This is a genomic window from bacterium, from assembly GCA_035529855.1.
Taxonomy (GTDB): Bacteria; RBG-13-66-14; B26-G2; order WVWN01; family WVWN01; genus WVWN01.
In genome coordinates this window covers 1-57671 of sequence record DATKVX010000006.1, presented here as the reverse complement: position 1 = coordinate 57671, position 57671 = coordinate 1, and the positions used below count along the sequence as shown (strand labels likewise).

The following is a 57671-nucleotide window of genomic DNA, read 5'->3' as shown; positions in this document are numbered from 1 at the left end:
AAATTTCCGCCGTAATCAGTTTCTCCAGGATGTCCCTCGCCCTCGCTTCGACGTCGTTCCCGGTAGAGGGCATCTCGCCGGCCTTTATTCGGTAAAAATAAATCAAGTCGGCTACGGTAACGGCCGGTACGCCGTCGACGGTGGCGACGGCGTCGTTCACGACGGCGAGGCAAGGCCCGGCGGCCGCCAAAAACGCCGCCACCGCGAAAATAACGCAAAAATTTAATTTTTCCACCAGCTCACCCCTTGAAGGCCGCGGATGTCGCGACGGGTAAAAAATCAGAGGTTAATATAACACATAATTTCCTCACGAATCAAGGTTTACCCGGGGACCACATACAACTCAGCTTCGGTTTTGTGCGGCGCATTTTTATTTATTAAAAAAATACGGGGCCGTGATAAAATGCAATCGCTAAGGCGATATAAATTTTTCGAACAATTGGAGGGACGATGAACAAATTAAAATACTTAGCGCTAGCGGTAGTAGCGACGGGTGGGGCATTTGCCGGCGTGAACGGAGACGCCGCGGCCGGCACCGAATCGAAATAAACGGGCGCCGACGCACGATACGAAGCGCGGCTTAGTCCGAAGGTTATTACGTACGGAGAGTTCGTTAAAATTACGGCCGAAAGGAGTTCTTAGTGTGAAGGGATTAGTTTACATAGGCGTTACCGCGTTTCTGGCAAGCGCGGTTTACGCCGGGCCGCCCGTGGCGTTGAGCGGCGGCGGGACGCCCTCGGCCGCCGCGCCTCCCGCCGACGGCATCGGCTCGGTAATCAGCTCGTTCAAGATGTCGCCGCTTGCCGAACCGTTCGCGCTCGGCGTCTACCGCGACCCGTCGTACGTGTACGGCGCTATGTACACCTCCGGTACGGACTACCTCTATCGCTTCACCCCCGGCGGCGCACGCGTAAGTTCGTTCGCTTTGAACGGGACGTTGAAACCCCGCGGCGCGGACCCGGCGCACCTCGGGTTCGGATACCTGTCGGTGGTCGACGCCGACGCCCGAAAGCTCTACGTCTTCCGAACCACGGGCGGTTCGCCCGTAACGAAGTTTTCGGTCGGAGGGTCGCCCTACCCCTTGAACTGCTTTTGGGACGGGAATTATTACTACGTCAACGGTTCCTCCGACGTCGGCAAGTTCAATCGTTATACGACCGCGGGCGCGGGAGCCGGCCGGTGGACCTGCGCCGGTTGGCCCGGCGTCATAACTACCGTCGGCGGCGCGGCGTACGCCCACCGCGGTAACAACGGGAAAGGCCCGTACCTGGTAGCTTGCTCTTGGACGGCCAGGCAACCGATGTGCATGACGACGTTCCCGGGGGGGTTGCTCATCCGGACCTGGACCGTCCCGGCGAACAACGGCAACGGCCTCGCCTACGGCGATTCCTCCAAACCGGGCGTCTACGGCGCGGCGGTATGGGGCTGCTGGTATACCAACGACGGCATGTACGCGACGCAATTCGACGTCGAAGCCCGCGGCGCCGCCGTCGTCGTCCCCGTCAGCCTGGGTAAAGTGAAGTCGCTCTACCGCTAGGAAAGCCTTCCGGGTAAAAAGCCCCGCATCCGCGGGGCCTTTTTCATTTGCGTAAAAGCCTTCCGGCCTAAGGCCGCGAACGCCGGCGCAGCGCCGCGGCGACCCGCGCCAACGCCGCGTCGTCGACGGTTACCTTGTGCCGCGCGCGCAGCGAACGTATCCACTCCTCCGCCGCCGCGGACGTTTCGGGAGACTTGACGGTTTCTTCGAAGACGGCTTTGCCGCAATAAAACGCCACTTCCGGGTCGTCGAGGCCGCGCCGCAGCGGCGGCTGGCGGTAAATCGGCTCGTAAAACGCCCATCGGCCGTCGCTCAATCGGAATACGTCGCTGAGTACGTTGAGCCCCTCGAACGGAAACACCCGGGGCCGGAGCTCGGCCGCAAACGGCGGGTCGGACGGCGCGTTGGCCTGCGCCGGGTCCACCGTTATCGCGACGACGCCCAGCCACTCCCGTTCTTCGGGAGGAGCCGGCGGCGGGAGCTCATAAAGCTCTTGCGCCACTTTTTCGCGCGCGCGGTTCCGCGCTTCCCCGGTGACGACGAGGTCCGCGCCGGCTTCGACCTCTTCGTAGAAACCTTCGAGCTCGACGCGGTCGGGCATGGCGACGAGGTAGACCTCCACCCGCTCGGGGGTGTAGAAGTCCTCCTTGTGCCGTTCGTAAAACGCCTCGACCTCCTCAGGCGACGGCTCCGGGACACGGGATAGGAACTGCTCTCGGTAGAGGATATCTATCAGCATGTCGCCGCGGCGCGCCGCCATCTCCCGGCGGAAGGACGGTAGGTTATCGACACCCTCCTTCAACGCCCGGTATTCCAGAAGGGCTTCGTCCTCGAATCGGGACAGGGCGTCGTTCCAAACCGCTTCGTAGCGGTACGGCTTGAGCTCGCGCATCCGGTCCACCTCGTCGGGCGGCAATAGCATGAACTTCTCCACCGTAGAAAGGACGTCGTCGAAGTAAACGGGCACCCCCCCTGCGTCCGAGAGGACCGCGCCCTTGCCGGCGTACTCCGCCCTGAGCTCGGCGAACGGCGCCTCGAATACCTTCCGCCACAACTCGTCGTCGCGTTTTACGGGCGCCGCCTTGCGCCACCCGCGCGCGAGGCTGTCGAACCGTTCACGCGTCTTGCGCGCCTTGACGGCGTACTCGATATCGCGCCTGGCCTCGTCGAAACTCAGGCCGGAGCCGTGGACTACCTTGTCGCAGCGGTAGATGTGCCACGTAACGCCCCCGGTATCCTCGATGGGCGGCGTATACTCGCCGACCTCCAACGCGAACAGCGCTTCGCTCCCTTCGTCGCCGGCGTACTCCACCGGTGCGTCCCACGCGCCGCCCTCGCCGGTGTACCCCCGGAACGTGGAATACTCCTCGACCACGTCTTCCCACAGCCGGCCGGCCTCGAGCGCCCGGTACGCTTCCTCCGCCCGGGCGGGGTCCTCGGCCTCGACGAACGAATACATCCGCCGCTTCCCGCTCTTTTGGTAAAAATCCAGAACCTCGGCGTCCGTTACGACGACCGCGTCTTCGATGCGCCGCCGCATGTAGTCGCGGAGCGCCAGGCTCCGCGCCGCGGCGAGGTCCTTCTGGATAACCGGCTCGTCGGCGTAACCCCGTTGCTCGGCCTCGAGCTCCAGGACCCTGCCGTCTATAGCGGCCTCCAGGATGTCGCGCAAAGTCTGCCCCAGGTCCTCTTCGCCCGACCACTGGCCAACGGCCAAACCGCGCTCGTAGTAATATTCGAGGTCGCCGGCCGTGATCTCGTGCTCGCCGTCTATGATGGCGACGGCCTCGTCGTGGGTGGGTACGCAGCCGGCGGCGATAAGCGCCAACGCCGTCGACGCCCATAATTCCAAAGCCCGTTTGGTCAACATTCGAATACTCCTCGGTAAGCGGAACGGGAATATACTATCGGCGGTGATTATTGTAACAAGTCTACCATATCGGCCGCGCTGCGACAATAAACCGCCGTAATCGGGCGGTCCTATAATTAACCCGGAAATCGTCGTCCTATATTAAAAACGAATACGAGAACAGCGCCGCCGGCAGGCGTCTCCTTGACCGGGTAGGGCCGATATGTTATATTTAAAGAATTATTTTAAACACTTCGCTCCTTATCAAACAAGAGAGGTTCCGATGACCATCGCCCCCCACGGCGGCAAGCTGATAAACCGCATCGTACCGCCCGAGCGGGCCGGCGAGCTGTTGGCGCACGCCGCCGCCCTTAAAAAAGTAGCCATCGACGAGCGGACCACCTCGGACCTGGAAATGATCGGCAACGGCGGCCTTAGCCCCCTCGATGGCTTCATGAGCGGCGCCGACTACCGGGCCGTCGTCAAAGATATGCACCTCGCGGGCGGCCTCCCCTGGACCATACCGATCACGTTGGGCGTCGACCCGGAGGTCGCCGACGAAATAGCGCTCGGCGAGGAGGTCGCGCTGACCGGCGGCCCGGGCGGCGACGTCCTGGCCGTGATGACGGTGGAGGAGAAGTACACGTACGACAAGCGCGAACGCTGCGTCGCCGTCTTCCGGACCGACGACGAGGCCCACCCGGGCGTTAAGGCCACGCTCAACATGTGCGACGTCTTGCTGGGCGGGCCGGTAACGCTGCCGCGGCCTATTCCCCACCGCCGCTTCCTCGAGTACCGCCTGTCACCCGCCGAGACCCGGGCGATGTTCGACGAGAAGGGTTGGGATACCGTCGTCGGCTTCCAAACCCGCAACCCCATCCACCGCGCGCACGAGTACCTGCAGAAGTGCGCGATGGAAATCGTCGACGGCCTGATGATACACCCCATCGTGGGGGCGACCAAGAGCGACGACATTCCGGCCGAGGTCCGGATGGAGTGCTATAAAGCCCTGATGGACGGCTATTACGCCGCCGACCGCGTGTGCCTGGTAGTCAACCCGGCGGCGATGCGCTACGCCGGGCCGCGGGAGGCTATCTTCCACGCCATCGTCCGCAAGAACTACGGCTGCACACACTTCATCGTAGGCCGCGACCACGCCGGCGTCGGCGACTACTACGGCACGTACGACGCCCATCATATATTCAAGGAGTTCGACCCGGCCAAACTCGAGATAACGCCCCTGTTCTTCGACCACGCGTTCTGGTGCACGAAGTGCGGCAACATGGCCTCCACCAAAACCTGCCCCCACGGCAAGGACGACCACGTCTTCTTCTCGGGGACGAAGGTCCGCGAGATGCTGCGGGAAGGGAAGCTGCCGCCCGTGGAATTCACCCGGCCCGAGATAGCGAAGCTGTTGCTGGAGGCGGCGAAAGCGGCGGATTAAAGCGCGGCCTCCGGAGGGTACGGTCATGATAGAATTACCCCAAGAACCAATCGCAGCTTTCTGCCGAACGCACCACATCGCGAGGCTTTCGGTCTTCGGCTCGGCGTTGACCCAGGACTTCGGCCCCGACAGCGACGTGGACTTCCTGGTTGAGTTCGAGCCGGGACACGTTCCGGGTCTTATAAGACTCGCCGGTATGGAGCGCGAGCTTTCCGAATTAATTGGACGTAAAGCGGATTTGCGGACAGCCGGGGACTTAAGCCGATACTTCCGGGACGACGTCATGGCAGCGGCTGTAGAACAATATGCGCGATGACGATCGCATCCGGTTGCGGCATATGATCGAAGCGGCCGAAGCGGCCACCAAGTTCACGGCCGGTAAAACACGAGACGATTTCGGTGCCGACCAGATGCTCGCTTTCTCCGTTTTACGCGCGTTAGAGGTACTAGGCGAGGCGGCGAACAAAGTCTCGCCGGACGTACGTAAAAAACTATCGGCCGTACCGTGGGCGGATATCGTGGGCATGCGGAATTGGTTGATACACGCTTACCACGACGTTAACTTGGATATCGTTTGGCGGACGGTAAAAGAAGAACTCCCGCCGCTCATCACGGCGCTTAAGGCCGCGGCCAATAAAGGCTAATACCGCGGGAATTTACTAGGCCCGAGATAGCGAAGCTGCTGCTGGAGGCGGCGAAAGCGGCGGATTAAAGCGTGGCCTCCGGAGGGTACGGTCATGATAGAATTACCCCAAGAACCAATCGCAGCTTTCTGCCGAACGCACCACATCGCGAGCCTTTCGGTCTTCGGCTCGGCGTTGACCCAGGACTTCGGCCCCGACAGCGACGTGGACTTCCTGGTTGAGTTCGAACCGGGACACGTTCCGGGTCTTATAAGACTCGCCGGTATGGAGCGGGAACTTTCCGAATTAATTGGACGTAAAGCGGATTTGCGGACAGCCGGGGACTTAAGCCGATACTTCCGGGACGAGGTCCTGGCAGCGGCGGTAGAACAATATGCGCGATGACGATCGCATCCGGTTGCGGCATATGATCGAAGCGGCCGAAGCGGCCCGAGTTCACCCGGCCCGAGGTAGCGAAGTTGTTGCTGGAGGCGGCGAAGTAAACCCTTTAACCGTCGCGTTCGTAAATACCAAGGCGGCCACGTAGGCGAAATGGGAAAAACGTCGCGGAAAACCGGAATTTTTTCGAAAGCCCGCCACCCCGAGCGCTGGCACGAGGGCCGGCTCATCTGGCTGCTTATAGTCCTGGTCGCCCTTATGATCGCGTATCCGTTCTTCGTCCACAAACCAGCCATCATCAGCGTCTTCAACCTATTCCAGACGGCGGCGCTCTTGCTCGCGATTTACGCCGTCTGCCGAAAGAAGAAAGAATTCATACCCGTGGCCGCGGCCTTCTCGCTGTTCGCGGGCCTTTCGTGGTTTGATATTCTATACCTTAAAAACCCGGCGCTGAAAGTCGTCATTGTCCCGGGGTGGGCCGCTTTCTACGGCTTCGCCATCGTCGCGGTACTATCGCGGATAAGCCGCTACCGGCGGATTACGGTCGACGAGCTATCGGGCGCGGTAAGCGCGTACATCCTCATCGGCCTTTTCTTCACGATGTTGTACCTCTGGCTCGAGATGCTCCAACCCGGGTCCTTTCACATAAGCGAACAAACCAATCCTAACAGCCTCGTCGACTACTCCGACTTCGTCCTCTTCAGCTTCGCGACGTTAACGACGCTCGGCTACGGCAACATCACGCCGCTCACGCACTTCGCCCAGGTATTGGCGGTATTCGAGTCGGTCATAGGCGTCCTGTACGTCGCGGTCCTCGTCGGCGGCCTGGTGGGTACATTGATAGCGGAGCGCCTCGAGGAAAAGCGCCACGGGCACGAGAACGACGCCGACAAGGAACCTGACGGAGTTGAAGATGAATAGCGACCCCAAATTAGCCGTAATCGGCCTCGACCGCGCCGACCCGGCCTCTAACCGGCCCGATACCGCGCCGGCGTGGACGAAGGGGGCCGGCGCGTCGTTGTAGCCGTTGACCGGCCGCGCGCCGTGGGTTATTATGGAGGGCGCTTCGAGGGGCGCCCTTCGCTATGATTACCGCCGTACACGAAAAACGCAAGGCCGCGCTGGAGGCGGAGCTCGCCCGCATCCTCCCGCTCCTCATCCACGAGTACGGCGCCGAGAAGGTAATCATCTTCGGCTCGCTCGCGACGGGGGAGGTCGGCGAGTGGTCGGACTTGGACTTAGTAATCATAAAAGAGACGGAGACGAAATCCATGAACCGGATCGACGACGTCGCGAGACTCACCAGGCCGCGGCTTGCCGCAGACGTCGTCGTTTATAGCCCGGCCGAGTTCGAGCGAATGAGCGAGGGGCGCCGGTTTTTCCGGGAAGAGGTAGTCGCGAAAGGGCGGGTGGTGTATGACGCCGGAATGGCAGCCGTGGTTTGAGTTCGCGGAACGCGAACTCCGCGCGTGCCAAAAGTTGCTCGAGGGGGAGCTATACGCGAACGCGTGTTTCCACCCGCAACAAGCGGTCGAAAAAGCGCTCAAGGGCCTTCTTTTGTATCGCGGTAAAACCGTACCTAAAACCCACAACCTTCCCGAACTTTTCGTACTATTGGAAGAGGCCGCGCTCGCGTCATACCGCGACGCTATCGACGTATTAAATAAGTATTATATCCCTACGCGTTACCCGGACTTGATCGGGGGCGACGAGCCATCGTGGTTTTCGGACGAGAACGAAGCGCGAAATGCGCTCGCCCGGGCGCAAGAAATCACCGAAACTATAATCGCAATCGTCAAATCTTGAAGGCGCGTTTACCTATGATTACCGCCGCACACAAAAAACGGAAGGCCGCGCTGGAGGCGGAGCTCGCCCGCGTCCTCCCGCTTCTCATAGACGAGTACGGCGCGGAGAAGGTAATCATCTTCGGCTCGCTCGCCACCGGCGAAATCGGCGAGTGGTCGGATATTGATTTGGTGGTTATAAAAAAAACGCGCAAAAAGTTCTTCGACCGGCTGGACGACGTTATAACGCTAACTGACCCCCACGTTGGCATAGATTTTTTTGTCTATACGCCCGTGGAGTTCGCGGCGTTGTGCGAGAAAAGGCGGTTCTTCCGGGAGGAAGTTCTCGCAAAGGGGCGCGTTATTTATGGAAGATGAAGAAAAAGCGTGGCTCGAATTCGCGCGAAGGGACCTCGGCGCGGCTCAAGGCCTGATTAGTCTAAAATATTACGTAAACGCCTGTATTGACGCTCAGCAAGCGGCCGAAAAAGCGTTAAAAGCGTTTATCTTAGCGAAAGGCAAGGCCATCCCAAAAACCCATAACTTATGTGGAGTTGACCCGGCTCGCCGGCGCGGGGGAATTCGCGGCCATAGCAGCGGAACTGAAAAAGCTGTCGAAATATTACGTTCCCCTACGTTACCCGGATACCGTCAACGGCTTACCGAAAGCGGAATTCCCTTCTCGAAAAGACGTTTTGAAAGCTGTGAAAACGGCTAAAGCCTGTATAAAAATCGTCACCGAAAACTTACGATAACGGAAGAACACCCGAGGTAAACGATGCCCCCTAAATTCGCTATCATAGGCCTCGACTGCGCCGACCCGGTCCTCGTCTTCGACAAATGGCTGGACGAGCTGCCGAACATCAAATCGATAGTGGAGCGCGGCACCTGGGGGCCGCTGGAGTCCACCATCCCCGCCATCACGGTCCCGGCGTGGATGTGCATGATGACGTCGCGGGACCCGGGCCAGCTCGGCTTCTACGGCTTCCGCAACCGCCGCGACCACTCCTACGACGGCCTGTTCTTCGCCAACTCGCAGGCGGTCCGCGTCGACGCGGCGTGGGATATCCTGGGCCGCGCCGGCAAGCAGGTCATCGTCGTCGGCGTGCCGCCGTCCTACCCGCCCAAACCGGTCAACGGCCACCTCATCTCCTGCTTCCTCACGCCCGACGCCGACAGCGAGTTCACCTACCCCGCTTCGCTCAAGGGCGAAATAATAAAAGAGTTCGGCGAGTACATCATCGACGTCGGCGACTTCCGCACCGGCGACAAAGACTACCTCCTCGAGCAGGTGTGGAAGATGACCGCCAACCGCTTCGCCGTCGCGCGGTGGCTCGCGACCAACAAGCCGTGGGACTTCCTGATGTTCGTGGAGATGGGGCCGGACCGGCTGCACCACGGCATGTGGAAGTACTTCGACCCCACGCATCCCAACTACGAGGACGACCCGCGCTACAAGGGCAAACTGAAAGAGTATTACGTTTACCTCGACGGCAAGGTCGGCGAGTTCCTGGAGGTGCTGCCGGACGACGCCCACGTTATGATCGTCTCCGACCACGGCATCAAGAGCATGGTCGGCGGCATCTGCTTCAACGACTGGCTGATAAAAGAGGGCTACCTGGTGCTCAAGGAGCCGGCGACTGAGCGCACGAAGTTCAAGTACGACCTCGTCGACTGGGAGAAGACGCGGGCCTGGGGCGACGGCGGCTACTACGGCCGGTGCTTTTTAAACGTCGCGGGCCGCGAGCCCCAGGGCACTATCCCCGCCGGCGACTACGAGAAAGTGCGCACCGAGCTCGTGGAGAAACTCGAGGCCATAACGGACGAGCGGGGCGTCAACATCGGCACCCGGGCGTTCAGGCCGGAGGAGCTCTACCGCGTCGTCGGCAACGTCGCGCCGGACCTCATCGTCTACTTCGGCGACCTCGACTGGCGTTCCATCGGCTCGGTAGGGAACGCGACGGTCCACGTCCACGAGAACGACACCGGCCCCGACGACGCCAACCACTCGCAATTCGGCATCTTCGCCTGGGCGGGGCCGGGCGTGGTCTCGAGCCGCCGCGACGACCTTAAAATTTACGACGTCGCGCCGACGGTGCTAAAAACCTTCGGCCTCGAGCCGGCGCCGGAAATGATCGGGAAGGCCCTAGGTTAAAAATTTGCCTTCGCGCGGGAATTGTGTTTTAATTACGCGCAGGGACGCAGGGTACCGGCGTCCCTTTTAATTAATGTTACCCAGAATACTTAGGAAATTGTTATCGTGGGCGGCGTTCGTCGCCGCCGCCGCGTTCTTCTGGGGCGCGACGGAAGCTTTTATCAACTACCGCTGGCCGCCCAAGGGCGTGTGGCGGACGGACCTCTGGCTCCCCTCGACGTACAACCGCGTGGTTTTCTACGCCGTAGTCGTGGCGGCCGCCGGCCTCGTAGTCGTCGCCGTCGGGAGCTTAATACGGCGGCTCCGGCGCCGGCCGGTAAAGGCCGCCCGCCGCCGGTGGGGCGGCGCGGTCGCCCTCGCGGCGATCATAGCTTCTAACGCCGGGTGGCTGGTCCTCGGCTTAATCGATTCGTACGAACTCGACGTCGGCCTCTTTAAACTGGACATACAGGAACGGGCGCCTTTTTTCGAGTACTGGGGGTTCTTCGCGCTCGCGGGGGCGGCAGTGGCCGTCGCCCTCGCGTTCGCGTTGGGGAGGAGACGCTGGGCGAGGATAACGGCGCGATACCTCCAGGTGGCGGGCGCGGCGCTTTTTCTCGCGACGGTCGTCACGCACCACGCAACTCAAATGCTGCGGCCGCGGCCCTACGGCCCCAATATCATACTCATTGTCCTCGACGCCTGGCGGGCCGATACGTTGCAGCCGGAGCTGATGCCCAATTTATACTCGTTCAGCCGGGAAAAAAGCCTATACTTCGAGCGCGCGTGGACCAACGGCACGTGGACGCTGCCGGCGATGACGACGACGTTCACCGGTCAATACCACGACACGCACAAGTTCCGCCGGCGCGCCGACTCGGATAAACGCAACCCCACGCTGGCGCAGATCTTATACGAGGCCGGCTACGAGACCGCGGCCTTCTCCGCGAACCGCGTCCTCAACCGAGACAGCCCGACAACGGAAGGTTTTGAGGACTTTTACTTTTCGGATTGGTCGCCTCTCCTCCGCGGGATCCATTTCTACGACACTAATTGGTACGGCTCGGCCGTCCGAGGCCTTTTTCACGGGAAGCGGATCTCCGAGGACAGCCGGATCCTCAGCCGTATGCTCAGCACGTACCTGGCGCGTCCTCACCGGCGGCCATATTTTCTATGGGTCCACTATATGGACCCCCACGGCCCCTATACGCCACCCCCGGGTTATTACTTACCGGACGATGAGAAATATATTTTGGACTTTCGTCCGATCTTGAGAAGGCGACGGCACGTCAACAAGCGCCTCTACGAGGGGGAATGTCGGTTCGTGGACGACCTGTTGGCACCTATCCTCCCGCGCCTTGCCGCGGAGCCCGATACCATTACGATAATAACCGCCGACCACGGCGAGGAGTTCTGGGAACACAGTCAAGAATACGGTTTTTACCACGGAAAATCGGTCTACGAAACGGTAACGCGAGTCCCACTCCTCGTCTTTTTACCGGCTAAGGCCGCGGCCGTGGTCGACACGCCCGTAAGCTTGGTGGACCTCGCGCCCACGCTCCTCACCCTCAGCGGTTACGAACCGCCGCCGACGATGCAGGGCCGGCCGTTTTTAACGACTGACGGAGACGTCGTTAAAGACCGTCGGCCCGTATTCATCGGGGGCTGTTTCCTTAAGCTCCGCGGCCGTATAACGGAACGCCGGGACGCCGTAATCATTTGGCCTTATAAACTTATCCTGTTTCACCAAAAACCCGGGCGACGGGGCGAATACTACAACCTCGCCGCCGACCCCGGCGAGCTGAGGCCGCTACCGGAAGATAAGTCTGCGGGGCGCCTCCGCAAGGCGTTGCGGGTGTGGCGGCGTAACGTAAGGCGCACGGGTCGGTACCCCGAATACGGAGGCGCCGCCGCGCCGGACCTCCGGGCCCTAGGGTATATCCAATAGCTACTATTTCAACAGGCCGGCACGGAAAAAAGATTTACCGCGTGGTTATTAAAACGTTAAAGAGTGTGTTGGCGTGGGCGACATTCGTCCTGGCCCTGGCGTTCTTCTGGGGCGCGGCGGAGGCCGTCTTCAACTATTTCTGGCACCCCGCCGGGACGTGGTGGGGCGACCTCGTCTACGAATCGGCGTACCGGCGCGCGGTGTTCTACTGCTTCACCGTAGGCGTGCTCTCCGCGGCCGCCGGCGTCGCGGCGCTGGTAATATCCGGCGTCGTAAAGCTCCTATCCGGCAGATGGGTGCTGGATACGGCTCGCCGGTGGGGCGCCGCCGCGGCCGTGGCCGCGTTGATTACGTCCAACGTCGGTTGGCTCGTCATCGGCTTCTTCCGCAAAGGCAAAGTTAAAATAGGCGATTTGGCGGTAAACCTCCGCGAGCCGGCGCCGTTCTTCGAGTATTGGCTCGCGTTCGCCGTTCTGGGCATAGGCCTCGCCGTCCTATTAGCCCGGCGCGCTGCGGGAAAGCGGTGGTGGCGGCGGGCCGGGAAGGTCTTGCGCGTCGTCGGCGTCGCCGGCTTCGCGCTTCTCGTCGCCGCGCACTTCGTCGTCCCCGCCCTCCGCCCCGTACCGCGCGGCCCGAACATCTTGTTTATCGTACTCGACGCGTGGCGAGCGGACTCCTTCAGGCCCGACCTCATGCCCAAGCTGTCGGCCTACGCGGAAAAAAACGCGGTCGTTTACGAACGGGCGTGGGCGTGCGCGCCGTGGACGTACCCCTCGATGGCGGCGTGCTTTACGGGCCACTATCCGGACGCGACGCGGTTGTGGCCCCGCCCCTCGCGCGACCTGCACCGCACGGCGGCGTCGCACCTGCGCGGCGCCGGGTACGATACCGGCGCCGTCGTGGGCAACGTCGTCCTGGAGCACTACACGCCCATTACCACCGGCTTCGATTACTTTATATACTGGGACTGGCGGCCGCGCCTCCGCGCGATACATTTTTACAGCACCAACTGGTGTTGCGGGCCGGTTCGCCAAAAATACCTTCCCCGTAAAAGATACCGGCCCGAGACGAGTCGCACCATCACGCGGCTTACGCGGTCGTACCTCGCCAAGCCGCGCCGCAGGCCGTTCTTTCTGTGGGTACACTACATGGATCCCCACGCGCCGTACAACCCTCCGCCGGGCTACTACGACCCCGCGGACGAAAAATTCATAAAAGACCATAAACCCGACCTGCGCGAGCGGGGCGACGCCTACCACCGCCTCTACGAGGGCGAATGCGCGTTTCTGGACGACGTCCTGGGGCGGGTTTTCAAGGCGATACCGGACCCCGACAACACGGTCGTGATTATAACCAGCGACCACGGCGAGGAGTTCTGGGAGCACTACACGTACGGCCACGGCAAGTCGGTCTACGAAACGGTTACGCGCGTACCGCTAATCGTCGCCGTACCCGGGCGCGGGCCGGCCGTGACCGACACCCCCACCAGCCTCATAGACCTGACGCCGACGCTCCTCCACCTCGCCGGCGTCGACGTGCCGGCGGATATGCCCGGGCGGCCGCTCGCCGGGACGCCCCGGGAGGGCCAAAACAAACTAATCTTCATAGGCAGCGATTACACCGACCGGAAAGACTACCAACCGCCGCGGCGAGACGCCGTCGTACTGTGGCCTTGGAAGCTAAGTCTGGAGCACTGGAAGATGAACGCGGCCGGCGAGTACTACAACCTCGAGCAAGACCCGGGCGAGCGCAACGGGCTCCCGGAAGACGACGTGGCCCGAGCGCTACGCGCGAAGTTGGAAAAGTGGAAGAAGGCGGTTAAGCCCAAAGGTATGCAGCCCGCTCGAGCAGCGGATTTCGCCGACGCCGCGGACCTCCGGGCGCTGGGTTACGTACAGTAAAGGTCAGCTATGCACGTCCGAACCGAGGGTGCCGGGATAAAGGCTCCTTTTTATATCCGAACTAAACCGCTTAGCGTCGCCGCGAGGCTGCTAAAAAAAGCGCATTCTCTCACCTTCATCACCGCGGTAGCCGCGTTGTGGGGTACCGCGGAAGCCCTCATTACCCACGTATGGGGCGTGCGCGGCGTATGGCGGCCTTTGGACCTGTGGGAGTCGGCGTTAACCCGGTCCTTGTTCTACCTGGTCGTAACGGCCGTTTCCTCGCTGCTCGCGTGGAGTGCCGCGGCCGCCGTAAACCGGGAGAAGAACGTCGCCTCGAGCGCGCGCTGGCGCGCCGCGGCCGTCGTCGCCCTTGCCGTCGCCGCGGAGGCCGGGTGGCTCGTCCTCGCGCTTACGGCACGTTTTGAGTTCGAGTGGTGGTTCCTCTCGTTCGACGTCCGGGACCCGGTAGGTTTCGCGGCGTACTGGGCGGTGTTTTTAGCGGGGGCCATCCCCCTGGCGGCGGCGTTGGGTTTCCTCTTCCGCTCCCTCGGGCGGCGGCTGCCGCGAGTAGGCCGGTGGTTCCGCGCGGCGGGCGTCCTGCTATTCGCCGGCTTAGTCGGCTACCACGTAACGGCGCCTCGGTTCAGGCCCGTAGCGCCCGGACCGGATATAGTGCTCGTCGTACTCGACGCCTGGCGCGCCGACGCATTTAACCGGGAATTGATGCCCAACTTAGCGGCCTTCGCCGAACGCCACGCCGTAACGTACCGCAACGCCCGGGCGACGGCCTCCTGGACCATCCCCTCGATGGGCTCCGTCTTCACCGGCGAGTACGCCGACGTACACGCTCGGCGGCACCTACTCGCGCCCGTGCGCCGGCCCCCCACCGTGGCCCGCCTCCTCTACGCCGCCGGGTACGACACGTACGCCCTAAACGCCAACCGGCTCTTGCAGCGGTTCTCGTACGTCGTGGACGGCTTCGACCACTACTACTACGCCGAGGACCGGCCGCTATTACGCCTCGTCCGCTTCTACGATACCAACTGGTACGGCCCCGCGTTCAGGAAGGTCCTCAATAAGACGCCGACGTGCGAGTACAGCCGACGGCTGGCCCGCGAACTCGAAACCGTGACGTCTACGAGAGGACGCCGGCCCCGATTCGTATGGGCCCACTTCATGGACCCGCACGCACCGTACGCGCCGCCGCCGGGGTATTATAGCGGCGCCGACGCCGAACTAGTAAACGATTACCGCCCGGCGGTCAAAACGCGGGCGCCGGCGTACCACCGCCTTTACGACGGCGAGTGCCGCTTCATGGACGACCTGCTGGAACCGATTCTGGCGCGGCTGGCCGCCGGCGGCCGGACGGTCGTCGTCGTTACCGCCGACCACGGCGAGGAGTTTTGGGAGCACAAAACGTACGAACACGGCAAGTCGGTATACGAAACGGTCCTGCGCGTACCGCTGCTCGTCGCCGTCCCGGGCGAGCCGGCCGGCGACTTCAAGGACCCGGTAACTTTGCTCGACCTCGGGCCGACGATACTCGACGTCGCAGGCGTTGCGAAGCCGGCCAACATGCGAGGAAGAAGCCTCCTGCGGACGCCGGGCGAGGAGGCCGTGCTGATATACGCCGGGAGCAAGTTCGGGGCGTCGCCCGACTACAAGCCGAAACGGCGCGACTGCGTCTTTTGGCGAGACTGGAAGTTGATACTACCGCACGACGGCGGGTCCCGGCCGGGCGAATTTTACGACCTACTCCTCGACCCGGAAGAGAACGACCCGTTGTTGTCGCGGTCTTCCCTCGCCGACGCTTTGTTCGTAGCGCTCTCGTTGTGGCAAGAGACCGTCTCCCGAGAAGAAGTCGCCGAGTTTGACGAGGACTTTGCCGCCGAGCTGCGTGCCCTCGGCTACGTACAATAACCTAACCCCTCAACCGCGGCTTTATCCCGGCGGGAGACACCCACATCCCTTTTAGATATCAAAAGTTTTATTGCTTATTGACTTCGACAAGCGGAGTTGATAGTATTTCGAAAATAGGAAAAGGAGTCTGACACGCCCGAATACTTACGCTACGCGGTGTTGGGCCTGGTCCAGGGCTTGACCGAGTTCTTGCCGGTTTCGTCGTCCGGGCACCTCGTCTTGGCCCAGGAATATTTAGGGATTGCCGCGCCGGGTATCGTCGTCGAGGTGGCGTTGCACGTCGCGACGGCCCTCGCGGTCCTCGTCTATTTCCGACGACGCTTGAAGGAGATTTTCTCGGCGGCCTCGGGCGGGGGGCGGGGTTGGCTGAGGTTCGTGGCGCTCATAGCGGTGGCATCGCTACCCGCGGCCGTCGTCGGCCTGGCTCTCGAGGGCCGAATCGAGCTCCTATTCGAAAGCAGCCGCGCCGTCGGCGCAGCGCTATTATTCACCGGCGGCGTCCTGGCGGCGTCGTCGTTTGTAAGACGCGGCGACGCGAAGCTGGCGGACATGGCCTTCGCCGCGGCGCTGGCGGTGGGTGCGGCCCAAGCGCTGGCCATCGCGCCGGGCGTCTCGCGGTCCGGGATGACGATCGTCGCCGGTTTGCTCGTCGGCCTCGCCGGCGCCGAAGCGGCAACGTTTTCTTTCCTCCTCTCGGTGCCGGCTATCCTGGGAGCCGCGGCGTTGGAGGCAACGAAGATAAGGGCGTTTCAAGGGGATTGGACCGGGTTGGCGCTGGCGTTCGGCGTGGCGTTCGTCGCGGGTTTGGCGGCGATATACGTGGTGCTCGCTTCGGCTCGAGGCCGCGGGTTCGCCTGGTTCGGCGCGTACTGTGCCGCCCTCGGCCTGTTCGCCCTATTGATATAATACCGGCCTCGCGAAGCGCGGGCCGCATAGACCAAACGGCGGCCCGGGCCGGTTCTACCAAGCTAATTCCCGGCGACGGGCGGCGGTTTAACCGGCGCGACGCCGAGGCGTCGCCGGTCGCGCTTACAAGGGCCGACAACACGCGCGTTTGCAAAGCGCTTTAATTATGGCCGGACGAAGCGGCAAGAAAAAGACGGAATCGGGATTCAAGTACGGCCGTCAACTACTGGGCGTCGTTCTCGTCGTCGTCGCCGCGGCGTGCGCGACGAGCCTGGCGACCCACGACGCCGAAGACCCCACGGGGTTGGCTTCGGCCGGCCAACCGATCCACAACAGACTGGGCATCGCCGGCGCGTGGCTTTCCTTCTGGCTGCTCGAGACGCTGGGGCGGGCGGCTTTCGCCCTCCCCGTCTTTTTCGGCCTGTGGGCTTTCTTCCAGTTTCGCGGCGGCGTATCGCTGGCGCGCGAGTTCAGGCTCATCGTCTTCATGCTGGCCGTATTCCTGGGCGCGGCGCTGTTGGCGCTCGCCGTAGGGGGCGAAGGCGAGGAGACCTTCGCGGCCGCGGTCGCGCGGGGCGGCGCCGTGGGCCTATTCCTCCGCAACGCCGTCACGTTCGCCGTCGGGAGGGTATTCGGCCTCGTACTTGCGGCAGCCGCGCTCGTCGTCGCCGCGGCGTGGGCCGTCGCCGGCGTCTCGCCCAAAAGGTTGCTAAACGCCGCGGCCGGCTTCGCGAAATGGCTGGCTCGCGGCGCGTCGCCCATATTCCGGCGCGAAGAGGGCGAGCTCTACGAGGAGGAGGTCGAGGTCGAAACGGCACCGCCCGCCGGAACCGAATTGGTCGAGGAACCGGCGCTCGAGCCGCTCGAGCCGCCGCCGTCCGAATCGCGGGCCGCAGCCGCCCCCCCGCCCCGCCGCAGGCCCCCCCACCCGTACAAACTACCTCCCCGCGACCTCCTGGCACCCCCCGAGCCGCCCAAGGAGGAGGTCTCCCGGGAATATCTCACCGACTGCAAAAAGCGGCTTGAGGCCGCGCTCACCTCCTACAAAGTCGAAGGCCGCGTCCGCGAGATAAAAGTCGGCCCCCGCGTCTCCCGCTTCGAAGTCGAGCTCGCGCCCGGGCAAAAGTTCGGCGCCATGAAATCGCTGGAGGAAGACCTGGCCCGCAACATGGCCGTACCCGGCATAACGGTGACCAGCCTGGCCAGCCGCGGCGCCGTCGCGGTAGACGTCCCCAACCCGGTGGCCTCCCGCGTCGGCCTGCGCGAATTGCTCGGCACCAAAGCCTTTTATAAAGAGGTCCAACGTTCGAAGCTGACCGTGCCCCTCGGGCGGCGGCACGACGGCCAGGTCGTTACGGCGGACCTCACCAGGATGCCGCACCTCCTCGTCGCCGGCGCCACCGGCTCGGGCAAAAGCATATTCCTGAACGCCGTCGTAACGTCGCTCTTGATGACGTCGACGCCGGACGAAGTCCAATTCCTCATCATCGACCCTAAAAAAGTCGACCTCTCGATCTTCCGGGACGTACCGCACCGGCGCTACGACCAGGTGCTGTTCACCGAGATGGAGGACGCCGTGAGGGCGCTCAAGGCCGTCGTGCGGCGGATGGAGGGGCGCTACAAACTCCTCGCCGCGGTGGGCGCGCGCAACATCCAAGCCTACAATAAACTCTTCGCCGCGGACGAGGGCCGCCGCCAACTGGCGGAGAAGATTCCGGCGGGAACCGACGGGGAAGAGGGCCGGCCGCTGCCGTACATCGTCGTCGTCGTCGACGAGCTCAACGACCTGATGGTCCGCGAAAAGGCGCGCAAGGTCGAGGAGCAGCTCGTCCGCCTGGCGCAAATGGCGCGCGCGGTGGGGATACATCTCGTCGTCGCGACGCAACGGCCTTCGGTAGACGTCATCACCGGCGTCATCAAGGCCAACTTCCCGAGCCGCATCGCCTTCAGCGTCTCGTCGCAGGTGGACTCCCGGACCATCCTCGACCGCACGGGGGCGCAACATCTCCTGCCGGAGGGCGACATGCTGTTCCTCCCCACCGGCGCCGCCGAGCCGGAACGAATTCAGGGGGCGTACGTGGGCGAGGACGAGGTCGGCCGCGTCGTCGAGTTCTGGGCCGAGCAGCCGGCGCCGCAGGGTTTAACGTCCGTACGAGAGGTCGCCGACGAGGCGGAAGCGCCCGGCGGAACCTACCTCGAGCAGAAGGACGAGCTCTTCGACGACGCCGTCGCCCTCGTCGTCTCGCAAAAGAAAGCGTCGGTCTCGATGCTGCAGCGCCGCTTCCGCATCGGCTTTGCCCGCGCCGGCCGCCTGATCGACGTTATGGAGCTCCGCAGCATCGTCGGACCCGACGAGGGCCCCAAAGGCCGGAAAGTGCTCATTAAATCTCTGGATGAATTGGAAGACGCAGGACCGGGGCCCGGTGGCGAAGACGTTATATAAATTCGCGTTCCTATGCTGGTTCGTCGCGAACGCCGCGGCTCCGACCGCGGCGGTTTGGCCTTACGACGCGTCGCCGTCGATAAGCGCCGACGAGCTACTCGCCCGCGTCACCAAACGGTACAAAGCGCTGGACGACTTCCGGGCCGACGTCGTCGTGGCGACCTCCTCGCCCCACCTGGGCGAGACCTCCTCGAGCGCCGGCGTTCTCTATTCGCGCCAACCGAACCTGGTGCGCGTCGAGTTCCGCGAGCCGCTCGAGCAGACCATCGTCTTCGACGGCGAGTACATGTACGTCTACATCCCCGGCGGCACCCAGGTCCTCCGCTACGCCGGCCCCGGCCTCTCGTACCTGGCCGACTTGCCCCGGGCGCTCGACAACCTATCGGCCGACTACGACGTCGCGCTGGCCGCCGAAACCGGCGGCGGGACGTACGAGCTCCACCTCGACGCCAAGAGAGAACCGGCGCCGTTCCCCGAGATACGGATGTGGATCGACCGCGAACGCCTCGTCGCGGTGCGCGCCGACTTCTACGATGCCGCCCGCAACTCCACGTCGTACCGGTTCTCGGCGTACGAATTCAACCCGGGCCTGCCGGCGAGCCTTTTCTCCTTCGACGTCCCGCCGGGGGTCGAAATCGTCGACGTGAACGAACAAAACGGTCCGTGAGCCGGACGCTAGCCGTCATAAGTCTCGGGTGTGCCAAGAACCTGGTCGACGCCGAAGTAGCGGTGGGCGAGCTCCTCGCCGACGGGTACGAATTGACGCCGGACGAAGAGGCCGCGGACGTCGTCCTCGTGAACACGTGCGCCTTCATAGCCCCCGCTCGCGACGAGGGACGCCGGGTACTGGCCGAGCTTTCGGGGCGCATAAAACCGGACGCGACGCTGGCCGTGACGGGCTGCTGGCCGCAACTCGCGGCCGACGCGTTCGCCCGGGAGTTCGAACGGGTAGACGTCGTACTGGGCGTGGGCGCGGCGGCCCGGCTGGCGCACGCGGTACGCGAAGCCGCGTCGGGCCGGCGCGTAATCGACGTCGGCCGGCCCCGGCCGCCGCTGGCCGGCGTCGCCGAGCGACCCCGCCTTACCGCGCCGCACGTATCGTTTCTTAAAATCGCCGAGGGGTGCGACCACCCCTGTTCCTTCTGCACCATCCCGCGGCTCCGCGGGCCCTACCGCTCGCGCGACGCCGACGACGTCGTGCGCGAGGCCGAGTACGCCGCGGCTCGAGGGGTAGCCGAGCTTATACTACTGGCGCAGGACTCGAGCCGCTACGGCGAGGAGCTGGGCCGCGGCCTGAACCTGGCGGCGTTGCTGCGGCGGCTCGACGGCGCCGGCGTGCCGTGGCTGCGTGTCCTCTACCTGCACCCGGCGCGGCTGACGGAAGAGCTGCTGGGCGCGTTCGCCGACGTCGAGGCCGTCGTCAACTACGTCGATGTCCCGCTCCAGCACGTCGCGCCCCATCTCCTGCAGGCCATGGGCCGGCCGGCTTGGACGCCCGAGGAGGCGCTGGCCCGGCTCGAGCACGTGCGCGCGTCGGTCCCGGGCGCGGCGTTCCGCACGAGCTTCATCGTCGGCTTCCCGGGGGAGACGGACGACGACGTCGAGCTGCTCGCCGACTTCATCCGGGCGGCGCGCCTCGACCACGTCGGCGTCTTCGAGTTCTCGCCGGAAGAGGGGACGCCGGCGGCCTCCTTGCCGGATAGGCCGTCGCGCGAAGCCGCGGCCGCGCGGCGCGAGGAGCTGATGCTGCGTCAACAGGACGTATTGGCCGAGCTCTACCGCGAGCTCCGCGGCCGCTCTTTCGACGTTCTCGTCGACCGCGTTACGCCGGAAGGGGTCGCCGTCGGGCGAACGTACTTCCAAGGGCCGGAGGGCGACCCCGTCACGCTAATCCCGGACGCCGGGGAGCTTACGCCGGGACGTTTCGCGCGCGTCGAAATCGCCGGCTGGGAAGGCTACGAGCTCGTGGCGCGCGCGGCCCGGGGGGCGCGCCGTGCTTAATTGGCCCAACCTACTCACCTTGCTTCGAATTCTGTCCGCGCCCGTATTCTTGGTTTTCCTGCTCTCGAACTCGGCCGCACACCACACGGCGGCGTTCTTCATCTTCATAGGCGCCATCGCCACCGACATCCTCGACGGCTACCTCGCGCGACGGCTCGATTGCGTAACCGATTTCGGTAAAGTTATCGACCCGCTGGCCGACAAAGTCGTCGTCGTTACGGCGCTGGTGAGCTTCGCCGGCCTGGGCGCGGTCCCGCTGTGGATGGTCCTCGCCATCGTCGTCCGGGAGTTGGTCATAACGGGGTTCCGCGCCGTGGCCGGCGCGAAGGGCATTTACATCTACCCCACCACCCTCGCCAAATGGAAGACCGCGTTCCAGATGGCGGCCATCGCGGGGATACTGGGCCACTCGGTCGCGGCCCACCGGCTGGGAAATGAGTGGCCGGGGGCCCTCGACCCGGTGGTCGACGGCGCGATCACGTTCACGCTGTGGGTCGCGGTCGTGCTAACGCTCATCACGGGCGTGTGGTACCTCTGGAAGAACCGACAAGTCTTGGCGGACGTCTTCGTCCGTTAGGGAGCTTATGGCGGGACAACTACAGCGGCGGCTCGCGACGTTCGTGGCCTCGGTGGCCTACCTCGGCTACTCGCCCCTGGCGCCCGGGACGGTAGGGACGCTGGGCGCGCTGGCCGTCTACTGGTGGCTCCTCCCGGCCAACCATTACGTCGTAATGGGCGTGGCCGCGGCGGCGACGGCGGCGGCCGTCTGGGCCGGCGGCGTAGCCGAGGAGGTTTGGGGAAAGAAAGACCCCGGCCGCGTGTGCGTAGACGAGTTCGCGGGGTACTTCGTCGCCGTCGCCTTTTTACCCAAGACCCTCGCGTACGCCGTCTTCGCGTTCATCCTTTTCCGCGCTTTCGACGTACTGAAGCCGTTTCCGGCGGGGCGGTCGCAGCGTTTACCGCGCGGCTGGGGCATAATGGCCGACGACGTCGTCGCGGCCTTATACGCCAACCTCATCCTCCAAGCCGCCCGGGCCATCGCCCGCGCGACCGGTTTACTGGGAAACGTCTTCACCTAAGGGGGAACGTTGTCGCCGGCGCCAGCCGATATAATGGGGCAGCTCGTTATCGTCGCGGCCGCGGCCGCGGCGGCCGCCGCCGTCGCCTGGCTCGCGCCGAGGTTTAGACGCCCCGCGGCGCCGGACCGTAGTCGCGCCCGGGCGGCGCTCCTGCTGGCCGCGGCGGCCGCGGCCTTCGCCGTCACCTTCATCTACCTCGCCAATAAGAAGTTCGACGCGTTCTGGGCGCCGGCGGTGGACCTGGGCATACAACACCACGTCTTCTGGGCCGGCGGCCGGGGCGGTTTCCTGTACCAGACGGTCCTCTTCGCCCGGCCCCACCTCAACCACGTCGCGTTGGTTAACCAACTGCTCTCGCCGCTGTCGCTGGCGTTTCCGAGCGCGCGCACGCTCATCGTCCTCCAGGTCTTAGCCCTGGCGTCCGCGGCGGTACCGGCGTACCTCATCGCCCGCCGCCACACCGCCTCGCGCTACCTCGCGTTGGCGTTCGCGCTGTCGCCGCTGTTCTTCGCGTCGTTACACTGGGTCGCCCTCTACGACTTCCATCCGCGGACGTTCGCGCCGGCGCTGGTGCTGTGGGCGTTTTGGGCCTTCGAGGCCGGCAGGCCCCGCCTCGGCCTGCTGTGCTTCTTCCTCACCACCCTCCTACTCGAGGAACTGGCGCTGTACACTTGCGCCGCGGGCCTGTTCATCATCTTGGGGTTGAAACAAACCCGTTGGGGCGCGCTCGTCGCCGCGTTCTCGCTCGTCCACTTCCTCGCCGCGACGTACGTCATCTACCCGCAGCTCATGGACGTCACGGACCTCGCCTCCAATCCCATCCTGCATACCTTCGGCGTCGCCGGCTCGCCGGTGGACCTTCTCAAATACGCGTTTCGTCACCCGGCGTTCTTCCTCGCGCGCGCGGCCGACCCGGCGCGGGCGGCGTACCTGCTCCACATGCTGACGCCGTGGGCGTTCCTGCCGGCGGCCGCGGGATGGGGATGGCTGGCGTACGTCACGCCCATAACGTACGCCCTGTTCTCGCGGGTGCCCAGCCACTACGCCATCCAGTACCAGTACGTGATGCCGCTGGTCCCGTTCCTCGTCTACTTCGCCGTGCGGGCGTGGGGGCGCGTCGAAGAGTGGGTAGGCCGCAAGGGGTGGTCCGTCGGATGGGCGCGGCGGGCCGCGACGGCGTATTTAATATTCGCCGGCGTAGCGTCGGCGGCGACGTTCGGGCCGTTGGGGGTTCGCTACAACCGGTCGTGGTACTACGTCGAACCGTGGGTGCGTCGCTTTCCGAAAGTAGCACGCTTCGTTTCCCGAGACGACTCGCTCGCGGCGTCGATGTTCCTCCTACCCCATTTCTCGGAGCGGTGGCGCATCTATTTACATCCTCATAAATTCCGATACGTAAAAGAGCTGCTGCCGCGCGAGGTCGTGATATGCACCGCGCGACTGGGCGAACCGTGGAAGACGCCGCCCGTCGTCTCGGAGCACCGCAGCCGTATACGCCTCGTCAAGTTATTGAGAAACGAGAAGTACGGCTGCGTATACGCCGACGGCGACTACGTTATGCTAAGGCGGGGGGTAACGCCGGTTATCCCGGCCAAGAAAGCGTTCGAGTGGACCTTTCAAGTGCTCGAGGAGGACGCCTTCGACTACAACGTCGGCGTCCCGGTCTTCGACGAGCGGGCGCGCAACCGCCGGGCCCTTTACTGTACCGCCGAGCAAGGTCCGTTGGGCGCGATGGCGCGCGCGGGCCCCTATTACTGGCCGCGGGGGGCCGTAAAGGTAAACTACCGCATGGCGGTATGCGAGCCGGCGAGCCCCTTCGCACCCGCCGCCGAGCTGGTAGTAGTCGAACGGCCCGACGACCGGCCGCCGGCCCCGGTCGCCGTTCGCCGCGTTATGCCGGCCGACCTCCCCGCGGCCGGGACGTACGGCTGGGCGGCGGTGGCTTTCGAGTGCCGAAAGGAACGCCGTTACGAATTCCAACTGTACCCGCTGGGCAACGGCGACGTTTACCTCGACTACATTCACGTCGAGGCGCCGAAGCTGTCGCTGGAGTGGGCTTTTCGGAATACTAAGAGCGACGAGGAAAGGAAGATACTCGCGGCCGAAGGCGCGGCGCTGATGCGCTTCCACCAGGCGCCGCCGCCGGCGTTCGAGCTGCGATAAGGCCGAGGTGAAATTATGGACGCGACCGTCATCGCCATCGGCGACGAGCTCTTGATGGGTAAAACGGTTAACAACAACGCCGCGTACCTGTCGCGGCGGTTGGCCGCGCTCGGCATCGCGACGCGGCGCCAACTCGTCGTGGGGGACGTGGACGCCGACATCGTCGCCGCGCTCGAGCAGGCGCGCGCGCTGACGCCCCTCGCGGTCATGACCGGCGGCCTGGGCCCCACCGAGGATGACCGCACGCTGGCCGCGGTCGCGAAACACCTGGGCCTCGAGCTCGTGCTGCACCGGCCCACGCTCAAAGAGATCGAGCGGCGCTTCGCACGACGCGGCATCGAAATGCCCGCGGTCAACGTGGGCCAGGCCCGCGTCCCGGCGGGCTCCCACGTATTGGCCAACCCGCTGGGGACCGCGCCCGGCATCGTCGTCGAACCGGCGGGTTTCGTACTGTGTCTCCTGCCCGGCGTGCCGGCCGAGATGGAGTACATCTTCGAGCACGGCCTGGTCCCGTTTTTGGAGAAGAAAGGCTACGTCGGAGAGCGGGTTTACGAGAAACAACTCCACGCCACCGGCCTGCCGGAATCGGCGGTGGCCGAGCGGCTGGCGGGCGTGGAAGTCCCCGCGGGGGTCCACCTCGCCTATCTCCCGCAAACGGCCCAGGTAAACCTCCGCATATGGGGCGCCGCGCCCGACGAGGAGACGTTTCGCGAGCGCGCGGCTCCGGTCGCAAAAGCCATCCGCGAAGCGCTCGGCGCCCACCTCTTCGGCGAAGACGGCGCCGCGCTCGAGCAGGTAGTGGGCGAAGCGTTGGACGCGCGGGGCGAGACGCTCGCGCTGGCGGAGTCGTGCACCGGCGGCCTTATCGCCAAGCGCGTGACGGACGTCGCCGGCGCCTCGAGCTGGTTCGTCGGCGGCGTCGTCTCGTACGCCAACGAGGCGAAGGTAAACCTGTTGGGCGTCGCGGCGGCGACGCTCGCGACCCGCGGTGCGGTGAGCGAGGAGACGGCGCGCGAGATGGCCGAGGGGGCGCGGGCGCGCTTCGGCGCGACGTACGCGTTGGCCGTGACCGGCGTCGCCGGCCCGAGCGGCGGCACACCCGAGAAACCGGTGGGCACGACGTGGTTCGCGCTGGCGGAGGAAGGCCGGACGACGAGCGATACGCGTTCCTTCGGCGGCGGCCGCGGCTGGGTCCGCCTCCGCGCGTCGCAGCACGCCCTCGACATGTTGCGGCTGCGTTTGCGCGCGAAAGGAGAGAAGCGGTGAGGTTATTCGTAGCGGCGGAGCTCCCGGCGAGCCACCGGGCGTCGCTGGCCGACGCGTGCGAAAGCGGCCGGCGCGGCGGCGTGCGGTGGGTCCCGGCCGAAAACGTCCACCTGACGTTGAAGTTCCTGGGTGAAGTCGAGGAGAAACTGGTACCGAAGGTTGAGGAGGCGCTGGCGGCGGTCGCGGCCGCGGCCGAGCCGTTCGCGCTCTCGCTGTCGGACTGCGGCTGCTTCCCCAACACCCGGGCGCCGCGCGTTCTATGGGTCGGCCTGGGCGAGGGCGCGGCGGCGGCGGGGGCGCTGGCGGCGGCGGTGGATAAGGCGCTCGAGCCGCTGGGCTTCGCCCGCGAGAAGCGGCCTTTCAAACCGCACCTCACGATAGGCCGGGTCAAAGAACCCCGCGGGGCCGCGGCGACGGCGGCCCGGAAGATCGAGCAGCTCGACGGATTCGCCGCGCCGGCGGAGCAACTCGAGGCCGTGGCGCTGGTCAAATCCACCCTTACGCCCGAGGGTTCGATATACGAGGAAATCGGGCGTTGGCGCCTGGGCGGCGATTAAACGGTTTTTCGAAGCGCGTGTTTTATGTTAATATACGCGGTAAAAGATATTTCCACATTCTGCCCGGGGAGAAAATATGGCGACCGCAGGTGAAGAAAGAGACGTTTCGTTACAACACGCCGTCGACGGGATAAAGAAAAAATACGGCGAGACGGTCCTGATGCGCGTGGGCGACGATAAATCGCGGGCCAACGTGGACGTCGTCCCGACGGGGAGCCTGAGCCTCGACGCGGCGCTGGGCGTGGGCGGCATTCCGCGAGGCCGCATCGTCGAGATCTTCGGGCCGGAAGCTTCGGGCAAGACGACGCTGGCGCTGCACCTCATCGCCGAGGCGCAGAAGTTGGGCGGCCACGCGGCGCTGGTGGACTTGGAGTACGCCTTCCCGCTGGAGTACGCGCGCACCCTGGGCGTGGACGTGGACGAGCTCTGGGTCTCGCAGCCCGACTCCGGCGAGCAAGCCCTCGACATCGTCGAGCAGCTGGTCCGGTCGAACGCCGTAGACGTGGTCGTCATCGATTCCGTCGCGGCGCTCGTGCCCCGCGCCGAGCTGGAGGGGGAGATGGGAGACGCTCACATGGGGCTCCAGGCCCGGCTTATGTCGCAAGCTCTGCGGAAGTTGACCGGCGTCATCTCGCGCACGAAATCCATCGTGGTCTTCATCAATCAAATTCGCATAAAGATCGGCGTCATGTTCGGCAACCCGGAGACGACGCCGGGAGGGAACGCCCTCAAGTTCTATACGTCGGTCCGGCTCGACATCCGGCGCATCGCCACCATTAAAGAGGGCGACACCGCGGTTGGCAACCGCGTCCGCGTCAAGGTCGTGAAGAACAAAGTGGCGCCGCCGTTCCGCCAGGCCGAGTTCGATATCGTGTACGGCGAGGGGATATCGGCGCTGGGGGATATGCTGGACCTGGGAGCGGCGCGCAACATCGTCGAGAAGTCGGGGACGTGGTATTCGTACGGCGACGAGCGGTTGGGACAAGGCCGCGCCAACGCCGTAAAATTTTTAAAAGAAAACCCGAAACTCGCGCGGGAGCTCGAGGCGACGCTGCGGACTGAACTGGGAATAAGAGCCCCGGAAAGCCCGCCGGCGGGGGAAGACGCTCCCGCCTCCGACCAATAACGCCGACGTGACCACGATAACGGCCCTCGAGCGCCAAAAACGCCGCCCCGACCGGGTATCGGTATTCGTCGACGGCGCGTTCGCGGTGGGGCTGTCGGCGGCGGCCGCGCGCGACCTAGGGTTGGAGGTAGGCCGAGAGCTCGCGGAAGACGAGTTGCGGCGTATGGCCTTCGCCGCCGAGGTGGACGGCGCGTACGCCCGGGCGCTGAGGTACTTGCGTTCCCGCCTGCGAAGCCGGCACGAATTCGAAGAACGCCTCCGGCGGTACGGCTACGAAGGCGACATCGTAGACGCCGCGGTCAAGCTGCTGACGAGCCGCGGCCTGGTGGACGACGGGGCGTTCGCCGGCGCGTGGGTCCGCGACCGCGTGCGACTCAAACCCAAAGGCCGTCGCGCGCTGCGGGCGGAGCTCGCGGCCAAGGGCGTCGCCCCCGAAGCGGTAGAGGCGGCGCTCGCCGAAAACGTCGACGAGGATGAGGAGGGGCTGGCGAGGCGAGCGCTCGCTCCCCGCCGCGAGGCGTTTAGGGCCAAAGGTGAACGGAAGGGCCGGGCGGCGATTACGTCGTTTCTCGCGCGCCGCGGTTTCGACGCGGGAATCGCGCGCCGCCTGGCGTACGAATTGTTTTCGACCTAACGGGGCCGACCGCAAAGCGAAATGCTCCACATTTTAAGATTCCTACTTATAGCCGCGACGTCGGTCGTCGGCTACTTCTTCGCGCCTTTCATATCCAAGGCGGAATCGGCGCCCTTCTGGGGAGTGGTCTTCGGCTTCGCCGTCGGCTGCCTTATAGTCCTGGTCGAAATCCTGTTGGAGCGTTACTCGGTTCAAACGCTGGTGGCGGCGACGTTGGGCCTCATCGCGGGCCTCATCGGCGGGAACCTCCTCGCCTACGCCCTATCGCAAACGGTGGAGGCGCCCGAATACCTGTACGTCTTAATCGTACTGGTCTGCGGCTACACCGGGACGATGTTGGGGGCGGCCAAACTCCGCGACTTGCCCCTCCTCGCTTCGCTCGGGACTCGGCAGGGCGGCGGTACGATCCTCAACGTACTCGATACCAGCGTCATCATAGACGGGCGCATCGCCGACGTCATCGAGGCCGGTTTCCTACCGGGGACGGTCGTCATCCCGCGATTCGTTCTGAAGGAAATCCAGCTCATAGCCGATTCGTCCAATCCCCTCAAACGCAATCGCGGCCGGCGCGGTTTGGAGATATTGAACAAGATCCAAAAGTCCGCTCTCGCCCGCGTCGAAATACTGGACAAGGAGTACGCCGACGTACCGACGGTGGACGAAAAGTTGCTCCGGCTATCGGAGGACCTCGACGCCAGCCTGGTGACCAACGACTACAACCTGAACCAGGTGGCCGAGCTCCAGGGCGTAAAGATTCTAAATTTGAATAACCTGGCCAACGCGCTCAAGGCCGTCGTCCTTCCCGGCGAGATGCTGGCGGTGCAGGTAGTGAAAGAGGGAAAGGAGGCCGGCCAGGGCGTCGGCTACCTCGACGACGGGACGATGGTCGTGGTGGAGAACGGCCGGCCGCGCATCGGCGAAGGGCTCGACGTCCTCGTAACGAGCGTACTCCAAACCGCGGCCGGGCGCATGATCTTCGGTAAGATACCCGGCTCCGAGGACTACGTAAGCTCCGGCCCGAGCTGAGCCGTGGGAGACGTAAAGCGACAAGCGGTACGCGTCGCGGCCGTGCTGCTGGCGGCCGGCTCCTCCAGCCGCATGGGTGGCCGCGACAAAATTTACGCGCCCCTCGCCGGGCGCCCTCTGGTATATTACGGCCTGGCCCTCTTCGAGGAATGTGAAGAAGTGGACGCGGTGGTGGCGGTGGCCGCGCCGGGCGCCGAAAAAAAACTACGCCGGCTCGCGTCGGACTACGACTTCGAAAAGGTGCGGGCCGTCGTCGCGGGCGGCGCGGCGCGGCGCGACTCGGCCGCCGCGGGGTTGGCCGCGGCCGCGGCACTCGCCTCCCCCGACGCCGCGGTCCTCATCCACGACGCGGCGCGCCCGCTGGCGACGCGGGCGCTGGTGCGCCGCCTGCTGGCGGCGCTCGCGACCGCCGACGGCGCGGTACCCGCGGTCGCGCTGGTCGATACCCTGAAGCGAATCGGCGACGACGGCGCCGTCGAAAGCACGCCGGCCCGCGAAGCTCTGCGCGCGGCGCAAACGCCGCAAGCTTTCAAGTTGGCCGCCGTCGCCGACGCCTACCGGGCCGCGGCGCGCGAACGGTGGGACGTGACCGACGACGCCGCGGCGCTGGAGCTAGCCGGCGGCCGCGTCGTATCCGTCGAGGGCGAACGCGACAACTTTAAAATAACCTTCCCCGAAGACCTCGCCCGGGCCGAGGCCGTTCTTTCCCACAAGAAAAAAGGCCGCTAGCGCGGCCTTACCTCCATAGAAACGCCGTCGACGCCGCCGGGCGGCTCGAGCCCTAAAGTACGTAATATAGTCGGCCCCACGTCCTCCACCGCGGCGCCGGCCGCGTCTAACTTCAAATTCGAGAATATCAACCCGGGCACCGCGTCCGGCCCTACGGCGGCGTGGTGGCCGGAAACGACGCCGCGGTTGTCGGCGAAAACCGCGTCGGCGAAGCCCCCCAGTACGGATTCCCACGAGACGCCGTAACCGTCCGCCAACGAGACGACGAGGTCGGGCGCGCAAAAACGCCGCGGCCCGGCGAAGAGTTCGTCGCCGTCGCCCACCGCGACCACGGCCTTTCGGGCGCCGTCCCGTACGGCCAAGAGGCGGGTCCGAAGCTCGGCCTTCAAACCCTCCGCGTCGCCGCGGGAGACGGCCCCCCGCTTCTCGCGGCCCTTGACGTTCAGATAAATCTGGCCGTATCCCTGGGCGTACGCGCGCGTCCGCTCCCACGCCACCGCGGGTCGGTACCGGCCCCGGCGGAGCGCGGCCTCCGGCGTGGGCACGTCGACGCCCCAGGGCTTTGCCCCGGGGGCAAGTCCCAAATAACCGTTCTCGAGCAGCCACCGACTCGGGCAAAATGCCCGCCGAAAAGGCCGGTTGCCGTGCGCCGAGACGACGAAGAACGCGACGTCGTCGCCGGCCGCTCCCTTTATAAATTTCCCCAGCGCCTCATCGACGTAGCGGTACGCGAGCTCGAAGGCCTCGCCGTACGTGAAGAACTTCTCGGCGTCGTAGGCCGGGTGCGAGGGGTCGTAATGACGCCAAAACACCTGCGCGATTTCGTCCAGGCCGTAATCGAAGAGGAGGAAGAGGTCCGGCCTATAACGCTGCCACGCCCAGAAACCCAGGCGCCTCTTTTCTTCGGTTTGGTAGCAGTATTGCCCCACGAACGGCCCCCGGCCGATGACGCCGTCGTGCAGCGCGCCGAGGTCGAGCGGCCGGCCGCGGGTGCTGAACGGCCCGTCCGCCGCGAGCTCCTCGCCGAAGCGGGATGGCGCCGCCACGTCGAAGAGCGGCCTACGCGGGTCCACCTCGAGCGGCGACAACCACACGCGTATTTCGGGCGCGGACGAAACCACGAAGAACCTGCCCATAACGCGGCCGCGGCCCAAGACCCCCCGCCCGAAAGGGAACGCGAAGTAATGGCTGTAAGTGCGGGTCCTCACGCGCTGCTTCCGCCCCGCGACGGAAATATTTAAATATAGCTCGGTCTCCGGCTCGAGCGTTATCTCGAGCTCGCGGCCCGCCAAACACGCCGGCGGCTCCAGCGTCACCCGGCCGACGCCGTCCCGCCTTGCTATCTTTCTCCATATCCCGCCGGCGGCGGTATCGCGTTCGGCGAAGTACTTGTCGGTGGCGAAGAAATGATAATTATACGCGCCCAGGCTCGCGTCGGGGACGTCGCCGCCCGCTATAAACGCGCCGCCCTCCACCTCCTCGGGCGGCAAGTCGGCCGGGGCCCATAAGGCCGCCGTCGCGATGCCCTCGCGCGCGGCGTACCGCCAGAAAGGTTCGCCGCTCAGGTTTGAGCGGCAGCGGGGCCCGCCGACGGGCCAATCGCCGAGGTGCCTCCCGGGTTCACACGAGACGTCCGCCGCGACGGTGCGATACGTATCCGGGTCCCGGCCGAACCGGCCGAAGATACCGTTTCTGCCCGGCCGGGCGCCGGTAGCGAACGCCGCCCACGCCACGGAGCTTTCGGCGGGCGTCGTGGTGCGAAGGGTCGCGAACGTACCGCTCCGGGCCAACGCCGCGAGGTTGGGCAGCTTGCCCTCGGCGATCATACGCTCGAGTACGCCGGCGTCCATGCCGCCGACGCCCAACACCACCACGCGCCGGGCGGCGCGCCGCTCCACGCCCCGCTCGCCGCACGACGCCACGACGCCGCCCAGGCCGCCCGCGGCGAGCCATACGCCGGCGGCGCCCGTTACCTCGAGAAAACTTCTCCTCTTCATAACGTCAAACCGGCCGCACCGAAGAGCGGCCCGGGTAATTTATTAAAAAGCCGCCGTACCGACCCCCGGTCGAAGCCGACGGAACACTTCCCCTAATGTAAAGGAATTCACCTCAGATAAGTTGCCGAGGGGGCGCCGCGCTGCTGCTATCTCGCCGCGACGGCGTCGCCCAGACGGCCCGCCTTCACCGCGTAGCGCAACCCCTCCATAATGACGACGCCGCTCGAGGTACCGACGCGGTCCGCGCCCGCCGACATGAGGTTGAGCGCGCGCTCGTACGACCGTATCCCGCCGGAGGCCTTGATGCCGACGGCGTCGCCGACCACCTTCCGCAAAAGCCGCACGTCCTCTTCCGTCGCGCCGCCCGGGCCGTAGCCGGTGGAGGTCTTGACGAAATGCGCGCCCGCCCGGCACACGAGGTCGCAGGCGACCACCTTCTGGTTGGCCGTAAGCGCGCCGCACTCGATTATGGCCTTGACCGGGCGGCCGTCGGCCGCGGCCACGACGTCCCGGATCTCGCCGCAGACGAACTCGTAATAACCGTGCGTCAACGCCGAAACGTTTATGACCAGGTCAAATTCGTCCGCGCCGCGCGCCAACGCGTCGCGCGTCTCGAAGACCTTCACCGCCTTGGTATTGGCCCCCATGGGGAAACCGACGACCGTCACCGTCTTCACCGGCACGTCGGCCAGGCGCTCCGCGGCGAAGCGAACGTGCGTGGGGTTGACTACGACGGCGTAGAACTTCTCGCGCACCGCGGCGTCACAGAGTATCGTTATCTGGTCCCGGGACACGTCGTAACCCAGCAACGTCTGCTCCAACCTCCCGGGCAGGAACTCGAGCCAGCCTACCGCCGTCCGCGGTTTCACCGTCATCCGCTAACGTTGCGGCCGCGTCTTGCGCATCTCCCACGCGTAGATCGCGGCGCCGCCCAACGCAAACACCCACACCGCGAGGGCGAGCAATACCTTGAAGTACGGGATGTTGCCCGCCAGAACCAATATCACGATACCCGCCAACGCCGCGAAGAGCGCCGGCGTCTCCCGCCCCTTGAACAACCGCGCCGTTATCAACCGCCCCAGGAAGACGCCCGCGAACACGTACGCCGCGTACAGCGCCATCAGATAGAACGCCGCCAACACCAGGGCGGAGGGGATGCCCACCAGCGTAATCGCGAGTACCAAGGCCGCCACCGGCGCGCCGACCAAAACGGCTAAACCCAGCAGGAGCGACGCCACGGGGCGGGCGCGGATGTTATCCGGTATGGCCGTCAACATAACGGGCCGGAGCCAGGCGACGAACGCCGCCAAAACGAAGAGGGCGAGGACCGACCAGACGTTCTTTATCAACCACCAGCCGAAATTGAAACCCTTTTTCTCTTTTTTGGCCGGCTCGGGCTCGGGCAACTCTTTCACCCGCCCCCCTATGGCCGCCGCCGGCGAAAGCTCGAGCTCCTCGGCCCGGTACGAGACGTCGCCCCCGACCCGGGCTTCGTCCTCTACGACGAGGTATCCGCCCCGGGCCTCGACGTCGCCGCCGAAAGCGCCCCCCAGCCAGGTAGCCGCGCCGGAACTCGTCACGTCGCCGCCGACGCTCCCCCGCAGGAACAACGCCGCGCCCGACGCGTCGAGGGAACCCGCGGTCGAACCGGCGTCGGTTACCGCGGCGCCGTAGTACTGCGCCGAACCGGCGACCCGGCCGTTGACGATAATCGTCGCCGCCGCCGCGAGGAGGTCGCCGTTGACGTTGCCGTTCACCTCCACGTACGCCGCGAACGCCAGCAAGTCGCCGTCGACGTCGCCGTCCACCACGACGACGGAACCCGCCAAGACCGTCCCGCCCTTTAGGACCTCGCCCGCCGGGACGTGAACGTAGTTGCCGGACTTAACGGTATCGGCCGAGAAGTCGGCCGCCCCGGCGCCCGCTACTACGACGAGCGCCGCCGTCAGAATAAGCGCCGTTCTCTTCATAATAGTCGCTCCCCTTGCGCCTTCGCCTTATTTAAAATATAATAACACACGCGGGTAGAATTCGACAACAAATCGTTAAGGCGGGGGCCGGTACGGAGGCCAAAACGCAGGAGGAGTGAAATGAGGACTATTACGACGTTCGCCGTAATATTATCCAGCGCGGCGTTCCTCGCCGCGTGCCAGGCCAAGGAGCGGGCGCCCACGGCCGAGCCCGTGGCCGTTACGGAAAACGCCGCCGCGCCGACGACGGTATCGTTCGCCACTTCCGACGGCTGGAAGATATACGCTTCGTACCGGGACGCGGGCGCGGGGAAACCCGCGGCCATATTGCTGCACATGTTGACAGCCGACCGCCACTCGTACGACGGCTTCGGCGCCAAGCTGGCGGCCGCCGGCTTCAACGTCCTGGCGCTCGACTCGCGAGGCCACGGCGACAGCACGAAGCAAGACGGCGAGACCAGGCGCTACGCCGAATTCGACGACGAAGCGCACAAGTCGTCGCTGCTCGACGTGGCCGCGGCCAAAGACTTCCTGGCCGGGAAGGGCGCCGATACGTCGAAACTCGTAATCGTGGGCGCCTCCATCGGCGCCAACTTCGCCCTGAACTACGGCGCGGACGACGCGGACGTGCGCGCGGTGGTCCTGCTCTCGCCGGGGCTCAACTACCACGGCTTGGAGACGACCGCGGCGATGGCGAAATACCGCGGCCGGTCGGCGTACCTCGTCGCCAGCGACGAGGACAAATACGCGGCGGACTCCGTGGGGAAGCTCCACGAGATCGCCGCCGACGCCGCGTTCAAGATGTTTTCGGACGCGGGCCACGGGACCAGGATCTTCGCCGCCGAACCGTCTTTCGAAGACGCGCTGGTCGATTGGCTCGCCGCCCAGGTTAAATAAAAAAGGCCCTCACGGGCCCTTTAAAAAGCCGACGAACGCGCCGCCGTACGGCTACGCGCCCGGGAGCTTAAAACCTTCCGGAATGCCCATCTCCTGCGCGAGGCCGGACATCTCGTCGCGGGCGAGCGTTTCCGCTTTTTTACGGGCGGCGTTGACGGCGGCCAGGACCAACTCCTCCAGGAGCTCCACCTCGTCGGCTTTCACCGCCGCCGGGTCTATCTTCACGGAAAGAATCTCCTGGTGGCCGTTCGCGACGACGGTGACCATACCGCCGCCGGCGCTGACCTCCACCGTCATCGCCGAAAGTTTCCGTTGCACTTCGCCCAGCTTCTGCTGGACGTCCTTGGCCTGCCTCAGCAGCTGAGCCAGGTTGCCTAAATTTCCCAGCATCTTCACCTCCGCCCCGAGGTAACGGTAGGCCGTTAGCTCTCTTCCTCGGGGGCAGCGACTTCTTTCTCTTCCACTATCTCGCCGCCGTAGCGGTCGCGTATCTCCGCCACCAGCGGCATATCCCGGAACAGCGTACCCTCCGACGCGGACGACGCGGGCGCGCCCGCCTCGAGCTCCACCCGTATTTTCACGGGCCGGCCCAAGATGGCGCCCACGGCTTCGGCCAGCGCCGCGCGCCGCTCCTCATCGTCCACCTTCTCGGCGCTCACGCGGTACTTCTCGGGGAAGCCCAGCCGGAACTCGTCCTCCGTAAACGAGATCAACCGCGCCGGCGCGACCAGCGCCCGCAGCGCCTTATCGCTCTCGCCCAGCGCGGCCAATACGCGCTGCCACGTCTCGGTGAGGCTTTTCGAAACTTCCGCCGGGGCGCCGGGCGCCGGGCCGGCCTTCGGAACCTCCCCGGGGGGCTCCGCCGCGACCGGCTCCTCCTCACCGGCGTAAGCTTTCAGTAAATCTTCCACCGGCAACAGGTTGCGAATCCGGGCCGCCTTCAGCGCCGCGTACTCCAAAACGAGCCGCGGCGACAGGACGCGCGACATAGGCCCCGCGGCCTCCAGGAAGACGTTGATTATGTTAAGCAACGTCGCGGGCGACTGCCGGGCCGCGACGGCGCGCAGCTTCTCGCGTTCGTCGCCGCTCACGTCCACCAGGTCCGGCTCGTCGGGGGCCGCGGCCAGGACCATAAGGTCGCGCAGGTATTCCACGAGCTGGTGCACGGCCTGAACCAGGTCCGCGCCCTCCCGCGCCAGCGCGTCCACGGCGAGGAGCGCCCCCGCGCCGTCGGCCGCCAACACCGCCGACGCCAGCTTCTCCACCGCCTCCGCCGCCACCAGGCCCAGCGTGCGCTCCACGTCGTGCGGCGTTATCTCGTCCTCGGCGAACGCGATAACCTGGTCGAAGAGGGATTCGCCGTCGCGCATGCTGCCGGCGGCCCGCCGCGCTATTAGCGACAACGCCCGCGGCTCGACGCTCAGCCCTTCCTTCTCGGCAATAACGCGGAGCTTGTCCTCTATGGCCGCGGTCTGGATGCGCCGGAAGATGAACCGCTGGCAGCGGGACACTATGGTAGCCGGAACCTTGTCGAACCGCGTCGTCGCGAAGACGAAGACCACGTGCGAGGGCGGTTCTTCCAGCGTCTTGAGGAGGGCGTTGAACGCCTCCGCCGTCAACATATGGACTTCGTCGATGATGTATATCTTGTAGGGGCTGTGGCCCGGCGCGAAGCGGACGCGCTCCCGCAGCTCGCGTACGTCGTCGATGCCGCGGTTGGAGGCGCCGTCGATCTCGAGCACGTCGGTGTCGTTGCCGGCGGCGATGGCGCGGCAGTTGTCGCACTCGCCGCACGGCGTCACGGTCGGGCCCCGGCTGCAATTGAGCGCCTTGGCCAGGATGCGGGCCACCGACGTCTTGCCCACGCCCCGCGGCCCGGCGAACAGGTACGCCTGGGCGACGCGGCCGCCGGAGACGGCGTTGGCCAGCGTGCGCGTAACCGCCTCCTGACCTACGACCTCGGCGAAATCCAACGGCCGGAACCGCCGAGCGAAAACCTGGTAATCCGAAACCGCCATTTACCGCCCCTCGGCGCGGGTGATGACTTTCATCTTAATATCGTACATCGGGCAAGCGTCGTCGCACTCGTTCTCCGCCTTCTCGCACGCCTCGACGTGGGTGATTATCTCGGCGCGGGGAAACTCCCGCCGTATGTCGTCCTCCAGGTCCTCCGTCAAGCTGTGGGCGAGCTCGAGCGGTATGTCGCGGCACGTGACCAGGTGCAGGTCGACGTGGCGCTGGCCGCCGGCCCGCCGCGTGCGGAGCCTATGGTATTCGAGCCAGTGAGGGTGGCCTTTGGTTACGATCTCGGCGATACGCTTCTCCTCGCTCGCGGGCAAACGCCGGTCGAGTAGGTCGCCGATGGACTTCCTGGTAATTCGCCAGGCCGTAAACAATATCAGCGCCGCGACGACGAACGCCGCGATGGGGTCGAGGATGTGAACACCGGTCAGCCTGATGAGGCCGATGCCGGCGAGCACCCCCAGCGACGTCCAGACGTCGGTGCGGAGATGATGGCCGTCGGCCTCCACCGCGACCGAGCCGGTCCGCCGCGCCACGGTGAAGAGTTGCGCCGACACCAAGAAATTTATCAACGCCGACGCCGCCATGACCGCGGCGCCCAGGCCGAGTTTCTCGATCTCGCCCCCCGTTATAATCTTCCGGAAGGCTTCCGCGATTATAAAGAAAGCCGCGCCGAAAATCAATAGGCCCTCCGTGGCGCCCGAGAGCGCGTCGTACTTGCCGTGGCCGAAGGCGTGGTCGGCATCCGCGGGCTGCCGAGCCTTCCGTACCGCCCAAAAGGCTATGAGGGCCGCGACGAGGTCCACGCCGGAATGTAAACCCTCCGCGACCACCGCGGCCGAGGACATCGCGACGCCGGCGACGAGCTTGCCGGCCGTCAGCGCCGCGTTGGAACATACCGCCAGGCGCGTAACGGCCAAGAGGGAGCGGGTATTATCGTTCGCCTTTTCCATTGCCCAGCGCCGCGTGCGCCGCGGCCAACTCCTCCGGGATATCCAATTTTTGCGGGCACTTCTCGACGCACTCGCCGCAGGAGGTACAGGCGGCGGCGTTGTTCATCCGGGCGAAGAAGCCGGTGCGCCCTATCTCGGCGTACAGCTTCTTGGCCGCATCCTCCAGGCCGTAAACTCGAGCCAGGTTGTAAAGCGCCAACACCCGCGAAACGGCCACGTTCTCCGGGCACGGTTTGCAGTAGTCGCAGCCGGGGCAATAGAGTTCCGCGAGTTTACGGTACTCGTCGAAGCTCTCGTTGATGCGGGCGACCTCGGCCTCGTCCAGCCGGTCCGCGCGCGAAGCCGTCGCGACGTTCTCGCGCAGCTGCTCGCGGCTGCTCATCCCGGAGATGGCGCAGCTCACGTGGGCGTTGGCCAGGACGAAGCGGAGCGCCAGCTCGGCGGTGCTCGCGGCCGAAAACCCTGAGTCCTCCAGCACCGACGACGGCCCGGCCAGACGGCCTCCCCCCACCGGCCCCATAATCACGACCGCCAGGCCCTTGGCCGCGGCGTACGCGAGGCCGGCTTCGTTTTTACGGTCTATCAAATTATACTGGACCGTGCAGCCGACGAATTCGCCGGTATCGATTATTTTAAAGAAATCCTCCGGCGGCGCGTGAAACGAGAAGAATAGGTGGCGGAAGAGGCCGTCCTCCCGGGCGCGGCGCGCGGCCGCCAGCGGCCCGTCCTTTACCGCCAGGTGCTCCGTAAACTCCTTCCAACTTATTCCCCACAGGTGGTAGACGTCGACGTAATCGGTTTTGAGTTTGCGGAGGGATTCGTCGAGGCGGCGGCGCCAGTCGTCCGGGTCGTCGTTGACGCGCTGGTTCTTGGTGGAGAGCCACACGCGCTCGCGGTAGCCGTTGGCGAGAGCTTCGCCGACCACCTCTTCCGACTGGCCGCGATTGTACAGCGGCGCGGTATCGACGTAGTTGATGCCGGCGTCGATGCCCGCGCGGATTACGGCGACGGCCTCGTCGCGTCGGACGTTCCCTTCCTCGTCCTCCGGGAGGCGCATGGCGCCGTAACCCAGCGCGGTAACTTTATATCCGAGATTGCCGAAGTCGCGGTATTGCACCGTTACTCGCCGAGTCTCAAATCCAACCGAGCTTCCGCCTCCGCTTCGCCCGGGTCTTCCGGCCCCGTCACGGTTATCGAGGCGAAGGTCTCATCTTCGGCGCCGCCGTCGGCCCAGGCCATTACCTCCCACTTGCCGGGCGGTAGCTTGAGTTCGTAACGCCCCTTGGCGTCGGTGGTAGTATCCAGGAAGAGCTCGCGGACCGCCACGCCCGCGAATTTGACCGGCCTTGCCGCGCGCGTCCCGCACCGTGCCCTCGAGGCGAGTCATGCGCGTCTCTATGCATATACATAACATGACCTCGAGCTCGGCCGAGGCGAACGCCACGTCCGTCGCGAACGACTCGTCGTAGACGTCGCCGACGCCGGCGTAGACGAAGAGGCGATGCTCGCCGGGATACGCTTCTTCGAAGCGGTACCGGCCTTCGCCGAGCTCATCGGCCGCGGTTTCGCTCACCAGTACCGCCCGGGCGCCCTCGAGCGGGTGGCTCTGTCAACCGATGACGTAGACGGCGACGGTGGCGGGCGAGGCTTAGAAGCCGGCGTGCGCCGCCGCGGCCAACGCTACCGCCAGCGCCGCCGCGTATAAAACCGTCGTCCGCATTTACGAACCCTCCTCGATAACCATAACCGCCGAAAACGGGCGCCTCGCGGCGCCCTTACCATTTTGGGATAATCTATTGTACCATACTTCCCTACAAATTCTCTAAATTAGCCAAAAACTCCTCGTTGTCCTTCGTCTTGCGCATCTTGGCGAGGAGCATCTCGGTGGCATCCACGCCGTTCATATCGGCCAGGACCTTGCGGATGAGGCGGATTTTGTTGATCTCCTCCTCGCTGAGGAGCAGCTCCTCCTTGCGCGTCCCGGAGCGGGCGACGTCGACCGACGGCCAGGTGCGCCGGTCCACCAACCGCCGGTCGAGGATGCACTCCATGTTGCCGGTCCCCTTGAACTCCTCGAAGATGATGTCGTCCATTTTGGAGCCGGTATCGACAAGCGCCGTCGCGATGACGGAAAGCGAGCCGCCCTCCTCGATGTTGCGCGCGGCGCCGAAGAAGCGCTTGGGCTTCTGCAGCGTGGAGGCGTCGATGCCGCCGGTCATGACGCGGCCCGAGTGCGGCGTAACGGTATTATACGCCCGGGCGAGCCGCGTGATGGAGTCGAGCAGGACGACGACGTCGTGCCCCGCCTCGACGAGGCGCTTGGCCTTCGCCAGCACCATCTCGGCGACGTGGACGTGGCGGTCGGCCGGCTCGTCGAAGGTGGACGAGATGACTTCGCCGTGCACGGACCGCTCCATGTCGGTGACCTCTTCCGGTCGCTCGTCGATGAGCAGGACGATGAGGATTGCGTCGGGATGGTTCTCGGCGAGGGCGTGGGCGTAGTTTTGCAGGATGGTCGTCTTGCCGGCGCGGGGCGGCGAGACGATGAGCCCGCGCTGGCCCTTGCCCACCGGCGTCATCAGGTCGAGCACGCGAAGGGTTAAATTTTCGTCCGCGGTCTCGAGGTGAAACCGGTCGTCGGGGTAGATCGGCGTCAGGTTGTCGAAGAGGTTGCGTTCGACCGCCTGCTCCGGGTCTACGTTGTTGACGGCGTCGACCTTGAGCAGCGCGAAATATTTCTCGTTGTCCTTCGGCGCGCGTACCTGGCCGGAGACGGTGTCGCCCTTGCGAAGGCTGAACCGGCGAATCTGCGAAGGCGAAACGTAAATGTCGTCCGGCCCGGGGAGGTAATTGTTGGCCCCGGAGCGCAGGAAGCCGTAACCGTCGGGCATGGTCTCGAGGACGCCCTCCGCGAAGATAAGGCCGTTTTGCGTCGCCTGCGTCTCGAGCAGCTTGAAGATAAGCTGTTGCTTACGCAGGCCGGAGGCGCCGGTCACGCCCATCTCGCGTGCAAGCGCGGCAAGCTCCGCCGTTGTCTTTGTGGTGAGTTCGGCTAAGTTTAACGACATGAAATGGGAGTATTTGGAGGAAAAATGGCAGGATAGAAATACCCTGATACTTTCGAAGTATACCCTAAACGCGTACCCGCGTCAACCGTAATTTTTAGCGGCGACAAAAAAAATACGCCATTAACGGCCGCCGCCCGGCCCGCCTTCTCGCCGCAGCCGTTCGCAGGCCGCTATTATATCGGGCGGCAGCGGCGACAGGAAGCGCATCTTCGCGCCCGACGCCGGGTGGTCGAAGGCGAGGGTGTGCGCATGCAGCGCGGGCCTGTCGATGACGTCGCTCGGCTTGCCGTACGTCTCGTCCCCTAAAACCGGGTATCCCAGGTACGCGAGGTGCACGCGGATCTGATGGGTGCGGCCGGTGTAAAGGCGCAGGCGCAGCAGCGTCGCCTCGCCGCCGAAACGCTCCAGCACGGCGAAAGTCGTCTTGGCCTCTTTGGCGGCGAGAGGGCTGACGGCGAAGAGCTTCGGGTTGCGGCTCGAGCGGCCGATGGGGGCCTCTATCGTCCCCTCCTCGAGCGGGAGAGAACCCGCGGCCAACGCGACGTACGTCCGGCCGGTGGTCCTCCGCGAAAACTGTTTAACCAGGCTTTTGTGCGCGAGCTCGGAGCGGGCCACGACCAACACGCCCGAGGTGCCCTTGTCCAGACGGTGGACTATCCCCGGGCGGGCGGGGCCGCCGACGGGCGCCAGCGCGCCGACGCGATGCAACAGCGCGTTCACGAGCGTTCCCGAGTACACCCTCCCCGCGGGATGGGTGAGCATCCCGGCCGGTTTCTCGACGACGACGACGTCCTGGTCCTCGTAATAAACGGTGAGGGGAATATCCTCCGGCTCGACCGGCGGCCCGGAGGGAGGGCCTATCGCCGCGTCGACCACGTCGCCTTCCCTAAGGCGGTACGAGGGCTTCGCCGCGGCGCCGTTTACGGCGACTTCCCCGGCGGCGATGAAACCCTTCAGGCGCGACCGCGAGTACTCCCCGAGCATTACCCCCAGGAAGGCATCCAACCGTTGCCCCGCGTTCTCGCCGTCGACGACGAGGCGGACCTCCTTGCGCTCTCCTTCTTTCATCACGTCTCAGGCCCCTCGGAAGAACCCGCTCCGGGAATTATAGTATCCCGCCCCGTACGCGGCAACCTTTTCATCGGGCCCGCGCGAACCGATTACGAAATCGATTAACGTTTATATTGGAACGCGGCGCGAGGCTGAGTTATAATGACGGCGTCACGCAGCGCGTAAAAGGGGAGATGACTAATGTGGCGCGAAATCCTAATAAGTGCGTTTCTGGTCGCGACGGCGAGCACCGTCGCCGGCGGCAAAGAGGCCGAAACGGCGAAACCGTGGGTAAAGATTAAGCCGGACGTTTTACCCGCCGGGGCCGTCATTCCTAAAATCACTTTCGAAGTTATCATGCCGGTGGACGCGCCGGCGGGTTCGGCGGTCGTAATCGAAATCCCTTTCCACTTCGGCCTCCCGCAGACCGACGACCCCAACGGCGAAAACTACCTGAGCGGGAAACCGCCGCGCGGGGCGGAGCTCGGTTTCTCGGCCGAAATCGAGAGTGCCCGCGGTTACGTCATCCGGGCGACCGTGAAAAAAGGTATATTGAAGCGCGGTGCGAAATTCAAGCTGTTCTTAACGCGCGAGCATACCCACCCCTTCAACCAGGACGAGAAGGCCTTCGCGACGTACGTGAAGGGGCCGGGCGGCGACGGCGGACGGCCTACCATCGCCGAGGGCCGGGCGACGGTGGTACGCATCCCGGCCGGGCCGGCGGCCCAATTCCGCGTCGTGGCACCGACCTGCGTTACGGCCGGTGAACCGTTCGCGGTCAAGGTCGCGGTCTTGGACCAAAACAACAATCCCGCGGGCGAACCTTGGAAGGGGGACGTCACCCTCTCGGGCGAGGGGGTAACGGGGCCCGCGGCGGCCTCGATTAAAAAGCAAAACGGAAACTACCTCGAGCTCGACGGATTCTCCGTAACCGCGCCGGGGGTATATCGCGTCGACGTTCGCGGCGGCGGCCTCGCCGGCCGGAGCAACCCGGTAGTCTGCCGCCCGAGCTGGGAGCGGCGCATATTCTGGGGCGACGTACACGGCCACTCGGCTTTCTCGGACGGCATGCGGCAGCCGGACGAATACTTCGATTACGGCCGGTACGTCGCGTTGTTGGACGTAACGGTCCTGACCGACCACGCCGAAAACCTGTACGGCGGCGAATGGGGCAAACTAGTCTCGATAACCAACGCCAAGAACGACCCGCCGGCCTTCGTGACGCTCCTGGGATACGAGTGGACCAGCGACGCCTGGTCCGGCGGGTACGGCCACCGGTGCGTATATTTGCGCGGCAAAGGCGGCTCGTTCTATCGCGCGTACGACGACCCCACGGATACGCCGGAAGAGTTGTGGGCGAAGTATCGGCCCGGCGAAGTAATTACGATAGCGCACCACACGCTCGGCGGCTTCAGGTGGGACCACGTCGACCCGGCGTACTCCCGTTGCGTCGAAATCGTGTCGCACTGGGGCGTTTCGGAGTACGAGGGCAACCCGTTTTGGAAAGGCCGCATGTGGCGGGGCGGCGGCGTGGTGGACGCGCTGAATTCGTATCATCTATTGGGGTTCGTGGGCGGCGGCGACAACCACAACGGCGCGCCCGGGCAAAACCGCGGCCCGAGTCGTATGCGGCAGATGTGGTACATCGGCGGGATCACCGCGTTTCTGGCCCAAGAAAATACGCGACAGGCGATCTTCGACGCGCTGTACGACCGGCGGGTTTACGCGACCTCCGGCAACCGGGACTTCGTCGACCTCGCCGTCGACGGCGCCGGTATGGCGAGCATTACCCCGGTCAAGGAGCGGCCGCTGGTCGAAGGGGAGGTCGCGACCGAGGGCGTTATAAAATCGCTCGAAGTTGTCCGCGGCGGCGAAACGGCGTATACGGTACCGGACGCCGCGGGCCGCAGCTACGTCCCGTTCTCCTGGCGCGACGACGGGTACGACGGCGCGCCGAGCTACTATTACCTGCGCGTCATTTCCGAAGACGACCACACAGCGTTCGCGACGCCGGTATGGGTCGCGGGCGGCGAGTGGCTGTCGATAGACGCGGCGCAGGGCCGCGAACTCGGGCCGGGGGAAAAACTTACGTTCCCGCCTCCGAACAACCGCGATTTCGAAAACTACGCCGTTCGCCTAAAAGCGACCGCGGCCGGCCCCGGGGAAGTCAAAATAATCGCGGGTGGGGAGGCCGTCGCGACCGCCGAAACGGCGGCGGGCGAACAAAACATAACCCTTAACTTCAAGGTGCCGCCGCAGAAGTGGGACGTCCGCCTCGCGTACGAAGGCGCCGCGCCGTTAAACGTAACCGAAGCGTGCGTCTTCCCGTATCCCTGGCGCGAGCCGCGGTGGGTAGGCCGCTGGTGGACGTTCGAGGCCGAGGATACGAAAAAGACGTTTATGGGTAACCAGGTCGAGGACGCCGTCGCCTCGGGCGGTTCCGCGCTGCGCGTTTCGCCGGCCGACAACTTATACGAGAAGACGGTCCTGTGGGGCCCGTACGAGGAGCTGGAGCGCGGCGAATACCGGGCGTACTTTTACCTTCGCGCCGACGGCGCCGCCGCGTCGTCCTCGCCGGCCGCGGAGATAAGCGTGGCCATCGCCCCCGCCGGCACGCGGGAAACCCCGGAGCCGACGACGGCCAAAGTGCTCAGCGTATCCTCGCTCGCGAGCGGCCAGGACTATAAAAAATTCGCGCTGGATTTCGAACTGCTCGAAAAGTCGGTCTGCGAATTCAAAGTGAAGTATATCGGTAACGCGATAATATACGTGGACAAAGTGGAGGCCCAACAAGTCGCGTACGAATAACGAGGCCGCGGGGCCCGACCCAAAGCGAAGTCGCGGCCGACGGCCGGAAACCTTTTGACAAAGACGGCACGTTAAGTTAATTAATTAAACGAACGCTGGGTCCGGTTTCTTTCCAACGGAAACGGGGCCTACAAAAAGGAGGTATCCCGTAATGGCGAAAGACCCCGTATGCGGTATGGACGTCGACGAGGCGACCCCGCCGGCGACGACGGAATACAAGGGTCAGACGTACTATTTCTGCGCGCCGGGCTGCAAAGTGGCCTTCGAGGCCGACCCGGAGAAGTACCTGGGCGGCGAGGAGAAAAAAAGCGGCTGCTGCGGCGGCTAGGGAGTCACTCTCGGCGAAATAAGGCCGGCCTTGGTTCAAGGCCGGCTTTTTCTTGTGACGAATAAACCTCGCCCGCAACCTACTTTTAATAGAACAACCGGATACTACTCGAGCGGGCCCTTACGCTCGACGCACGTGATGCCGAAACGCTCGAGCTCGGCCAGGACCGGCTCGTAGATTTCGGGCAGCACCGGGATTTGAACGCCCGCCAGCGCAATCTTCCCCTCGAGAATCAGGCGCGCCGCTATCGCCGCGGGGAGGCTCACCGTGCGCGCCATCGCCGAGTCGCCGCCCGGTACGCCGAAGTCGACCAGCGTCGACGTGACGCGCTCGCCGCGGCCGCCGTAGCCGACGTCGAACTCGTGGTGCAGCACGATCATGTCGCGCTCGCTTTCGCCGTAGGGACACTTTTCGGCCAGCCGCTCGGCGAGGACGTCCATCGGCGCGGCCTCGGCCTGCGGAACGGGCTCGTCCGAAAAGAAGCCCAGCCACTCTAGCCGGCCCACAACCGGCGAATCCTCCGCCACGCCGGCCCGGGCCGCGAACGCGCTCTCGGCGTCCGCGGCGTCGACGCCCAACGCCCGCGCCGAGAACCCGCGGTACGTCAACCCCTCGCAGTTTAGCGGCGCGTCGTCGAGGAAGCCGAGCCGCGAAAGAGCGAGCCACGTCTCGCACCACCCGGCGTTTCGCAGCGTCCCCCGGAACATCGTCTCGACGTACTTCAAGCCGTAGGTCTCTACGTACGGCAGCGAGTCGCGGTTGGGATAGCACTCGAACTCGCCGGCGCCCGGGACGTCGACGGCGCGGCAATCGGCGAAAAGCTCGTCGCCCGGGACGTTCACCTCGCGGCCGCGCTCGAGGTATCGCGCCGCGTTGCGCGACGCCAGAATGACCGCCCGCGGGCTCCAGGAGAACTTGTATCCCCAGGGATTGGTGTCGGCCTCGGGCGCGGGAAGGCCGCCGCAATAAGACTTAAAGGAAACGACGCGGCCTCCTTCGCGCTGCGCGGCGTGTATTACCTTCATCGCCGACATATGGTCGATGCCCGGGTCGAGGCCGATCTCGTTCAGCAGCAAGACGCCGGCCTCGCGCGCGCGGTCGTCGAGGGCGCGCATCTCGTCGCTCACGTACGACGTCGTAACGAGCGGCTTGCCGTGGGCCAGGCAGCGCTCGGCTATCGCGACGTGATAAATATACGGAACCAGGCTGATGACCAGGTCCGCGGCGGCGACGTCGGCGTCGAGTTTTTTCTCGTCTTGTACGTTCAGCGGCTGCGCGAGGCCGCGCTCGCGTCCCGCCACCAGCGCCTCGGCCTTGGCCACCGTGCGGCTCGCCACCGTAACGCGGAAATCCGGCCGCGCCAGCAGGTAGTCGACCAGCGGCTTCGCCACCATCCCCGCGCCCAATACTAATACGTCTTTCGGCATAATCCCGGCCTTTACTTTATATACTCCTCGATATACTTGTAAGGCGGCGTGAACTCGCCGCGGTAGAGGATGGTCGCGGCCCTTATGGGCCCGGGCAGCTCGACGGCGTCGAAGGAGCCCCGCCAGGCCGCCCGGGCGATGGGTGCCACGTACGGCTCGAGCCGCTCGCCGAAATACGCCGACGAGTCCCGCGGCAACTCCGCCGGCAGGTTGGCCACCGCGAGTATGACCGGGCCGTTCCCGGCGACGCCGTCCACCGCCTCGCCCCGGTCGACGTCGTAGACGTAAACCGGCGACGCGGAGTCCACCTGTTTGACGGTCGCCTCGATGCCTCCCTCCACGTCGCAACTTATGTCGCCAACGACGCGCAACCGCGGTTGGGAGCCGCCGTAGAGCGACGCCAGGTCGGCCTTCGTTACGAAACGGGGATACCGCGCCTCCCAATAGATGCAGTTGACGAGGACGGTGACGTGCGGCAGGTACGCCGCCAGAACCGGCCTGTACTTTTCGGGGTGGTCGTAATAATCCTGGAGGTCGAAAGCGGCGCCCGGCTCTTTCGCCTCGACCATGTCCTCCTCTTTGAAAACGACCTTATAAACCACTTTGTCCGACGGCTCGGCTCGCGACGCTATCGCCGCCACGTCGCCCGGCGCTATCTCCTCGTGCGGGAGGATGTCCAATATCTCCTGGGCGCCGCGCGAGACGTTGCCGTAGCCGGCGAAGGCCACGGTCAACGGCGCCAGGCCGGCGCCGACGCCCTCGGCCGCGACGCGCTCGCCCACTCCCGCCACCGCCGCCCGCGCGGCCGCCAGGTCCTCGTATTCCCACGCGGCCTTGAGCGCCGCAAACGGCGTCTCCCGCCCCTCCCAGGCGAGCCGGCGGCCCAGCGCCCACAGCGTATCGATCATACCGGCCAGGCCCGCGTACCGGCCGAAGAAGACCAGCCGCCGCCCCTCGTCGTCGACGACGCGCTCGTAATCCACCAACGAGCACCGCCGCTCGACGAGCCGCCGCAGCATCGGCATGTTGGCGGGTTGCCCCTTTATTACGTGCGAGAAAAAGACGTACGTTTTATCGGCGAGTATAAGGTCGGGCGGAATCTCCTTCACGGCGAATATGACGTCGCCCGGACCCAGGTCGTCGGCGACCGTCGCGCCGGCGCGGGCGTAGGCGTCGTCGTCGAATACGCGTACGTCGGAGGGTTGGACTATGACCGACAAGCCCTCGTCCGCGACGAGGCGCGCCACTTCCCGCGGCGTCAGCGGCGCGCGCCGCTCCCACGGGTTGACGTCTTCCCGGCGTATGCCTATGGTGGGTTGGTTCATTTCCGCGCGAAAAAAACAGTGTACCGCTCAAAAAGCGACGCGACGGCAGGCGGGTGAAATACCTCTCGTGCGGCGCGAAAGATACCACACCGCCGCCGATAAATCAACCCCGCGGCTTGAGGCCGCGGGGCTGGTTTTACGAGCGGGCGGGGGCGGAGTTTAGTGGTATCTCGTCTCGGTGGCTGCGGCGCCTGCGGCCTTCATCACCGCGGCGTCGGGGCTGTCCTCATCGTCCGCCTGTTCTTCCAACTCCTCCATGTCGTTGGCGCTGTCGAGGAGGGCCTGGCTCTGGCCCGAGGCCGCGCGGTCGCGGCTCAGCTCCTTCTGTTTCTTCAAAAGTTCCTGGGCCTCGCCCCGCCGGCCTTCGGCGACCAGCCGCTGGGCCTTGTCCATCGCCGCGGCGTTCTCCATCAGGTACGCGGTATTGACCACTTCCGGAACCTCGTTGGCGGCCACCACCTCGACCTCCGGCACGAAGTGCATCGCGAGGCGGGTGGGGGGCGACGTTACGGCCTTCTTAACGAATTGGTCGTCGTAGCGGACGGCCACGGTACCGAGGGACACGGTCTTCTCCTCGTTTACCGCCGGCAGCTCGAGCTCCACGAAGACGGTGTACTCCTGGCTCGAGGCGATGTCGCCCACCGGGATCTCGTAGCGGCCGCCGCCCAGGTCGCGATACTGGTAGCCGTGGACCTTGGCCACGCGGACGCCGGGCTCCAGCGCCAGGTCTACGGCGATGCCGCTCGCCGCGACGTTGACGATGCCCGAGAGCTCGCGGGCGAAGATAGTAGGCACCGCGCTCGGCTTGTCGATGTAGTAGTAGTTGCCGGCGCCGCCGGTGGCGATGAGCGTCAACAGCTGGTCGTCGTAATCGGCGCCCACGCCCATGGCGGTGGTGTACACGTCCTTCTTCTCCCAGTCGCGGGCGATGGAGGCCAGCTTCTCGAGGTCCGTTATGCCCTCGTTGGCCAGGCCGTCGGAGAGCAGGATGACGCGGTTGAGGTAGTTCTTCTTCTTGCCCTTCTTGGCCTGGGCGTAGCCTTCCTCCAGGCCGGCCGAGAGGTTGGTATTGGTACCGGCAAAGAGCTCGTCTATTTTAGACTTCAGGAGCATCTTGTTCTCGACGCGGGTATTCTTCTCGACCACCTTAACGTCGGAGTCGAAAGCGACGATGCTGATGCGGTCCTGCGGGCCGAGGTTGTCGACGACGTACCGGGCCGCTTCCTTGACGTACTCCAGCTTGCCCGCGCTCCTCATCGAGCCCGAGCGGTCGATGACCAGGCAGAGGTTCAGCGGCGGCCGGTCCTTGGTGACGGCGGCCGGGACCTCGCCGGCGCGGAATTTAAGCTCGAGGTAGGCCGTGGCGGCGGTACCCACCAGGCCGTACTCGTTCCCCAGGATGGGCCAGAAGGTGAGCGCGTCGCTGGAGTGCGCCGGGTCGAAGGAACCGTGCAGCGGGTCGTACGAGTTCAAGACTATGGCCTCGCCGGTCAGGTCCGATATGACGGCCATAGCGAGCGTATCCACCATCTGCAGCGCCTCGTGCTCGCCGGCGCCCTCCACCTTCGCGGCCGCTACGACCTCGGCGGTCGCGACGTCGATGACGTGGGCGTCGAGGCGGAGCGCGTTCGAGACCGCGGCGATGGAGCCCGCGACGATGAGGTCCGCCCCCAGGAGCTTACCGACCTTCTGCGCGTTCGCCGGGTCGACCAGCGCGGACCGCTCCAGCTTGAGCTCCGCCAACACGTCGTCGAGGTTGTCGCGCGTCACGACCTTGAGGCTCTGCGACTGCTTGAGGTCCGTTACCAGCATCTTGGCCAGCGCGAGCTCGAGGTAGTCGAGCTTGGTCGAACTCGAGGTGTTGACGAACGGGAGGACCGCGATCGCGGCGTCTTTGTAGTCGGCCTCGCCGCCCCCGGCCGGTAACGCGACGCTCATCGGCGCCAAGTCGGCCGCGGCGAGGGATACGTCGACCGCCGAAGCCGCCGCGCCGCAAGCCGTAATTACCAGGAATATTAATACCTTTTTCATATGCCGCTCCTCTTAATTATGGCGTTGATATCCGTTCCGAAAAAGTTACCGAGGTTAATAAGGCCGTCTTTGCCTATATGACCGCGGCGGCCCGGGAATAGTTTAACCTGCAATAAAAGCGAGCGTTAAACCGTTAGCCCCGCCGGAGGGTCGTAAACGTAAAGACGGCACCACTTACACCGGAGGCCGATATGCATTTCAAGGCAACTTTATTCGTTATTATATTGCTGCTCGCCGGCTGGGGACGGGCGGCCGTCCTGGAGGAAGTCGCCGCGGCCGCGGCGACCGCGGCCGAGGAAATGGTCGCCGGCGTCGAGGAAGACGAGGGCGGCGTCGCCGTGACCAACTGGACCGACGGGTATATAGAAGTTACCGCCGTCGGCGCGGCCAACCTCGCGCTGGCGCAGAGCAAGGCCCACGCGCTGAGCCAGGCCGAGGAGACGGCCCGCGCCCTCGCCTACCGCAAACTCGCCGAGCGGATATACGGCGTCCAGGTTAACTCCCGGACGACGGTCAGCGGCGCGGTCGCGACGAGCGACGCGCTGACGACGCAGACGCGGGGCCTGGTCCGCGACGCCCACGAGGTCAAAGTTTCCCACGAGATGTTGGACGACGGCTCCATACTGTGCGCCGTAACGCTCTCGGTGCCGATGACTACGGCGCGCGGCCTTGCCGCATTAGCGGCGGAGGTCCCGGCGGCGAACGCCGGCGCGCCGGCCTATAAACCCGGAACCGTCCCCACGTCGGTCGGCGACTACACCGGCGTCGTCATAGACGCCACCGGCCTCCCGGCCGACCCGGCGCTCGCCCCCACCCTTCTAACCGAAGACGGCTTCGTCGTCTACGGCGCCGAGACCCTCGGGCCGGCGCGCGTGTCCGCGCTGGGGGTGGCGTCGTACGTGAAGACGCTCGAGCAGGCGCAGGAGAAGGGCGCCGGCGCCCAGCCGCTGGTTATAAAAGCCCTCAAGGCCGTGGGCGAATACGCCTGCGACCTGGTCCTGCCCTCTCAAATCGTCGACATCCTGTTCCAGCTCGACGCGCAAGCGGACGTTCTCAAGGGCGGCCGGCTGGTCATCATGACGCGGGGGCTCGAGTGATGCGCGCGCGGGCGGGCGTGCTGCTGGCGGCGTTGCTGGCCGCGGCCGCGGCCTACGGCGTCGTCGTCGTGGGGCGCGCGCCGGCCACCGGCGACGCGGCGGCGGACCGCGAGGCCGCTCGAGCCAACGCGCGGCGCCGCGCGGTGGAGGAAGCGGTAGGCGTCATCGTCGACGCCACGGTCCGGCTGGAGAATCAACTGCTCATCGAGGACGAGGTTTACACGAAATCGAAGGGGCTCGTCACGAACGAGGTCGTCACCGGCGAGCGCGAGGTGGACGGCTTCTACGAGGTGACGCTGAGCTGCGACGTCGAGGACCTGGGCCTGGCGGCCGAGCTCGACCGCCTTAAGAACGCCGTCGTCGTGAGCGTCATCGTCAAGGACGCGGCGCCGGCCGAGAGCCGCCTCGTCGAGGGGATAATACGCGAGCGGTTGGTGGCCGCCGGGTACGCCTGCCTGGACGCGGCTTACCTGGGCGGCGCCGAAGGCCAAAAGGACTTCGCCGACGCCGATACGCTGCCGCGCGGCGAGCTCCAGACGATGGGCCGCAGGTACCTGGCGCAGGTGATACTGTACGGCGAGGTATCCACGGCGGACGCCGGCGTCGTCGGGGACGAGCTGCCGTACGTCGGCGAGAACCCCTTCGCCGGCCTGCGCATCGCCCACGCGGCGGGCAACGCCCGGGCGGTCGATACCTCGTCGGGCCAGATCCTGGCGGAGCGGCAGGCGCGCCCGGCTGAGTTCCGGGGGTTCGGCGAGGACGAGGAGGCCGCGGCCGCGGACGCCCTGGTCCGCCTGGCCTCGAGCTACGCCGCCTACTTCGACGAGGCGCTCGCGGCCCTCAAATAAGAACGCGCATCGGAGGATACCCTCCTTTAGTCACGGCCGGCTCGAGCCGGCCGTCTTTTTACTTAATAACGCGCGCGTTTTTTGGTAATATACCAACGCATGATCCCCATCAAAGACAGCCCCCGGGCGCAGCGGTTCCCGTTCGTCAACATCGCCATTATACTGGCCAACGCCCTCGTCTTCTACGTCGAGCTGACGATGGGCCCCGGGCGGCTGGAGGGGTTTATAAATCACTACGGCCTGGTCCCGACGCGGCTGATGGCGGTGGACTTCTCGGCGCCGGCGTCCGTCGTCGCCGGCGTGATACCGCTGGTCACGTCGACGTTCATCCACGCCGGGTGGATCCACATAATCGGCAACCTGCTCTTCCTGTGGATATTCGGCGACAACGTCGAGGACCGGCTGGGCCATCTCGGCTACGCCCTGTTCTACGTATTGTGCGGCGTGGGCGCGGGGCTGGCCCACGCGTTCCTGACGACGGCGATATCGGGCGGGTCCGCGGTTCCGACCATCGGCGCCTCGGGCGCCATCGCCGGCGTGATGGGGGCCTACTTAGTGCTCTACCCCAGAGCGAAGGTCCTCACGTTGATACCGGTCATCTTCTACGCCTGGTTCATAGAGGTGCCGGCGTGGATCTACCTCGGCATCTGGGTATTGATTCAATTGTTCACCGGCGTACTCGACTTGGCGGGCGCGACCAGCGGCGGCGTCGCCTGGTGGGCGCACTTGGGCGGCTTCGTCGCCGGCGTGGTATTGATTTGCATCTTCCCGAAGTGCCGGCGCCATCGCTACCAGACGGCGCCCTAACGCGACGAAAGAAAACGCCGCCCGGCGGAGGGCGATATGAAATTTCTCGACCTATTTTGGATATTCATAGTAATAGCGCTCGTGCTGCCGGTACTGCAGCGGAAGTTTATGGAGAGCCGGCGGCTGGGCGCGATGCGCGCCATCGAGCGGCGCCGCAAGAGCCGCGTAATTGCGATGGTCCACCGCCAGGAGACGATGAGCCTGCTGGGCTTCCCCATCATGCGCTTCATAGACATAAACGACGCCGAAGAGGTCATGCGCGCGGTGCGCCTCACCGACGACGACGTGCCCATCGACTTCATCATCCACACGCCGGGGGGTCTGGTCCTGCCCACGGACCAGATCGCGTCGGCGCTCCTCGGCCACCCGGCCAAGGTCACCGTCTTCGTGCCGCACTACGCCATGTCCGGCGGGACCCTCATCGCGCTGGCCGCGGACGAAATAGTGATGGCGCCCAACGCCGTCCTGGGCCCCATCGACCCGCAGATCGGCGGCTTGCCCGCGGCCTCGATAATCAAAGTCACCGAGCTCAAGCGCCCGGGCCAAACGGACGACCAGACCCTCATCATGGCCGACGTCGCGAGGAAAGCGCTCGAGCAGCTGCGCCAGCGCGTTAAAAACATACTCCTGCGCCATATGGAAGTCCACGCCGCCGACGAGTTGGCGGTTAAGCTCACCAAGGGGACGTGGACCCACGACTACGCCATCACGTTCGACGAGGCACGGGAGCTGGGGTTCGCGGTGTCGGACGAGATGCCGACCGAGATATATCAGTTCATGTCGTACTTCCCGCAGGCCAAGCGCTCCCAGCCGTCGGTGCAGTACGTCCCGGTGCCCTATCGCCGCGAGGCGCCGGCGGAAGGGGAGAAGGGCGGGAAGGGCGACTAACCTAACCTTATTTATGCCGAAAAAAAGCCGCCCCCGAGGGCGGCTTAATAACATGAAGTTCACGTTAAATTAAAATAAGGTGTAGGTCGCGCCGGCCGTTAGTTCAAAATAAGCATCGTTCCAATTCTTATTAACCGGTACTTCTCTCTTTATCGTAACACCCCCGACAGTCTCCTCCATCGTCCCTTCGTGGGTGCCTTTATTGAATATGTAGTTGAAACGAGGCCCCACGCTAAAACTAAATTTGCCTAATTCGTAGGCTACCGCCCCCCGCAGTAAATTCCGGCGCCGTCTATACTTACCTCAACGGGGTAAGCCCAACCCCCCAAACCGTCTTCTTCGACCGTACTTACTACTCGAGTATCGATAAAATAATACCCGGCCCCGCCGCTACCGTATAACGCGATTTTCCACAAGTTAACTTTAAAATTCGCGCCCCCGGTAACCGTTACGGCTTTTGTGTCCTCCACCCAATAATAATCTTTTTTAGAAGGGGGATATCCGAAGTGGTAGCCGGTCCCGATTTCCAAACTGTAACGATTATTCACATTTAAGAGCACCTTACCTGAAATTTGGCCGCTCTCCCGTAACGCAAACCCCTCTTCCGCGGCCATACCCCCCGTCGGCACCGCGTAACCGCCGAAGACGCCTACCGCCAACCCCATCCCGTACGTCGCGCCGGCGTAAAATAGGCCGACGGCGAGAAAAGCCCATATGAAGTATTTCCTAAGCATAATACTTCCCCCTTTCTTTAGTATTCTAAAGAAAATTTATACTTTGTCAAGTATTATTTTTTATAAACAACCAAATTTGTCATAATAAAAACATATCAAAGCTATCCGTTCCAATATCGCCGTTGCGGCCGGCGCCGCCGCTGTGTTATATTCCCGTCAATAACCGGAATTATTAAAATGGAAAAACGGGAACGGGTTAAAAACCGGCTGAGCTCCGTATTAAAGGCCGCGCGCGGCGCGGGCCCCCGTTTCGACTGGGTTCTAAGCGTCGGCCTCGGCCTGGCGGCCTTCGCGCTGTACCTGGCCGCGCGGAACGTCTTCTACAGCTACGACGCGCTGGGCTACGCCGAGGCGGTCGAAAGCGCGCCGTTCGCGCAGTTGCTGCATCCCCACCACGTTTTATACGACCCGTTGTGCCGGGCGGCCTTGGCGTGCGTCCGGCATTTGGGCTTCGCAGGGCGGCCGTTGGGCCCCATGCATTTCGTATCCGCGGCGGCCGGGGGCCTGGGCGCGGCTTCGCTGTATATGTTATCCCGAACGTTGGGCGCCGGCCGGGCGGCCGCACTCCTCGCGGGCGCCGCCCTCGCGACCGCGGCCTGCTATTGGAGGGACGCCGCGAGCGTCGGCGTATACGTCCCCGCGGCGGCGGCGGCCCTCGCGGCCCTCTACGTCGCCGCGAAGGTCCCTGCCGGAGGCGCGAAAACCGCGGCTCTCGGCGGCGGCGTCCTCGCCGTTGCCGCGCTCTGCCACCAAATAAATTTCCTCCTCCTCCCCGCGGCGATAATATACGTACTGACGGCGGGAACGGCGAGAGGTAAAAAAACGGTCGTCCTCTTGACCGCGTACGTCGCCGTCGTCGCGCTGGCCTACGTCGCCGCCCCCGCGGCCGTCATACGCTTTAAGACGCCCGGCTCCTACCTGGATTGGTTCTTCTTCTACGCCCGCATGAACCGGTGGGGCGGCCTTTCGCCGCGCAACGCCCTCGGCGCCGCCGACGGCCTGGCGCGGGTTTTTTACGTAAACACTTTTTGGGACAATTTCGCGGCGCCCTTCGCGAAGGGGAACGCGCGTCACCTCCGCGTGGCGCTGCCCCTTTGGCTCGCTGTGTTTGTCTGCGGCACGAACCTAACGTTATGGTTCGTGCGCGGCCCCGCGCGCCGCGGCCTCCTCCTGCTCGGCGTCACGTTCCTTACGTACGCGGCCTTCATATCCTGGTGGCTGCCGAATCACGTAGAATACTGGTTGGTCCCGGCGGCTTGCCTCCTGGCCGCGGTCGCCGTCGCCGTGTCGGCGCGGCGGCGGTGGTACCTCGTTTCGCTGGTCGCGCTCGCGCTGGCCTGGCTCGGAGTGACCAACGTCAACTGGCGCGACGGGATAAAGCCCCAAACGCGGCTCGAGGCGAACGCGGACTACCGCGCCGGCCTCGCCCTCGGCGGCACCATTCCCGAAGACGCCTTGGCCTTTCTCTCCAATTCGCCGGCGATAACGCACGCGCGGTACTTCGGCGGCCTTAGGCGGGCGCAGTCGCCGAACTGGGTCGTAAACCGATGGCGGGGCGACGGCGAACGGGCCGCCCGGGTCATCGAGGAGATGGTGCGCGGCGAGTTGAAACGGGGCCGCCCGGTTTACTTCGGGGGCGACGCTTTCCACGATTTGGGCGGCCCGCCGGTACGCGACCTGGGCGAGCGTCTCCTGGCTAGAGGGCGCCCCGTCGGCTCGTACGCGGGCGCGGGCGCCGGCGAAACGGTATACGTCCTGATGCCCGCCGACGCAGATTTTTAATCGACATCCGGTTTGGCGCGCGCCGGAGCGGCCGAGCCGGCGCGCTTTTTACATCGCCGTTGCGGCCGCGCGCTCTGTTATGCTATATTCCGGCGAGGTATTAAATTATGGAGAAAAAAATCGCCCTCGCGATACTCATAGCTGCGCTTGCCGCGGCCGCGGCCCACGCGAAAATCGTAACGTGGTTCGGCCAGGACGTCTCGGTGCGCGACAAGCTTCGCGTCATAATAGGCGAAGCGGAGAACGACGTCGTCGTCGCGATGGACCGCTTCACCGACTACAACCTGGCCGACGCGCTCATCTTCGCCGCCCAGCGGGGACGCCGCGTCCGCGTCATCATCGACGGCGACAAGAGAAACCTGCTCACGGGTAAAGCCCTCGGCGACCACCTCAAAGGCGGCGGCGTAGAGGTCATGTACGACCGCAGCCAATCCAACCTCTACGACCGCTTCCTGGTGCTGGACGAGCGCTTCGTCATCGTCGGCTCCTACCCCTTCATCGAGGACGCGCCGTCGTCGCCGATGACGGACCTCGTCGTAATAGACGACGCCGACCTCGCGAAGCAGTACCTGGAATTTTTCGATTTCATTTGGAACCTCACGAAGTAAGGCCGCCGGCAGGACGGGAGCGAATATGACCGCCAAGAAGGACGAGCCGCTCAACATCGTCGTCGCGCTCTCGCACGACGCCGACCCCTACAGCGCGCTGCGCGACGCCCTCGCCGCCACCGACATCCCGGCCGACAGATACCAGCTGGCGCGTTCGCTGGGCAAGAAAGATTTCGAGGACAAGATCGGCGACGTCGACGTCGCGATCGTGTGGCACTTCGCGCCCGAGCTGTTACGCAAGGCCAAGCGGCTCAAATGGGTTCACTTCGCGATGGCGGGCGTGGACGACGCGCTCCACCCGGCGCTGGTGGAGAGCCCGGTTTTGGTGACGTCGTCGGTAAGCGTCCACGCCCAACCGGTGGCGGAACACGCCTTCGCGATGATACTCGCCTTCGCCCGGGGCTTGGTTATCGCTTCGGCCAACCAGCACGAGCGGCGCTGGGCGCGGCGGGAAGTCGTCTACAGCATACACGAGTTGCACGACATGACGCTGGGCGTCGTCGGCCTGGGGCACATAGGGCGCGCCGTCGCGGGCCTGGGCAAGGCCTTCGGCATGCACGTCCTCGGCGTAAGCCGGCACGGCGCCCCCGTCGAGAACGTCGACGAGGTCTACCCGCCCGACGGCCTCGCCAAGCTCCTCACCCGCGCCGACTTCGTCGTGCTGTGCGTGCCCCTCACCGCCGAGACGCGGGGCATAATAGGCGTCGACGAGTTCCGCCTGATGAAAGAGACGGCGTACCTCATCAACGTGGGGCGCGGGCCGCTGGTGCGGGAGGATATGCTGCTCGAGGCGCTGCGTCACCGGTGGATCGCCGGCGCCGGCCTGGACGTCTTCGAGAAAGAGCCGCTCCTCCCCGACCACCCGCTCTACAACCTGGACAACGTCATCATCTCGCCCCACGTCGCCGGCGTAACGCCCCACTACTGGGAACGGATGGCGAAGCTCTTCGTCGACAACTTCCAAAAGTTCCTGGCCGGCGAAGAGCCGCCCACCAAAGTAGACAAGGAGCGGGGGTACTGACGGCCGGAAAGGCGGACGTGGGGGTTCGGTTAAAAAAGATCTGCGGGCCGTTGGCGGCGGTGGCGATGCTGTCGGCCCCCGGGCGGGCCGCGAGTTGGCCCCCGGCACCGGTGCCCACGCTCGAGGAAGCGGTAGCCCAAGCGCCCAACATCGTGCGGGTCAAGGTGGTCGAGGTCCCGGCGGAGGGGCCGGTCCGCGCCGAGGTCCGCGAGGTCTACTGGGGCGACTTCGAAAACGAGGGATGGCTCGAGCCGACGTACGCCGTCCCGGACGAGGAGGGCGAGGGAGGGCACGACGTCGCCTTCGAGTTCAAGGTCGGCGAGCAGTACGTTGTCTTCGGCCGGCGCGACTTCGGCGGCCTGTACAGGCCGTTCCTCTTCTGGAATACGCGCTGGGGCGTCGCGGACGTGGTGGAGGATGAGCTCGAGCTGGCGCGCTTCGCCGAGGGGCCCCGGCGCATCCCGCTGGCCGAGTTCCGCGAGCTGGTGCGCGAGATCAAGTGGGGGATGTGAGATCGCTACGTGAAAATAACTTACGATACAGAGGCCGACGCGATGTA

At 64.9% G+C, this 57671-nt stretch carries 55 protein-coding genes (1 of these 55 running past the window's edge); 39 read left to right on the top strand and 16 right to left on the bottom strand.

What is annotated here, in order from left to right; all coding sequences use genetic code 11:
• Positions 1–235: the start of a peptidylprolyl isomerase gene (locus tag VMX79_00555; GenBank protein ID HUV85586.1), read on the bottom strand. It extends 1562 nt beyond the left edge of the window; the window shows 235 of its 1797 coding nt (coding positions 1–235); the start codon lies at positions 233–235; its stop codon lies off the left edge, out of view.
• 408 nt (positions 236–643) lie between these two features.
• Between VMX79_00555 and VMX79_00550 the strand changes: the two genes are divergently transcribed.
• Complete coding sequence (locus tag VMX79_00550; protein ID HUV85585.1) at positions 644–1537, top strand: hypothetical protein; 894 nt, start codon at positions 644–646, stop codon at positions 1535–1537.
• 67 nt (positions 1538–1604) lie between these two features.
• Here VMX79_00550 and VMX79_00545 read toward each other — a convergent pair whose 3' ends face one another.
• The gene (locus tag VMX79_00545; protein HUV85584.1) at positions 1605–3407 is read right to left on the bottom strand and encodes a peptidyl-prolyl cis-trans isomerase; all 1803 of its coding nucleotides are present in this window, start codon (positions 3405–3407) and stop codon (positions 1605–1607) included.
• 262 nt (positions 3408–3669) lie between these two features.
• Here VMX79_00545 and sat point away from each other — a divergent pair, with 262 nt between their 5' ends.
• The 26 genes from sat to ispD all read left to right on the top strand — a co-directional run bounded on the left by sat (position 3670) and on the right by ispD (position 29451).
• On the top strand, positions 3670–4830 hold the full coding sequence (sat, locus tag VMX79_00540; protein HUV85583.1) for a sulfate adenylyltransferase: 1161 nt from the start codon (positions 3670–3672) through the stop codon (positions 4828–4830).
• Positions 4831–4855: 25 nt separating this feature from the next.
• The gene (locus VMX79_00535) at positions 4856–5146 is read left to right on the top strand and encodes a nucleotidyltransferase family protein (protein HUV85582.1); all 291 of its coding nucleotides are present in this window, start codon (positions 4856–4858) and stop codon (positions 5144–5146) included.
• Positions 5136–5474 carry a DUF86 domain-containing protein gene (locus VMX79_00530; protein ID HUV85581.1) on the top strand — a complete coding sequence of 113 codons (339 nt, stop codon included), beginning with the start codon at positions 5136–5138 and terminating at the stop codon, positions 5472–5474. The genes VMX79_00535 and VMX79_00530 overlap by 11 nt, the downstream gene beginning before the upstream one ends.
• Positions 5475–5567: 93 nt before the next feature.
• Positions 5568–5858: a nucleotidyltransferase family protein gene (locus VMX79_00525; GenBank protein HUV85580.1), complete on the top strand. Its 291-nt coding sequence runs from the start codon at positions 5568–5570 to the stop codon at positions 5856–5858.
• A gap of 147 nt (positions 5859–6005) precedes the next feature.
• Positions 6006–6773: an ion channel gene (locus tag VMX79_00520; protein HUV85579.1), complete on the top strand. Its 768-nt coding sequence runs from the start codon at positions 6006–6008 to the stop codon at positions 6771–6773.
• 164 nt (positions 6774–6937) lie between these two features.
• Entirely contained in the window at positions 6938–7297 is a 360-nt protein-coding gene (locus VMX79_00515; protein HUV85578.1) for a nucleotidyltransferase domain-containing protein, read from the top strand.
• On the top strand, positions 7269–7658 hold the full coding sequence (locus VMX79_00510) for a HEPN domain-containing protein (GenBank protein ID HUV85577.1): 390 nt from the start codon (positions 7269–7271) through the stop codon (positions 7656–7658). Before VMX79_00515 ends, VMX79_00510 begins: the two co-directional genes overlap by 29 nt.
• Positions 7659–7672: 14 nt before the next feature.
• Complete coding sequence (locus VMX79_00505; protein HUV85576.1) at positions 7673–8014, top strand: nucleotidyltransferase domain-containing protein; 342 nt, start codon at positions 7673–7675, stop codon at positions 8012–8014.
• On the top strand, positions 8004–8354 hold the full coding sequence (locus VMX79_00500) for a HEPN domain-containing protein (protein ID HUV85575.1): 351 nt from the start codon (positions 8004–8006) through the stop codon (positions 8352–8354). Before VMX79_00505 ends, VMX79_00500 begins: the two co-directional genes overlap by 11 nt.
• Positions 8355–8414: 60 nt before the next feature.
• Positions 8415–9791 (top strand): alkaline phosphatase family protein, encoded by a 1377-nt coding sequence (locus tag VMX79_00495; protein HUV85574.1) that lies wholly within the window; start codon positions 8415–8417, stop codon positions 9789–9791.
• A gap of 73 nt (positions 9792–9864) precedes the next feature.
• On the top strand, positions 9865–11718 hold the full coding sequence (locus VMX79_00490; protein ID HUV85573.1) for a sulfatase-like hydrolase/transferase: 1854 nt from the start codon (positions 9865–9867) through the stop codon (positions 11716–11718).
• A gap of 65 nt (positions 11719–11783) precedes the next feature.
• Positions 11784–13619: a sulfatase gene (locus tag VMX79_00485; protein HUV85572.1), complete on the top strand. Its 1836-nt coding sequence runs from the start codon at positions 11784–11786 to the stop codon at positions 13617–13619.
• A 9-nt stretch (positions 13620–13628) separates the two neighbouring features.
• Positions 13629–15521, top strand: coding sequence for a sulfatase (locus VMX79_00480; GenBank protein ID HUV85571.1), 1893 nt, complete (start codon positions 13629–13631; stop codon positions 15519–15521).
• Positions 15522–15677: 156 nt separating this feature from the next.
• A complete protein-coding gene (locus VMX79_00475) occupies positions 15678–16427 on the top strand; it encodes an undecaprenyl-diphosphate phosphatase (protein ID HUV85570.1) in 750 nt (249 codons plus the stop codon).
• Positions 16428–16593: 166 nt separating this feature from the next.
• Positions 16594–18870 carry a DNA translocase FtsK 4TM domain-containing protein gene (locus tag VMX79_00470; GenBank protein ID HUV85569.1) on the top strand — a complete coding sequence of 759 codons (2277 nt, stop codon included), beginning with the start codon at positions 16594–16596 and terminating at the stop codon, positions 18868–18870.
• A complete protein-coding gene (locus tag VMX79_00465) occupies positions 18851–19537 on the top strand; it encodes an outer membrane lipoprotein carrier protein LolA (GenBank protein ID HUV85568.1) in 687 nt (228 codons plus the stop codon). The genes VMX79_00470 and VMX79_00465 overlap by 20 nt, the downstream gene beginning before the upstream one ends.
• Positions 19534–20871: a 30S ribosomal protein S12 methylthiotransferase RimO gene (gene rimO / locus VMX79_00460; GenBank protein HUV85567.1), complete on the top strand. Its 1338-nt coding sequence runs from the start codon at positions 19534–19536 to the stop codon at positions 20869–20871. The genes VMX79_00465 and rimO overlap by 4 nt, the downstream gene beginning before the upstream one ends.
• Positions 20864–21448, top strand: coding sequence for a CDP-diacylglycerol--glycerol-3-phosphate 3-phosphatidyltransferase (gene pgsA, locus VMX79_00455; protein HUV85566.1), 585 nt, complete (start codon positions 20864–20866; stop codon positions 21446–21448). Before rimO ends, pgsA begins: the two co-directional genes overlap by 8 nt.
• Positions 21449–21455: 7 nt before the next feature.
• Complete coding sequence (locus tag VMX79_00450; GenBank protein HUV85565.1) at positions 21456–21950, top strand: phosphatidylglycerophosphatase A; 495 nt, start codon at positions 21456–21458, stop codon at positions 21948–21950.
• Positions 21951–21983: 33 nt separating this feature from the next.
• Complete coding sequence (locus VMX79_00445) at positions 21984–24113, top strand: DUF2079 domain-containing protein (GenBank protein ID HUV85564.1); 2130 nt, start codon at positions 21984–21986, stop codon at positions 24111–24113.
• Positions 24114–24128: 15 nt separating this feature from the next.
• Complete coding sequence (locus VMX79_00440; GenBank protein HUV85563.1) at positions 24129–25379, top strand: competence/damage-inducible protein A; 1251 nt, start codon at positions 24129–24131, stop codon at positions 25377–25379.
• The gene (gene thpR / locus VMX79_00435) at positions 25376–25936 is read left to right on the top strand and encodes an RNA 2',3'-cyclic phosphodiesterase (GenBank protein HUV85562.1); all 561 of its coding nucleotides are present in this window, start codon (positions 25376–25378) and stop codon (positions 25934–25936) included. The genes VMX79_00440 and thpR overlap by 4 nt, the downstream gene beginning before the upstream one ends.
• Positions 25937–26012: 76 nt before the next feature.
• Positions 26013–27062 carry a recombinase RecA gene (gene recA, locus VMX79_00430; GenBank protein ID HUV85561.1) on the top strand — a complete coding sequence of 350 codons (1050 nt, stop codon included), beginning with the start codon at positions 26013–26015 and terminating at the stop codon, positions 27060–27062.
• Positions 27063–27069: 7 nt separating this feature from the next.
• Positions 27070–27696, top strand: a complete 627-nt coding sequence (locus VMX79_00425) for a regulatory protein RecX (GenBank protein ID HUV85560.1) — start codon at positions 27070–27072, stop codon at positions 27694–27696.
• 21 nt (positions 27697–27717) lie between these two features.
• Positions 27718–28722 carry a TRAM domain-containing protein gene (locus VMX79_00420; protein ID HUV85559.1) on the top strand — a complete coding sequence of 335 codons (1005 nt, stop codon included), beginning with the start codon at positions 27718–27720 and terminating at the stop codon, positions 28720–28722.
• Between the two features lie 3 nt (positions 28723–28725).
• Positions 28726–29451 (top strand): 2-C-methyl-D-erythritol 4-phosphate cytidylyltransferase, encoded by a 726-nt coding sequence (gene ispD / locus VMX79_00415; GenBank protein HUV85558.1) that lies wholly within the window; start codon positions 28726–28728, stop codon positions 29449–29451.
• On the opposite strand, the gene VMX79_00410 is transcribed toward ispD, so the two are convergent.
• From VMX79_00410 to VMX79_00400, 3 genes are all read right to left on the bottom strand, one after another.
• Positions 29448–31448, bottom strand: coding sequence for an alkaline phosphatase family protein (locus VMX79_00410; protein ID HUV85557.1), 2001 nt, complete (start codon positions 31446–31448; stop codon positions 29448–29450). The genes ispD and VMX79_00410 overlap by 4 nt on opposite strands.
• A gap of 146 nt (positions 31449–31594) precedes the next feature.
• On the bottom strand, positions 31595–32317 hold the full coding sequence (gene deoC, locus VMX79_00405; GenBank protein ID HUV85556.1) for a deoxyribose-phosphate aldolase: 723 nt from the start codon (positions 32315–32317) through the stop codon (positions 31595–31597).
• Positions 32318–32326: 9 nt separating this feature from the next.
• Positions 32327–33418 carry a hypothetical protein gene (locus VMX79_00400; protein HUV85555.1) on the bottom strand — a complete coding sequence of 364 codons (1092 nt, stop codon included), beginning with the start codon at positions 33416–33418 and terminating at the stop codon, positions 32327–32329.
• A 120-nt stretch (positions 33419–33538) separates the two neighbouring features.
• Here VMX79_00400 and VMX79_00395 point away from each other — a divergent pair, with 120 nt between their 5' ends.
• Entirely contained in the window at positions 33539–34315 is a 777-nt protein-coding gene (locus tag VMX79_00395; protein ID HUV85554.1) for an alpha/beta fold hydrolase, read from the top strand.
• A 51-nt stretch (positions 34316–34366) separates the two neighbouring features.
• On the opposite strand, the gene VMX79_00390 is transcribed toward VMX79_00395, so the two are convergent.
• The 5 genes from VMX79_00390 to VMX79_00370 are packed head-to-tail and all read right to left on the bottom strand — an operon-like array spanning position 34367 to position 38616.
• Complete coding sequence (locus tag VMX79_00390; protein ID HUV85553.1) at positions 34367–34705, bottom strand: YbaB/EbfC family nucleoid-associated protein; 339 nt, start codon at positions 34703–34705, stop codon at positions 34367–34369.
• Positions 34706–34737: 32 nt separating this feature from the next.
• Positions 34738–36333 carry a DNA polymerase III subunit gamma/tau gene (gene dnaX, locus VMX79_00385; protein HUV85552.1) on the bottom strand — a complete coding sequence of 532 codons (1596 nt, stop codon included), beginning with the start codon at positions 36331–36333 and terminating at the stop codon, positions 34738–34740.
• Positions 36334–37290: a cation diffusion facilitator family transporter gene (locus tag VMX79_00380; GenBank protein HUV85551.1), complete on the bottom strand. Its 957-nt coding sequence runs from the start codon at positions 37288–37290 to the stop codon at positions 36334–36336. It lies immediately after the preceding gene.
• Positions 37271–38407: an aldo/keto reductase gene (locus tag VMX79_00375; GenBank protein HUV85550.1), complete on the bottom strand. Its 1137-nt coding sequence runs from the start codon at positions 38405–38407 to the stop codon at positions 37271–37273. Before VMX79_00375 ends, VMX79_00380 begins: the two co-directional genes overlap by 20 nt.
• A gap of 2 nt (positions 38408–38409) precedes the next feature.
• Entirely contained in the window at positions 38410–38616 is a 207-nt protein-coding gene (locus VMX79_00370; GenBank protein HUV85549.1) for a carboxypeptidase-like regulatory domain-containing protein, read from the bottom strand.
• Positions 38617–38791: 175 nt separating this feature from the next.
• Here VMX79_00370 and VMX79_00365 point away from each other — a divergent pair, with 175 nt between their 5' ends.
• Complete coding sequence (locus VMX79_00365; GenBank protein HUV85548.1) at positions 38792–38995, top strand: hypothetical protein; 204 nt, start codon at positions 38792–38794, stop codon at positions 38993–38995.
• A 106-nt stretch (positions 38996–39101) separates the two neighbouring features.
• On the opposite strand, the gene rho is transcribed toward VMX79_00365, so the two are convergent.
• Entirely contained in the window at positions 39102–40358 is a 1257-nt protein-coding gene (rho, locus tag VMX79_00360) for a transcription termination factor Rho (protein ID HUV85547.1), read from the bottom strand.
• Positions 40359–40478: 120 nt separating this feature from the next.
• Positions 40479–41426, bottom strand: a complete 948-nt coding sequence (locus VMX79_00355) for an RluA family pseudouridine synthase (GenBank protein HUV85546.1) — start codon at positions 41424–41426, stop codon at positions 40479–40481.
• Positions 41427–41609: 183 nt separating this feature from the next.
• Between VMX79_00355 and VMX79_00350 the strand changes: the two genes are divergently transcribed.
• Positions 41610–44216: a DUF3604 domain-containing protein gene (locus tag VMX79_00350; protein ID HUV85545.1), complete on the top strand. Its 2607-nt coding sequence runs from the start codon at positions 41610–41612 to the stop codon at positions 44214–44216.
• A 151-nt stretch (positions 44217–44367) separates the two neighbouring features.
• Positions 44368–44544: a YHS domain-containing protein gene (locus VMX79_00345; GenBank protein ID HUV85544.1), complete on the top strand. Its 177-nt coding sequence runs from the start codon at positions 44368–44370 to the stop codon at positions 44542–44544.
• Between the two features lie 104 nt (positions 44545–44648).
• Here the strand turns inward: VMX79_00345 and VMX79_00340 are convergent, their stop codons facing one another.
• From VMX79_00340 to VMX79_00330, 3 genes are all read right to left on the bottom strand, one after another.
• Complete coding sequence (locus VMX79_00340; GenBank protein ID HUV85543.1) at positions 44649–45971, bottom strand: saccharopine dehydrogenase C-terminal domain-containing protein; 1323 nt, start codon at positions 45969–45971, stop codon at positions 44649–44651.
• An 11-nt stretch (positions 45972–45982) separates the two neighbouring features.
• The gene (locus VMX79_00335; protein ID HUV85542.1) at positions 45983–47296 is read right to left on the bottom strand and encodes a bifunctional lysine ketoglutarate reductase /saccharopine dehydrogenase family protein; all 1314 of its coding nucleotides are present in this window, start codon (positions 47294–47296) and stop codon (positions 45983–45985) included.
• 159 nt (positions 47297–47455) lie between these two features.
• Entirely contained in the window at positions 47456–49327 is a 1872-nt protein-coding gene (locus VMX79_00330) for a VWA domain-containing protein (GenBank protein ID HUV85541.1), read from the bottom strand.
• Between the two features lie 191 nt (positions 49328–49518).
• On the opposite strand from VMX79_00330, the gene VMX79_00325 reads away from it, so the two are divergent.
• The 4 genes from VMX79_00325 (at position 49519) to VMX79_00310 (ending at position 52967) form a co-directional block, all read left to right on the top strand.
• The gene (locus VMX79_00325; GenBank protein HUV85540.1) at positions 49519–50424 is read left to right on the top strand and encodes a hypothetical protein; all 906 of its coding nucleotides are present in this window, start codon (positions 49519–49521) and stop codon (positions 50422–50424) included.
• Positions 50421–51272: a hypothetical protein gene (locus VMX79_00320; protein ID HUV85539.1), complete on the top strand. Its 852-nt coding sequence runs from the start codon at positions 50421–50423 to the stop codon at positions 51270–51272. The genes VMX79_00325 and VMX79_00320 overlap by 4 nt, the downstream gene beginning before the upstream one ends.
• Positions 51273–51353: 81 nt before the next feature.
• Entirely contained in the window at positions 51354–52079 is a 726-nt protein-coding gene (locus VMX79_00315; protein HUV85538.1) for a rhomboid family intramembrane serine protease, read from the top strand.
• 36 nt (positions 52080–52115) lie between these two features.
• Positions 52116–52967, top strand: a complete 852-nt coding sequence (locus tag VMX79_00310; protein HUV85537.1) for a hypothetical protein — start codon at positions 52116–52118, stop codon at positions 52965–52967.
• A gap of 260 nt (positions 52968–53227) precedes the next feature.
• Here VMX79_00310 and VMX79_00305 read toward each other — a convergent pair whose 3' ends face one another.
• Complete coding sequence (locus tag VMX79_00305; GenBank protein ID HUV85536.1) at positions 53228–53701, bottom strand: hypothetical protein; 474 nt, start codon at positions 53699–53701, stop codon at positions 53228–53230.
• A 177-nt stretch (positions 53702–53878) separates the two neighbouring features.
• On the opposite strand from VMX79_00305, the gene VMX79_00300 reads away from it, so the two are divergent.
• The 4 genes from VMX79_00300 to VMX79_00285 all read left to right on the top strand — a co-directional run bounded on the left by VMX79_00300 (position 53879) and on the right by VMX79_00285 (position 57624).
• The gene (locus VMX79_00300) at positions 53879–55483 is read left to right on the top strand and encodes a hypothetical protein (GenBank protein ID HUV85535.1); all 1605 of its coding nucleotides are present in this window, start codon (positions 53879–53881) and stop codon (positions 55481–55483) included.
• 107 nt (positions 55484–55590) lie between these two features.
• Positions 55591–56091 (top strand): phospholipase D-like domain-containing protein, encoded by a 501-nt coding sequence (locus tag VMX79_00295; GenBank protein ID HUV85534.1) that lies wholly within the window; start codon positions 55591–55593, stop codon positions 56089–56091.
• Positions 56092–56116: 25 nt separating this feature from the next.
• Entirely contained in the window at positions 56117–57112 is a 996-nt protein-coding gene (locus VMX79_00290; GenBank protein HUV85533.1) for a D-2-hydroxyacid dehydrogenase, read from the top strand.
• Positions 57113–57129: 17 nt separating this feature from the next.
• Entirely contained in the window at positions 57130–57624 is a 495-nt protein-coding gene (locus VMX79_00285) for a hypothetical protein (protein HUV85532.1), read from the top strand.
• Positions 57625–57671: the final 47 nt, after the last annotated feature.

What these genes read in the sequence shown, in the direction of transcription:
- VMX79_00545 (HUV85584.1), bottom strand. Translation starts at nt 3,407, where the DNA reads ATGTTGACCAAACGGGCTTTGGAATTATGGGCGTCGACGGCGTTGGCG.
- sat (HUV85583.1), top strand. Translation starts at nt 3,670, where the DNA reads ATGACCATCGCCCCCCACGGCGGCAAGCTGATAAACCGCATCGTACCG.
- VMX79_00535 (HUV85582.1), top strand. Translation starts at nt 4,856, where the DNA reads ATGATAGAATTACCCCAAGAACCAATCGCAGCTTTCTGCCGAACGCAC.
- VMX79_00530 (HUV85581.1), top strand. Translation starts at nt 5,136, where the DNA reads ATGCGCGATGACGATCGCATCCGGTTGCGGCATATGATCGAAGCGGCC.
- VMX79_00525 (HUV85580.1), top strand. Translation starts at nt 5,568, where the DNA reads ATGATAGAATTACCCCAAGAACCAATCGCAGCTTTCTGCCGAACGCAC.
- VMX79_00520 (HUV85579.1), top strand. Translation starts at nt 6,006, where the DNA reads ATGGGAAAAACGTCGCGGAAAACCGGAATTTTTTCGAAAGCCCGCCAC.
- VMX79_00515 (HUV85578.1), top strand. Translation starts at nt 6,938, where the DNA reads ATGATTACCGCCGTACACGAAAAACGCAAGGCCGCGCTGGAGGCGGAG.
- VMX79_00510 (HUV85577.1), top strand. Translation starts at nt 7,269, where the DNA reads ATGACGCCGGAATGGCAGCCGTGGTTTGAGTTCGCGGAACGCGAACTC.
- VMX79_00505 (HUV85576.1), top strand. Translation starts at nt 7,673, where the DNA reads ATGATTACCGCCGCACACAAAAAACGGAAGGCCGCGCTGGAGGCGGAG.
- VMX79_00500 (HUV85575.1), top strand. Translation starts at nt 8,004, where the DNA reads ATGGAAGATGAAGAAAAAGCGTGGCTCGAATTCGCGCGAAGGGACCTC.
- VMX79_00495 (HUV85574.1), top strand. Translation starts at nt 8,415, where the DNA reads ATGCCCCCTAAATTCGCTATCATAGGCCTCGACTGCGCCGACCCGGTC.
- VMX79_00490 (HUV85573.1), top strand. Translation starts at nt 9,865, where the DNA reads ATGTTACCCAGAATACTTAGGAAATTGTTATCGTGGGCGGCGTTCGTC.
- VMX79_00480 (HUV85571.1), top strand. Translation starts at nt 13,629, where the DNA reads ATGCACGTCCGAACCGAGGGTGCCGGGATAAAGGCTCCTTTTTATATC.
- VMX79_00470 (HUV85569.1), top strand. Translation starts at nt 16,594, where the DNA reads ATGGCCGGACGAAGCGGCAAGAAAAAGACGGAATCGGGATTCAAGTAC.
- VMX79_00450 (HUV85565.1), top strand. Translation starts at nt 21,456, where the DNA reads ATGGCGGGACAACTACAGCGGCGGCTCGCGACGTTCGTGGCCTCGGTG.
- VMX79_00445 (HUV85564.1), top strand. Translation starts at nt 21,984, where the DNA reads ATGGGGCAGCTCGTTATCGTCGCGGCCGCGGCCGCGGCGGCCGCCGCC.
- VMX79_00440 (HUV85563.1), top strand. Translation starts at nt 24,129, where the DNA reads ATGGACGCGACCGTCATCGCCATCGGCGACGAGCTCTTGATGGGTAAA.
- recA (HUV85561.1), top strand. Translation starts at nt 26,013, where the DNA reads ATGGCGACCGCAGGTGAAGAAAGAGACGTTTCGTTACAACACGCCGTC.
- VMX79_00420 (HUV85559.1), top strand. Translation starts at nt 27,718, where the DNA reads ATGCTCCACATTTTAAGATTCCTACTTATAGCCGCGACGTCGGTCGTC.
- VMX79_00410 (HUV85557.1), bottom strand. Translation starts at nt 31,448, where the DNA reads ATGAAGAGGAGAAGTTTTCTCGAGGTAACGGGCGCCGCCGGCGTATGG.
- VMX79_00400 (HUV85555.1), bottom strand. Translation starts at nt 33,418, where the DNA reads ATGAAGAGAACGGCGCTTATTCTGACGGCGGCGCTCGTCGTAGTAGCG.
- VMX79_00395 (HUV85554.1), top strand. Translation starts at nt 33,539, where the DNA reads ATGAGGACTATTACGACGTTCGCCGTAATATTATCCAGCGCGGCGTTC.
- VMX79_00390 (HUV85553.1), bottom strand. Translation starts at nt 34,705, where the DNA reads ATGCTGGGAAATTTAGGCAACCTGGCTCAGCTGCTGAGGCAGGCCAAG.
- dnaX (HUV85552.1), bottom strand. Translation starts at nt 36,333, where the DNA reads ATGGCGGTTTCGGATTACCAGGTTTTCGCTCGGCGGTTCCGGCCGTTG.
- VMX79_00380 (HUV85551.1), bottom strand. Translation starts at nt 37,290, where the DNA reads ATGGAAAAGGCGAACGATAATACCCGCTCCCTCTTGGCCGTTACGCGC.
- VMX79_00365 (HUV85548.1), top strand. Translation starts at nt 38,792, where the DNA reads ATGCTCGCCGGGATACGCTTCTTCGAAGCGGTACCGGCCTTCGCCGAG.
- rho (HUV85547.1), bottom strand. Translation starts at nt 40,358, where the DNA reads ATGTCGTTAAACTTAGCCGAACTCACCACAAAGACAACGGCGGAGCTT.
- VMX79_00355 (HUV85546.1), bottom strand. Translation starts at nt 41,426, where the DNA reads ATGAAAGAAGGAGAGCGCAAGGAGGTCCGCCTCGTCGTCGACGGCGAG.
- VMX79_00350 (HUV85545.1), top strand. Translation starts at nt 41,610, where the DNA reads ATGTGGCGCGAAATCCTAATAAGTGCGTTTCTGGTCGCGACGGCGAGC.
- VMX79_00345 (HUV85544.1), top strand. Translation starts at nt 44,368, where the DNA reads ATGGCGAAAGACCCCGTATGCGGTATGGACGTCGACGAGGCGACCCCG.
- VMX79_00340 (HUV85543.1), bottom strand. Translation starts at nt 45,971, where the DNA reads ATGCCGAAAGACGTATTAGTATTGGGCGCGGGGATGGTGGCGAAGCCG.
- VMX79_00335 (HUV85542.1), bottom strand. Translation starts at nt 47,296, where the DNA reads ATGAACCAACCCACCATAGGCATACGCCGGGAAGACGTCAACCCGTGG.
- VMX79_00330 (HUV85541.1), bottom strand. Translation starts at nt 49,327, where the DNA reads ATGAAAAAGGTATTAATATTCCTGGTAATTACGGCTTGCGGCGCGGCG.
- VMX79_00325 (HUV85540.1), top strand. Translation starts at nt 49,519, where the DNA reads ATGCATTTCAAGGCAACTTTATTCGTTATTATATTGCTGCTCGCCGGC.
- VMX79_00310 (HUV85537.1), top strand. Translation starts at nt 52,116, where the DNA reads ATGAAATTTCTCGACCTATTTTGGATATTCATAGTAATAGCGCTCGTG.
- VMX79_00305 (HUV85536.1), bottom strand. Translation starts at nt 53,701, where the DNA reads ATGCTTAGGAAATACTTCATATGGGCTTTTCTCGCCGTCGGCCTATTT.
- VMX79_00300 (HUV85535.1), top strand. Translation starts at nt 53,879, where the DNA reads ATGGAAAAACGGGAACGGGTTAAAAACCGGCTGAGCTCCGTATTAAAG.
- VMX79_00295 (HUV85534.1), top strand. Translation starts at nt 55,591, where the DNA reads ATGGAGAAAAAAATCGCCCTCGCGATACTCATAGCTGCGCTTGCCGCG.
- VMX79_00290 (HUV85533.1), top strand. Translation starts at nt 56,117, where the DNA reads ATGACCGCCAAGAAGGACGAGCCGCTCAACATCGTCGTCGCGCTCTCG.